This is a genomic window from uncultured Algibacter sp. (assembly GCF_905480415.1).
Lineage (GTDB): Bacteria > Bacteroidota > Bacteroidia > Flavobacteriales > Flavobacteriaceae > Algibacter_B.
Genome location: NZ_CAJQQI010000028.1, coordinates 1 through 50,354, shown reverse-complemented (window position 1 = coordinate 50,354; position 50,354 = coordinate 1). Strand labels below are relative to the sequence as shown.

The following is a 50,354-nucleotide window of genomic DNA, read 5'->3' as shown; positions in this document are numbered from 1 at the left end:
TAGAAATGAAACCAATTGCTTATGCTTTGGCAAAATCGGCAGTGATGGATGCTACAAGAACAACTTCAGGGTCAGATGTTGATTTTGATGTATTGGCAGTAAAAATAGCACAACAAGACAATTAAATAAAAAACACAACATGATTATAGATTCACATATCAAAGGTTCTGATCTAAATGAATCGCTAAAGAATTTTTGGGATTTGGCTAAAACGAAGGTTGAAATCCTAAACAAAAAATACGATGCCTCACAAGGCGCTCCTGTATTTACCATAAATGGAGAATATACAACGAGAGGTTGGACAGAATGGACTCAAGGATTTCAATTTGGAATTCCCTTGCTAATTGCTGAGGCTACTGGAGATAAAGACATGCTAGCACTTGGAAAAGAAAAAACGGTTTCTAATATGGCACATCATTTGAGTCATTTTGGGGTGCACGATCACGGATTTAATAATTTAAGCACTTACGGTAATTTATTGCGTATGTCCAATCAGAATATTTTGGAGGCAAGTAAAGAAGAAAAAGACTTTTATAAATTGGCTATTTCTATGTCAGGTTCTATCCAATCAAAACGATGGACAGATGTAAAAGATGGGGGATTTATATATTCTTTTAATGGACCTCATTCGTTGTTTATAGACACCATTAGAACCACAAGAATATTGTTGGCTGCTCATAAACTCGGACATCGATTGTTAGATGAAAACGACAAACAAATAGATTTACTTCAAAGAGCAGTAATCCATGGAATGACGACGGCAAAATATGCCGTTTTTTATGGCGAAGGAAGAGATACCTATGATACTTGGGGACGCGTAGCACACGAATCCATTTTTAATACGAATGATGGAAATTACCGTTGTCCGAATTCTCAACAAGGCTTTTCAGGATTTACTACTTGGACCAGAGGACTGGCTTGGGCGATGGTCGGATTCCCCGAATTTTTAGAATATCTAAATGAAGATTCAGTAGATTATGAAGGCATAGAAGAAGTAAAAGCTAGTTTCTTAAAAGCGGCGAAAGCTACCTGTGATTTTTATATTGAAAATACGTCATCAGATGGTATTCCTTATTGGGATACGGGTGCACCTAATCTGCATCATTTAGGAAAATACCAAGATAGAAAAGCTGAAATACACAATGATTTTGAACCAATTGATAGTTCTGCAGCAGCCATAGGAGCACAAGGCTTATTACGACTTTCAAATTTGTTAAAAGAAAGTGACCCAACAGCAGCTAAAAAATACGAGCAAGCAGGATTCACAACATTACGGACTTTATTAACCAATGCTTATCTTGCCGTAGAACCAGCGCATCAGGGAATTCTAAAACATTCAGTATACCATTGGCCAAATGGTTGGGATCATATTCCAGAAGGTCAAAAAGTACCCGCCAATGAATCAAGTATGTGGGGAGATTATCATATGGTAGAACTATGTTTTTTAGCGCATAAAATGAACCAAGAAAGTTATTATACATTTTTTGATCATCTCTATTAATGAAATTTGAAGACTATTTATAATGAAAACTATTTTTTACAATCTTTTCGTTTTGTCTGTTTTGGTTCTTTGTTTAAACAAAGGATGTACACTACTCTTTAATCTATATATGATGTTTGTGTCCATAAAAGGTTTGGTTGCATTTGCTTTGGAGTAATAATTATAATTGAAAATAAAAATTTAAGAGACTGTGAAAACGATTGTAAACCAAAACTTAAAAAACAATAAAATGAATAAACAAATATGGACGTTCTTAATATGTATAGTACTCCTATTTTCTAACAAATTGGTCGCACAAAAATTAATTAGTTGTGATTCTGATATTGACAGCGTCATAGCAGAAGTGAAAAAAGATAAAACCACGCAATCAAATTTCAGAGAACATCATTTGATGCTTTATATGTGGCTTGGCGCATTGCAACAACAAGGAGCAAATACGGTTTCGTTTTACGATATTGATAAGAAATACTATCAATTAGAACGTGTGGTTAATAAATCTAAATCGTTTTTTGAAATGAAAACGGGGCACGAAAAATCAAAATCTATTGCTGATGATAAACAAAGTAAAGAATATATAGAAGCGATGGTTAAAATGTGTGCAACCGTTGATGAAGGTTTTGAACACATGGAAAAAATTCAGAAAGAATTAACCGATAACGGACCAATTTTCAATCCTTTTGAAGGAGAAACTAAAGTAACAGGTGGTGATATGTCAGCCGATTGGCCCATGTTTCAGGCCAACAAACACAATAATGGAGCGACCACTGCGCCAGGACCAAGTTATGGACGCGAAAAATGGAAATTCCCAGTTGGTTTGGGTTGGTATGCCCGACCGGTAATTGAAGGTGACCGTGTTTATGTGGCGTCACCAGGTATGAGAGCAACCTCTTTTTGTTTGGATTTAAAAACAGGAAAGGAGATTTGGAAATCATCACAAGAGCATCCTTTGTTTGGTATTTATAAATACCCTGGAATAGCCTCAACCCCCTTATTGATAAACAATCAGGTTGTTCTTAGGGAAATCAATTCACACGGCGGAAACGAAGGTCAAGCACGTAACCTCGTATATTTAAATAAAGAAACTGGAAAAACGGAAGCACGTCGTTATGCGGGTCATGTAGATTACCGAACCCGTTATGCCGCCGTAACTGGTAATGAAGAGTATGTGGTGTATCCTTTCGGAGTTCATGATATTTATGGTACTCCGGCGATCTGTCAACCACTAAACAGGTTAATATGCGCCGATTCTCAAAATAAGAAGAAATTTTGGGATTTTAATGTGGGCAATATTGATGCTTTGGCAGAACCTGTTATTTCTGGCGATAAGGTGTTTCAAGGAACTATGGAAGGGTATGTGTATGCACTAAATCTAAAAGGAGTTCGGGTTGCATGGAATTTTAAAACCAAAGGATCTGTTAATACAGCTGTAGCCATTGAAGATGGCAAAGTCTTTTTTGGCGCAAACGGAGGAAGTGTGTATTGTTTAAAAGAAGCTGATGGAGAATTACAATGGGAGTTTAAAGTGCCGAACCCTGAAAAAGGCGCACGTAAACATTTCACGGTGCCCGTTATAAAAAATAACAAAATCTATGTTGGATCTGCCGAAAAGAATTTTTATTGTTTGGATGCCACTACCGGAAAATTACTATGGAAAGTTAAAACCGACGATTGGATTCGTTCAAGCCCGATTGTTAACGATAATGACATTTATTTTGCAACTATTAGTGGTCAGTTATACAATGTAAACCACAAAGGAAAAGTGAAGTGGACAAAAAAAATAAGCACGCATGCTATCTATGCCGATTTAGTTAGCAATGGCGAAGAACTATTAATTACTGACAGTAATCTTATGATGTATTGTTTAGGAAATAAAGGTAAAATGCTATGGGAAAAAAGCATTCTATGTGGATTTGAAAATGAGCAAGGCGAACGTATTTTTACAGATCAATTGTCTGGGGGTACATTTTATCAAAGTAAACCAACAGCGGCAGATGGTAAACTTGTATTTGGAACACCAAGTGGTTTTCTATATTCTGTAGATGCAGATACGGGAAAAGAAAACTGGAAGTTTGAAATGGGAGGCGCTATTTCGGTAGGAGCTGCCATTGCAGATGGAAAAGTATATGCTGGTCAACAAGGTGGAGAACGTTTTTTCTATTGTTTAGATGCCGAAACAGGTGAATTGGTCTGGAAACAAACAATCCCCGGAGGCTGGGTTTGGGGTTCTGCCGCCGTAGATGACGGATTGGTTTATATTCCAACGGTTAACGGCTATGCGGTTTGTTTAGATGCTAAAACGGGTCATATTGTTTGGATGTACCCAACCATAAAATCGGTACCTGCAGAACCCGCTATAGATGGTGACTTAGTTTATTTTGGTTCATGGAGTGGATCTTTATATGCTTTCGATAAGAAAACAGGAGAAATTATTTGGAAAAATAATGGGATTCATCTCGATTCTGGGACTTTAATAGCCAAAGACGGAAAGATATATTTACCAAGTAGCAAGAATATTTTTAGTTATTTTGATGGCAAAACGGGAAAACTTTTGAATAGGGGAAACACAAATGATGAAGAAAAAGGCGTGCATTCTGGCTTTAATGCGAGTCCCGCTTTTACCGATGGTGTTGCTTTTTTTACAGCGCGCGTTGGAGCTGGATTACGTGGTATTCCTGTATCGAGTAGAGTGTATAGCGTAGACCCCGTAACAGCTGCAGTGAATTGGACCTTTCCAGATGGTGGAGGTTTGTCTGCCCCTGCTTTGGCTAGTGGACGTGTTTATATCGCCTCAGGAAATACGCCTTTCTTTTACTGTTTAGATCAAAAAACAGGAAAACCACATTGGATTTTTAAATTGGGACATCGTGTAGAAGAATCTACTTTATGTATCTATAGAGATAAAGTATATGTATTAGCCGCTGATGGGTATGTACATGCTATTGAATAGAAAATTTGGAAAAATAAAAATGCAAAGGATGAGTTTTTAAAAATTATGAATCTTAAAAAAAGTCAAATAATTATATTCACCTTGGGTGTTTACTTTATGATTGGCTTGTGTAAAGCACAGCCAATTGAACAAGATGAAACCTTTATCAGTTGTCATCATTCAGAATTGGATACACTTATTAATCTGGTTGATATTCTTGCGAAAGTTCAAGAATTGGTTGGAGGAGAAGTACTTCTCCCGCACAAAAAGCCGACTTATATGAGTTGGCTTTTTTATTTGTACTATTTATCATTCGATAAATGGCCTTTATAGAGAGATGTTAACAGGTGTTATTAAATTATTTTGGCATTTCTTAATCCCTAACAACTTAAAGATTATATATTTGCAAAAAATGTATTTTTTGGAAGATTTTTATTCTACTAAATATCACGTTTTAAAGCCATTAAATATAAATCACAATTAAAAAAATGAACAAACAAATTGATCAACAAGCAGCAGATAATATTAGAGCATTAGCTGTAGCTATGGTAGAAAAAGCAAAATCGGGTCACCCAGGTGGTCCTATGGGAGGTGCAGATTTTATGCACATTCTGTATTCAGAATTTTTTAATTATGATCCTTCAGATATGACTTGGGCATTTAGAGATCGTTTCTACATGGATGCGGGTCATTTATCTACTTTAATGTATGCTCAGTACTATCTTTTAGGGAACTATGCTAAAGATGATTTAGCAAACTTCAGACAATGGGGCTCCATTACACCAGGTCATCCAGAGGTTGATGTTGCTAGAGGAATAGAAAACACATCTGGTCCATTGGGACAAGGTCATACTATGGGTGTTGGAGCGGCAATTGCGGCTAAGTTTTTACAAGCAAGATTTGGAGATTGGATGAATCATAAAGTATATGGTTTTATTTCAGATGGAGGTATTCAAGAGGAAATCTCTCAAGGTGCTGGTAGAATTGCAGGTCATTTAGGATTAAGTAACTTTATTATGTTCTTTGATTCTAATGATATACAATTATCTACATCTACCGATGAGGTAACTAGTGAAAATACGGCTATGAAGTATGAAGCGTGGGGCTGGAAAGTAGTTACCATTGATGCACATAATCATGATGAAATCAGACAAGCTTTAACTGATGCTAATAATGAAACTGAAAGACCAACTCTTATTATAGGTAAAACCATAATGGGTAAAGGTTGCGTTACTGCAGATGGTAGCATGTTTGAAGGGTATTGTGAATTGCACGGTCAGCCTATTGGAGCTACAGGAGCAGATTACGAAAAAACATTATTGAATTTAGGTGCGAGTGTTGAAAATCCTTTTGATATTTATGGAGAAGTAAGTGATTTCTATACAGACTTATTAAAAAAGAAAACATCCCAAGCTGCAGAAAAGAAATCTGAAATTAATACTTGGAAAAAAAATAATAAAGTACTTGCAGATAAATTAGATTTCTTCTTATCAGGCGAACTTCCGGATTTAGATTTTGAATCGATCGAACATAAAACTGGTTTAGCCACCAGAGTTGCCTCATCTAATGTTTTAGGATATTTAGCTGAAAATGTAGAAAATATGATTGTGTCTTCTGCCGATTTATCTAATAGTGATAAAACGGATGGGTTCTTAAAGAAATCATCGGCATTACAAAAAGGAGATTTTAGTGGATCGTTTTTACAAGCGGGAGTTGCAGAATTAACAATGGCTTGTATTGCTAATGGTATTGCTTTACACGGCGGAATTATACCTGTAGTAGCAACATTCTTTGTGTTTTCAGATTACATGAAACCGGCCATTCGCTTGAGTGGTATTCAAGAATTAGGTGTGAAATATGTTTGGACACATGATGCCTTTAGAGTAGGTGAAGATGGACCAACTCACCAGCCAATTGAGCAAGAAGCACAAATAAGATTATTAGAGAAGCTTAAAAACCATAGCGGTAAAAATAGTTTCTTGGCAATGCGTCCAGCAGATTCAGCAGAAACGAGTGTAGCTTGGAAAATGGCTTTAGAAAATACAAATACACCATCAGGATTAATTTTATCAAGACAAGGTATCAAAGATATTCCTGCACAAGGTGAGTCAAGATATCAAGAAGCTTTAGCAGCTGAAAAAGGTGGGTATTTAGTTAAAGAAGTAGAGAATCCAGATATTGTTTTAATTGCTAATGGATCAGAAGTTTCAACTTTAGTTGAAGCGGCTAAATTGCTTGAAGAAAAAGAAGGGTTAAAAGTAAATATTGCTTCCATTATTTCAGAAGGCGTATTTAGACAACAATCTAAAGCATATCAAGAAAGTGTTATTCCTAAGAATAAACCTTTATATGGTTTAACAGCAGGATTACCTGTTAATTTAGAAGGTCTTGTTGGAGATAACGGTAAAGTTTTTGGAGTTGACCATTTTGGGTACTCAGCACCAGCAAGCGTATTAGATGAAAAATTTGGTTTTACTGGAGAACAAGTGAGCCAAAATGTAATGGAATATTTAAATACAAACGTTTTAATAAAATAAGCATGACAAGATTTTCAATATGAATTGAAATGATTACATGCAAATTATATTCGACAGATAAATAACAATAAAAACAAACAAATGAAATTTTTTATAGATACAGCAAACCTTGATGATATTGCAGAAGCACAAGCTTTAGGTGTTTTAGATGGTGTAACAACAAATCCATCTTTAATGGCTAAAGAAGGTATTACGGGTGAAGCCAATATTATTGGGCATTACAAGAAAATCTGTGATTTAGTTGAAGGAGATGTTAGTGCAGAAGTGATTTCAACAGATTTTGAAGGAATGGTTAGAGAAGGTGAAGCACTTGCTGCTTTAAACCCTCAGATTGTTGTGAAATTACCAATAATTGCTGATGGTATTAAAGCCTGTAAATACTTTTCAGATAAAGGAATTAAGACTAACGTAACCTTGGTTTTTTCTGCTGGACAAGCTCTTTTAGCAGCTAAAGCAGGAGCAACTTATGTGTCACCATTTATTGGGAGATTAGATGATATCTCAACAGATGGTTTAAACCTAATTGCTGAAATAAGACAGATTTATGATAATTACGGTTTTGAAACTCAAATTTTAGCGGCATCAGTGCGCCATACGATGCACGTAATAGATTGTGCTAAATTAGGTAGCGATGTTATGACTGGGCCGTTATCATCAATAAAAGGCTTATTAAAACATCCTTTAACTGATATTGGTTTAGCTAAATTTTTAGAAGACTATAAAAAAGGGAATAGCTAGAATACTGTTGTCTTTTAAAAAGTAAAAAGCTTCTCATGTTCCAAATAGGAATTGAGAAGCTTTTTTGATTAAAAAAACTAAACTAAATCTTTATGAAGTCCTCCATTTTTTAGGTTATATATTAAATACATATAATTTAAAAACAAGCTTTTTACTGTGGTTAACATTAACAGATTTCACTTTCTTAATTTTAAGCTTGAAACTCAGATGAGTATAAAACGTTTCGGTTTTAACAGAAATATCGATTTACTAAAACGTTTTCGTTAAAAAAAATGAGTGTTTTTTATCAAATCTTTAAAAAGTGTAATACACGGATTGTAAATTTAGGGAGTAAAACAACTATTTTAAAGAAAGCTAAAGAAGTTTTTGATTTAAATTGTTAACACAGTATTGACTTTAATTATCTGATAAATTTGGGATAATTAACTTTTTTAAAAGTAATCCCTCAAATTATTAGCGGCTTAATTGGTAGGGCACTTGTGAAACATGCTTATGGAAATCATACAATATATTGCTTAATAATGAGTGGAATTAGTTTTTTTAATTGTGGCGTCTTTAGTCTATAAAGTAAAAGATGTTCACGATGTAATTCAATCATAATAAATGAAGAAAATAGGAGTCATATTCGATTTAGATGGTGTTATTGTAGACACTGCTAAATATCATTTTTTAGCATGGAAAGACCTTGCAGATCATTTAGGTTTTGAGTTTACCGAAGCGCATAATGAACTTCTGAAAGGTGTTAGTCGTGTAAGGTCTTTAGAGATTCTTTTAGATATTGGGAAAGTGGAAATTTCCGATGAAAAGAAACAAGAATATCTTATCAGTAAGAATAGCCATTATCTTGAATATATCAACAAAATGGGGTCTGAAGAAATTCTGCCAGGAGTAAATGAACTTTTAGATACTTTGGACAATTTGGGTATTAAATACGTTTTAGGTTCTGCCAGTAAGAACGCGCCATTAATTTTAAAACAGGTTAACCTTTTTGAAAGATTTGCTGGTATTGTAGATGGGAACAGTGTTTCTAAAGCTAAGCCAGATCCAGAAGTCTTTTTAATTGGAGCAAAAAAATTGAATTTACAACCAGAACATTGTGTTGTTTTTGAAGATGCTATTGCAGGTGTTGAAGCTGCAAATAAAGCAAATATGATATCAATCGGAGTTGGAGATGAAAAAATACTTCATGAAGCCGATTTTAATTTTGAGAATTTAACTGAAATTTCTGACGATTTTGTCAAAGGATTGGTAAAAAGAACAAAAGCGATAGAGCATAGATAATAAATAGTATTTATGCTTTTAAAAAAAAAATAATAATCGAGAAATGGAGTTATTAAATAGTAAAGTCTAACAGCTAAGCGATATAATGTCTATTATCTATCATCATAAATAAAATGAACCAGGATTATATAAAACCAGATAATTGGTCCATCATCGAAGAAGGTTTTGATGCGAGTCGTGTAAAATCTTCAGAGAGTTTATTTAGTATTGGTAACGGTGCGATGGGGCAACGTGCCAATTTTGAAGAACACTATTCAGGTGAAACGTTTCAAGGAAGCTATATTGCTGGGGTTTACTACCCTGATAAGACACGTGTAGGGTGGTGGAAAAATGGCTATCCAGAATATTTTGCTAAAGTATTAAATGCGCCAAACTGGATTGGGATTAACGTTATAGTTGATGGTGAGCCATTGGATTTAAACACTTGTAAATCTGTTGATAGTTTCAAGCGCGAACTCAATATGAAAGAAGGCTGGTTGTCTAGATATTTTATAGCAACTTTGTCAAATGATGTTCAGGTTGAGGTATCTGTAAAACGGTTTTTAAGCTTAGATTTAGATGAAGTTGGAACTATTAAATATGAAATAAAACCAGTAAATAAAGATGCTGAAATAATATTTCAACCGTATTTAGATTCTGGTATTACAAATGAAGACACCAATTGGGATGATAAGTTTTGGGATACAACCGATGTAAGTCATGTAAATAATCAAGCTTTTATTGAAGCTAAAACGATGAAAACAGATTTCTGTACCTGTACATTCATGGAGTCGAAAGTTTTTGTTTCGGATAAGCCCATAATGGTTGAGCCGGGGATAAAAGCTGATTCAAATTATATGTCATTTAGTTATGCATACCCAGTAAAAAAAGGAGATACGTATTATATTCAAAAATTTGGAGGATATACAGTAGATAGAAATCATGACAAATCGAAATTAATTGAAAGGGCAAAAGAAGTTCTAAAAACTGCAACTAAAAAAGGGTTTAATCAATTGCTTGAAGAGCAAAAACAAGCTTGGGCAACTATTTGGGAAATGGCTGATATTACTATTGAAGGTGATATAAAAGCACAACAAGGAATTCGATTTAATATTTTCCAATTAAACCAAACTTATTTAGGTAAAGATTCAAGATTAAATATTGGGCCTAAAGGGTTCACGGGTGAGAAATATGGAGGAAGTACCTACTGGGATACTGAAGCTTATTGCATTCCTTTTTATATGGCGACTAAAGACCAAAAGGTAGCCAGAGCACTTTTAGAGTACCGTTATAATCATTTAGAAAAAGCCATTGAAAATGCTCAAAAATTAGGGTTTACTGACGGTGCAGCTTTATATCCTATGGTCACTATGAATGGTGAGGAATGTCACAATGAATGGGAAATTACTTTTGAAGAAATTCATAGAAATGGAGCCATAGCATTCGCTATTTACAACTATTACCGCTATACAGGAGATTACAGTTATATTCCAGAAAAAGGACTAGAAGTTTTAATTGGAATTGCTCGTTTTTGGCAACAGCGTGCCACATTTTCCAAAGACAAAAACCAGTATGTTATTCTTGGTGTAACTGGGCCAAATGAATATGAGAATAACGTAAATAATAATTGGTACACGAACTATTTAGCAAAATGGTGTATTGATTATACGCTTGAGCAAATTGAAAAAATTGAAAACGAATATGCTTCAGACTTTTCAAGAATTACCAAAAAAGTAAAAGTATCTAAGAAAGAATTAGCATTATGGAAAGCGGTTGCAGATAACATGTATTTTCCATATTCAGAAGAGCATCAAGTATATTTACAACAAGATGGGTTTTTGGATAAAGAGTTGATTACCGTTGAAGATTTACCAAAAACACAGAGGCCTATCAATCAAAAATGGAGTTGGGATAGAATCCTGCGTTCACCATATATAAAACAAGCCGATGTTTTACAAGGCTTCTACTTTTTTGAAGACCAATTTTCTACTGAAGTATTAGAACGTCATTTTAATTTTTATGAACCATTTACAGTTCATGAAAGTTCATTATCACCTTGTGTTCATAGTATTCAAGCAACTAAATTAGATAGAATGGAGCAAGCGTATACCTTCTATTTGCGTACTTCTAGATTAGATTTAGATGATTACAATAATGAAGTACATGAAGGTTTGCATATTACCTCTATGGCGGGAACCTGGATGAGTATTGTTGAAGGTTTTGGTGGTATGAGAATTAAAGGTAATAGGCTATCATTTACTCCAAAAATTCCTAACCAATGGAAAGGCTATTCATTTAAAGTAAACTTTAGAAACCATATTATAAAGGTTAAAGTTACTCAAGAGCAGACACATTTTGAAATACTAAGTGGTGATGATCTTGAAATTCTTGTGAATAACAAACCATTGTCGTTAGAAAATAAAGTATTAAAAGCTGAAAGCTAATTAAGGTTCTGAATCAATTATAGTGCTAAAATAAATAAGATGAAATTTCTATATATATTAAGTTTTACTGTATTATTATCAGTTTTCAATCTTGCTAATTCACAAGAATTGAAATCACCTAATAGTGAATTAACTATGACATTTTCTTTAGAAAATGATGGTACACCTACTTATGAATTATCCTATAAAAATAAAGATGTTATAAAGCCAAGTCATTTAGGGTTGGAGCTAAAAGATGATAAAAAATCATTATTGAATGACTTTGCGATTCTTAAAACTGAGAATTCAACTTTTGATGATACTTGGACACCAGTTTGGGGAGAGGAAAAAGAAATACGAAATCATTATAATGAATTAGCGGTTAGCCTAAAACAAAACAAAACCAATAGAATTGTTATTATCCGTTTTAGATTATTTAATGAAGGTTTAGGTTTTCGTTATGAGTTTCCGCAACAAGAGAATTTGATTTATTTCGTAATCAAAGAAGAGAGGTCCCAATTTGCTATGACAGGAGATCATACTGCATTTTGGATACCGGGAGATTATGATTCTCAAGAATATGATTATACGGAATCTAAATTATCTGAAATACGAGAAAAATTTGATAAATCTGTCACTGATAATGCATCGCAAGAACAATTTTCTAAAACAGGTGTGCAAACTGCTTTAATGATGAAAACTACTGATGGGTTATATATCAATCTTCACGAAGCGGCGTTAATTAATTACTCGTGTATGCATCTCAATTTAGATGAAGAAAGCATGATTTTTGAATCATGGTTAACTCCAGATGTAAATGGTGATAAAGGATATATGCAAGCACCATCTAATACACCTTGGAGAACCATTATGGTAAGTGATGATGCACGAGATATTTTGACTTCAAAAATGACATTAAACCTGAATGACCCATGCAAAATAGAAGATACGTCTTGGATAAAGCCAGTTAAATATATTGGTGTTTGGTGGGAAATGATTACCGGTAAAAGTTCTTGGTCTTATACCGATGAATTACCTGCAATTCAATTAGGTGTAACAGACTATTCTACTGTGAAACCTAACCAGACTCATGCAGCAAACAATACGAAAGTAAAACGTTATATCGATTTTGCTTCAGAACATGGTTTTGATGGCGTTTTGGTAGAAGGTTGGAACGAAGGTTGGGAAGATTGGTTTGGAAAATCTAAAGACTATGTTTTTGATTTTGTAACACCATATCCAGATTTTGATGTTGAAGAAATTCATAAGTATGCAAAGTCAAAAGGTGTTAAAATGATTATGCATCACGAAACATCTGGATCGACAAGAAATTATGAGCGCCACATGGATACCGCTTATCAATTTATGAAAGATAACGGTTACGATGCTGTGAAGAGCGGTTACGTTGGTAATATTATGCCTCGCGGGGAACACCATTATAGCCAATGGATTATAAATCATTATCAATATGCTTTAGAAAAAGCAGCGGATTATGAAGTCATGGTAAATGCGCATGAGGCCGTAAGACCAACAGGTATTTGTCGGACATACCCTAATTTAATTGGAAATGAATCTGCAAGAGGAACTGAATTTCAGGCTTTTGGTGGTTCAAAATCTAATCATGTCACTATTTTGCCATTTACACGTTTAATTGGTGGGCCGATGGATTATACCCCTGGAATTTTTGAAATGGATATCAGTAAACTTAATCCTAATAATAATTCTCATGTAAATAGCACCATTGCAAATCAATTGGCATTGTATGTGACGATGTACAGTCCGTTGCAAATGGCAGCAGATTTACCAGAACATTATGAGCAATTTATGGACGCCTTTCAATTTATAAAAGATGTAGCAATAGATTGGGATGAAAGTTTATATTTGGAGGCGGAACCTGGCCATTATATTACAGTGGCGCGAAAAGAAAAAGCGAGTAACAATTGGTTTATTGGTAACGTAAACGGAAATAATTCTAGAACCTCGAATATCAAATTGAATTTCCTTGAAAAAGGAAAAACATACATGGCTACTATTTATGCCGATGCTAAGGATGCACATTACAAAACCAACCCGCAAGCCTATACTATTAAGATAAAAAAGGTAACGAGTAAATCAAAATTATCTCAGTTATCTGTTCCTGGAGGTGGTTATGCGATAAGTATTAAGGAAGTTAATTGAAATTTTCATGAATTCAAATATATCATGTGTCACGTTTTGAACCTATAAATTGGTGGTAGGTTTTACTTAAATGAAAATCAGAATGAAATTAGTACAATACATTTTTTTGGTATTAATGATGCTCTGTTTAAGTTGTGTTCAAGAAAAACAAGCACCAGAAAAACAAGGATTAAGCATAAAGGTAATTGAGGAAAACAAGCTGGTTGTTTATCAGGTTTTTACACGATTATTTGGGAATACGAATACTACAAACAAACCTTGGGGAACGATTGAGGAAAACGGTGTTGGAAAGTTTAATGACTTTACAGAACGCGCTTTACAGGAAATAAAAAATTTAGGCGTAACACATATCTGGTATACAGGTATTCCTCATCATGATGTGATTACAGATTATACTAAATACGGAATTTCAAGTGACGACCCCGATATTGTTAAAGGGCGCGCAGGATCGCCTTATGCGGTTAAAGATTATTACAATGTAAATCCTGATTTGGCAGAAAATGTTGAGCAACGATTAAAGGAATTTCAAGCACTTATAAAACGCACACACGAAGTTGGTTTAAAAGCTATTATTGATATTGTGCCAAATCATGTGGCGCGAAACTATCACAGTATTTCAAAGCCAGAAGGTATAAGAGATTTTGGTGAAGATGATGATATATCTGTCGTTTATCACGTAAATAATAACTTTTATTACAATCCTAATGAAGTATTTAAAGTGCCTGTTTGGGGAAATGGGTATTCGCCTCTAGGAAATGAAAAACATCCCCTTAAGGATGATTATTTTCCTGAAAAACCAGCAAAATGGACAGGGAATGGGTCAAGATTATCTCAACCAGATATGAATGATTGGTATGAAACCGTAAAAGTTAATTATGGAATTTCACCGGAAGGGAAAAAGGATTTTGAAGATCTTCCTGAAGGGTTTGATAATGAAAATTATGAGGAACATTTTGACTTCTGGAAAGATAAAACCGTTCCAAATTCTTGGATAATGTTTAGAGATATTGCCCTCTATTGGTTAGATATGGGTGTTGATGGCTTTCGTTATGATATGGCAGAAATGGTACCCGTGGAGTTTTGGAGTTTTATGAATTCATCTATAAAAATGAAAAATCCGAATGCTTTTTTATTGGCTGAAGTTTATAATCCCGCGCTTTACAGAGATTATATCAAGAAGGGAAAAATGGATTATCTATATGATAAAGTCCAATTGTATGATACCATAAAAAGTGTGATGCAAGGAAAAGGTAAAACAGATCATATTCTCCCAATTTTTGATGATTTAAAAGACATAGAACATCACATGCTTCACTTTTTAGAAAACCATGATGAACAACGTTTAGCTAGTCTAGGTTTTGCAGGAAACGCTAAAAAAGGGATGCCTGCTATGGTGGTTTCGGCAACATCAACAACAGCACCAACTATGATTTATTTTGGTCAGGAAGTCGGTGAAGATGGTTCTGAAAACGCCGGATTTGGTTCGTCTACCAGAACTTCAATCTTTGATTATGTTGGTGTTCCAGCACATCAGCGTTGGGTTAATAACAAACAGTTTGATGGTGGGCAATTAACGAGTGAAGAAAAGGATTTAAGAGATTTTTACAAAAGACTTTTAAATTTCACAATAAACAGTTCTGCTTTAACAAGAAACTACCAAGATATTCATTTATATAATCGTGAGCATGTCAGAGGTTATAGCGATAAAATTCTGTCTTTTGTGCGTTGGAGTGATAATGAAAAGCTCATCATTGTTTCAAATTTTGACGATAATAATGGCACTGAATTTGAATTGAAAATACCTAATAGTATAATTGAAATTTGGAAGTTGGATGATGCGGCTTTAGAGATTGAAGATCAATTATACAATCAATTCAATTCAACTTTAAAAGTAGAAAAGGGTATTGGGACTATCAAAATAAAGCTAGATGCCTTAGAATCTTTTATCTTAAAAATTAAATAGAAATATGAAGTATTTATTAATCGTAATCTCGTTTTTAGTTTTTTTTAATTGTGAAGACAAAAAAAATAACTCTCAAGTAAAACCAAAAATACCTTTTGTCTGGGAAGGCGCAAATGTGTATTTCTTGCTAACGGATCGATTTAATAATGGCGATAATTCTAATGATACTAATTTTGATAGAAACTTAGAAACAGGAAAGCTTCGCGATTTCCAAGGTGGAGATATTAAAGGCATTACACAAAAGATAAAAGAAGGCTACTTCACGGATTTAGGAATCAATGCCATTTGGATGACACCTGTTGTAGAGCAAATTCATGGAGGAACCGATGAAGGAACTGGTTTAAGTTATGGATTTCATGGGTATTGGGCTAGTGATTGGACAACAATAGATCCAAACTTTGGAACTAAAGATGATTTGCATGAATTAGTTGATGCTGCTCACAACCATGGTATTCGTGTGTTGTTAGATGCAGTGATAAATCATACAGGACCAGTAACAGATAAAGATCCTATATGGCCAGAGAATTGGGTCCGCACCGAACCGCAATGTAATTATCAATCCTACGATAATACAATTACGTGTACATTGGTAAAAAACCTTCCAGATATTAAAACTGAAAGTGATGAAGCTGCTGAGTTACCAGTACAACTCGTTGAAAAATGGAGAGCAGAAGGCCGATATGAGCAGGAAATGGTGGAATTAAATGGATTTTTTAAACGAACAGGACACCCGAGAGCGCCACGTTTTTATATTATGAAATGGCTTACCGATTACATCACTGAATTTGGGATTGATGGTTACCGGGTCGATACAGTGAAGCATGTAGAAGAAAATGTGTGGCAAGAATTTAAAAAGCAATGTGATTTTGCTTTTGGGCAATTCAAAAAAAATAATCCTGAGAGAGTACTTGATGATAATAATTTCTATTTAGTTGGTGAGGTTTATAACTACGGTATTTCCAATGCTCAAGCATTCGATTTTGGAGATAAAAAAGTGAACTATTTTGATAGTGCATTTAATGGACTCATTAATTTTGAAGTAAAGTGGGATGCAGCTCAAATGTCGAAAGAAGCGCTTTTTAAAAAATATTCAGATATACTAAATTCGGGATTAAAAGGATATGGAGTTTTAAACTATTTAAGTTCACATGATGATGGACAGCCTTTTGATGCCACAAGAGAAAAGCCTTTTGAAACCGCTACTAAATTATTACTATGTCCTGGTGCCTCTCAAGTATATTATGGTGATGAGTCAGCAAGATCGCTTGTTGTTGATGGTACTATAGGTGATGCAACATTGCGCTCTTTTATGAATTGGGACGCTATTCAAAATACGTCTAGAACAAAAGCAATTATGGAACATTGGCAGAAATTAGGTCAATTTCGGGCAAACCATCCTTCTATTGGTGCGGGTGTCCATCAAATGATTTCTGAATCTCCTTATTTGTTCTACAGAAGTTTTTCAAAAGGTAATTATAAAGATTTAGTTGTTGTTGGTTTAGATTTACCCATTGGAGAAAAAGTGTTAGATGTTTCTAAGGTATTTGAAAATGCTGATACACTTCGCGATGCATATTCAGGTATTTTGAATAAGGTAGTTGATGGAAAAATTACTATTGATTCTAAATTTAATATTCTGCTCCTAGAAAAGATATAAGAATCCTTTATCTAGAAGTAACAAATTTGTAGTTAGGAAGTCTAGTTATTATCGTCTAATACAATAATTTGTAACTTTGTTTGATCAGAAAGCTAACATCATGGATATTAATGATAATATAGAATCACCTTTAAACTTAAAAATAAGTTTTAATATGCTACTTAAGCATTATGAAACTTTAGCTAACAGTAATGATAAATTTATTTCGGAAAAGTCTAGACGCATATTAAAAATAGCAGAGGCATACCCGGAATTGCGATCTGGTTTCAGCGATGTTTCTATATTAGAAAAGAGAGAAAAAGAGATTAATACAATTCTTCAAGATTCATTTTCTCCAATTTTAACTAACAATGAAATTAAAACCGCTTCAGTACCTTTTCATAATTTAATTTTTAACTCTTCAGAACGTTTTAAAAATATATTAGAAATAGCAGGCGATAATTTTGAGCTTCAAATAAAGAATATGCCAGAGGATGATAGGTACATTATCGCATGTAATATTATTTTAAGTTTTTGTTATGGGTATAATTTAAATTTCAAGAGACCGTTTTTTTATGAAATCCCAGACGCAAATGGGATAATTCATTATTACAAAATATTATATAACGCTGATTTTTGTGAGATTATTCCAACTGAGATAGCGCCTAAAATCACTCAAGATGATTATGATAATTTATTAGATAATTTCGAAAACATAGCCCTTTGGAAAGAAAAGTTCCCACCAAATAGCTACATATTTAAAGGCTTTGTAATCTCTAATATTTTTGATGTAACTGATGATCAGTCAATCTCTAACATAAAATCTAGCCTTATAGGAGAAGATAAGGACAAGGATGAAAGCTTTATGCAAGGGTTTAATGAAATTTTTAGATCCCTTTTAGGGATTAATGATATTAAAGTCGGGTTTTCAATTTATAATCAAGAAGAAAATGTTTTTGAGCGTGTTTATGGTATTGGCATGAAAAGCTTTTTACTTAATAATTCTGAGAGTGCAAGTTGCGCAGATGCATTATGTAGTTGGTCATACAATAGATTGCTTAATGAAAACAAATATTTTTCAGTATCAGATGTTGACAAAGTATTTAAAAAAGCAAAAGGTCGGGCCCCACATATAACAGCCCTGTATGAGCAAGGGGTTAAAAGCGCCATATTTGCTCCAATTGCTAATGAAAATGGTTTATTGGGTATTATTGAAATAGTGTCTAATAAACCTCAAGTACTTAATAGTATTAATGCCAATAAATTAATTGATGTGATGCCATATATCGTTTCGGCTGTTGAACGCTCAAAAAATGAAGAAGAGAATTTAATTGAAGCTATTATTCAAAAAGAATGTACCTCTATTCATCCCAGTGTTCATTGGCGATTTGAAAAGGAGGCAAAAGATTTTATTAGAGCGGAAAGAAGTGGCGAACAGGCTAGTTTTAAAAAGATCGCATTTGAAAATATTTACCCGCTTTATGGGCAGATCGATATTAAAGGCTCTTCGGAAGCGCGAAATAAGGCAACGCAACAGGATTTAACACTCCAGTTAACCGCGGTAAAAAGTATTTTTGAAAGTGCTTTAGAATTAGAAGAATTACCAATTTATGAGCAATTTATCTATCAAATTGATGAATATTTAAAAGGATTGAAAGAGCATTTTCAGGTGGATAGCGAGCAGCAAATCTCGGAATTCTTTAAGAAAGACATAGAACCTGGATTGAAGCATTTATATACTACAGACGAATTAAAAGAACAAATTCAAGGGTATTTTGATAGTATTGATGATAAAGTAAATGTGCTTTATAATTATAGGAAGCAGTATGATGATACCATTGCTTTGATTAATAAAGAAATGGCATCACTTTTAGATAGAAAGCAAGTAGAAGCGCAACAAATGTATCCGCATTACTTTGAGCGTTTTAAAACAGACGGAGTAGAGCATAATATGTATGTAGGCGAATCTATTACTAAAGAAGATAGTTTTAATTCTATTTATTTATATAATTTAAGATTATGGCAATTACAAGTCATGTGCGAAATGGAAAATTCATATTACCAAATGCAATCAGAGTTTCCAGTATCATTAGATGTGGCATCGATGATATTGGTGTTTAATCAACCTCTATCTATAAGTTTTAGGATGGATGAAAAACAGTTTGATGTTGACGGTACTTATAATGCTCGCTACGAAATTGTTAAAAAAAGAGTCGATAAAGCCTTTATAAAAGGCACCAAAGAACGTGTTACTCAAAAAGGTAAAATATCAATTATCTATTCTCAGAAACAAGACGAAAGAGAATATTTGAGATATGTTAAGTTTTTACAGTCTAAGAATTACTTAGATACCGATTTAGAGATTGTTGAGCTTCAAGATTTACAAGCAGTAACAGGGCTAAAAGCTATTCGTGTAAGCGTGCTCTATCATAAAAATGAAGAAGATAAAGCCTTTTATACTTATAATGATTTAATGAAGGAAATTAAGGCTTAAACTTTACCACTTGAATATTGAAATGCTAGAGCAAAAGAAATAACACTGACTATAATGCCTACCATGAAAACACTATAGGTTAGTCGCAGTATTTTATATTTTTTATCTAAAACAAGTCCAAGGAAATATAAATCTTTTTTCATTGAAGAATATAAATAGTCCCTGTCTTGCATCATTTCGCCCATAGCCCATTCAAAATCCTTAAGGCTCATTTTATGAAAGTTTCCAAAGAATAGTAGGTTTACTTTTTTATTCGCAACATCATCTTTAGTGAATTTACCCCTTGTTATATTTGGGCGGGTGGCCATAATAGATAATATAATTGATACTACTGTAAATAGAACAAAAATAACGGTAGGCCAAATTAAATAATCATTAGAAGGATTATCTAGTTTAGATACAAGGTTAGACAATACTAAAGATACTATAATAGCATTAACTGATAGCAGAATATTGGCCTTTGTGTCAGCAATGTTACTTAGGTGCATGTGATTTTTTAAGGTAACCCGAAACATGGTTTCAATACCGCGTTCTGGTAATTCTACTTTATTTTTTTTGAAGGTTAATTCGTCTTTTTTCTGGTTTAATTTTTTGCTTTCTTCGTTATTTTTTTTCTTAGTCGTGAGTAATTCTGAAAGATTCTTTCCTTTTCTTTTATTCCAATTTGCAGCGGCCTCACTAGTATGAAAACGATGTTTAGTAGTTAGAAAATTAATATTTTCGTCCAACCATTCGTTTTCAGATAACGTTTTATCGCAGTTTAGTTCCCACTCTTTCCTAAGTAATTCAGATACTTCTATATAGTATTTACTGCCTATATGAGAACAATCAGCATCTCTAATTATTTTCTCTAACTGATTTTTTGGCTCGTGCTCGATTTTAGTAGCAAGAATCAAATCGCAAACAGATTTAATATCGGTTTCTGTATATTTTTGTTCTTTTAAAAAGGCACTAGCTATAGTAACACTTTCTTCTTCGTGGTTTTTAATCGATTTAGTGAAGCCTGTGTCATGAAACCAAGCGGCTATGGTAAGTTGTTCTTTTTCAGTGTCATTCAACTTAGAAAGATTAGCGAGCTCATTGGTTTTTTTAACTACGCTTTGCGTGTGAGTAAGATTATGATAAACAAAAGAAGTATTTAAATTTACATTTAAAAAATTAATCACAAATTTTTCAACTTTATCAGTTAAGGTGTCCATAGATATTAATGGTATTTTCAGTAAAAATACTAAACTTTGAGAACATTAAAATAAAGTATTAATAACGATATATTTTGTCGTAAATTTCATTAATGCTTTCAATAATACCAAAAAATAAAAGCTTGTAAGTTTTTGAACATAGTTTCGACTTATGATTAGTATTGAAAGCATATAATAATTTAACAAAGAAAGGACAAAAAGTATGCTAACTTGGAAAGAAGTAATCAACTTTTCCGTGAAAGGAAATCCAACTCCAGATAAACGAGTTGAAAAATCAGAAGCCGAATGGCAAGAGTTGTTAACGCCAGAGCAGTTTAGAATTACAAGACTTAAAGGAACAGAAAGACCTCACAGTGGCGCGCTTTGCAGTATTCATGAAGCTGGAAAGTACAATTGCGTGTGTTGTGATACGCCACTATTTGATTCTTCTATTAAGTTTGAATCGGATACTGGGTGGCCAAGTTTTACACAACCTATTAAAGAAAACGCTATTAAATACGAAAGGGATGGAGCTTTTGGAATGGTGCGCGTTGAGGTTATGTGTAATACTTGTGATGCGCATTTAGGTCATATTTTCCCTGATGGTCCTGAGCCTAGTGGATTGCGATATTGCATTAATTCAGAATCTATGCAATTAGAGAAAGGTGTTACAAATGAGAACTAACAATTTACAAATTGCCACAGTTGGTGGTGGCTGTTTTTGGTGTACAGAAGCAGTATTTCAAGAAGTAAAAGGTGTTGAAAAAGTAGTGTCGGGGTATTCCGGAGGTAATGTTCCTGGACATCCCACATACCGTGAGATATGTTCTGGCTTGACAGGCCATGCCGAAGTGGTACAAATTACGTTTGATGCCAATATTATTTCTTATGAAAATATTTTAGCGATATTCATGACTACGCACGATCCTACAACGTTGAATAAACAAGGTGCAGATCGAGGTACGCAGTATCGTTCAGTGATTTATTATCATAACGAGTTACAAAAGGAAATAGCTGAAATTGTTTCAAAAGAAGTTTCGCGGTATTACGAAAACCCAATTGTGACTGAAATTAGTCCTTTAGCTGTTTTTTATGAAGCGGAAAAAGAACATCAAGATTATTATAGAAATAATCAGTCACAAGGATATTGCAGTTTTGTAATTAATCCAAAATTGGCAAAACTTAGAAAACTTCATTCAGATAAATTGAAGTAGAATTAATGAAAATTAAATTTAAAGAAAGGGACAACAGATGTCTAATCAATTAGAAGGTGTTAAAGTGTTTAAGGCTCCAGAATTTGAAGTCAATAACTGGATTGATGCCTATGGAAGTAAAACAGAACCAATAAAACTTTCAGATTTTAAAGGAAAATTTAAAATTATCTATTGTTTTCAAAGTTGGTGTCCAGGATGTCATAGTAAAGGGTTGCCAGATTTAAAAAAAATGGTAGAAGCTTTAAAGAGCAATGAGAGTGTTGCTTTTCTAGCGGTTCAAACTGTTTTTGAAGGTCATGATTCCAATACTTTTGAAAAGATGGTAGAAACTCAAAAGCAATATAATTTAATGATACCTTTTGGGCATGATGCTGGCGATGATGGTAAATCTATTTCTAATATCATGAAGAACTACCAAACAGGAGGAACACCTTGGTTCTTGTTTATTGATAAACATGACAATGTGGTATTTTCAGATTTTCATTTGAATCAAGTTGCGGCAATTGAGTTGCTTAAAACCATGTAAATCATGAAACCTGAAATTAAACTTTATGGCACCGAAAGGTGCCATAAAACTATGTATTATAAAGAATATTTAGAGGATTTGAATTTAGAATATCAATTCCTTGATGTAGAATTAAATCAAGCTCATACAGAAGCATTGAGAAGCTTATACGAAAACAGAAAACTTAATTTTCCAATCGTAACTATTGGAGAAAAGAAATTGAGAAATCCTTCAGATACCGAATTAAAAAAATGGATTGAAAAATTAATATGAAGTTAAATATAAAAGATAAGTTTAATAAAAAATTACCTGCAGATCCAATTTTGGAAAACACCAGAAGACAAGTTTCTAAAGCGTGTTTTTCAAATGTATTGCCAAAACAAACTGCAAAACCAGAATTGTTACATGTATCTCCAGAAATGCTTGAAAATATTGGGTTATCTGATGCTGATGCTAAAAGTGATGCTTTTTTAAGAGTTTTTACAGGAAACGAAGTGCTAACTAATACAAAACCATATGCCATGTGTTATGGTGGGCATCAATTTGGAAATTGGGCAGGACAATTGGGCGATGGTCGCGCTATAAATTTATTTGAAGTTGAGCACAACCATAAAAATTGGGTATTACAATTAAAAGGTGCTGGAGAAACACCATATTCAAGAACTGCTGATGGTTTAGCGGTGTTGCGATCTTCTGTCCGTGAGTATTTGTGTAGCGAAGCCATATATCATTTAGGAATTCCTACAACTAGAGCCTTGTCTTTGGCATTATCTGGAGACCAAGTATTGCGAGATATTATGTATGATGGTAATTCTGCTTACGAGAAAGGAGCAATTGTTTGTAGAACAGCTGAATCTTTTTTACGCTTTGGAAGCTATCAAATTTTTGGAGCAAGACAAGATGAAGAAACGCTTAAAACTTTGGTTGATTATACCATAAGAAATCATTTTTCACGTTTAGGAAAGCCTTCAAAAGAAACATATATCGCCTTTTTTAAGGAAGTTTCAAACCGTACTTTAGATATGATTATCCATTGGCAACGTGTTGGATTTGTGCATGGCGTGATGAATACCGATAATATGTCCATTTTAGGATTAACCATAGATTATGGGCCTTATGGCTGGTTAGAAGGTTATGAATATGGTTGGACACCAAACACCACGGATAGGCAACATAAACGTTACCGGTACGGAAATCAACCCAATATTGGTTTGTGGAATCTATTACAATTAGCAAATGCTATGTATCCTTTAATTGAAGATGCAGAACCTTTGGAAGCTGTTTTAAATCAATATAAAACTGATTTCGAAACCCGTTTGCTTAACATGATGCGTTCAAAGTTAGGATTACATATTGAAGATGAAAATGATCAGAAGTTAATTCTAGAATTGGAAGATATTTTGCATTCAACGGAAACTGACATGACTATTTTCTTTAGGAATTTAGGTAATTTCAAAAAAAGCGAAGCCTTAAAGGGATTAATAATAATTCAAGATGCCTTTTATAAGACAGAAGAGGTTGTTGGAAACATTCAAAAACGATGGAACGAGTGGTTTGAAAATTATGCTGACAGATTAAAAAAAGAGACGTTTTCAGACGAAGAAAGAAAAGAAAAAATGAATACTACTAATCCCAAATATGTATTACGAAATTATATGGCGCAATTAGCCATTGATGATGCAGATAAAGGAGATTATAAGTTGATAGATGAATTGTTTCAAATGCTCAAAAAGCCATATGATGAACAATTAGAGTATCAAAAATGGTTTGCGAAACGGCCCGATTGGGCAAGAGATAAAGTAGGGTGTTCCATGTTGTCCTGCAGTTCGTAATGGAAGTTTTACAAAAAATAGCTATCGGAGGCGGTTGCCATTGGTGTACCGAAGCAGTATTTCAATCTTTAGTTGGTGTTTCAAAAGTGGAGCAAGGTTTTGTGTCTTCAACGGGAGATAATACTACCTTTTCAGAAGCGGTTATTGTACATTTTAATTCTGAAGATATGTCTTTGGGAATGCTAATTGAAATTCATTCACATACTCATAAAAGCACATCTAATCATTCCATGCGCACCAAATACCGTTCTGCGGTATATGTGTTTTCAAAAGAACAAAAACAGGAAGCGAAACAAATATTAGAATCGCTTCAAAATCAATTTGAGAATAAATTGATTACAGAAGTTCTACCTTTTGAATCATTCAAAGCCTCACGAGAGCAAATTCAAAATTATTAGTATAATAATCCAGAAAAGCCTTTTTGTGAACGTTTTATTAATCCAAAATTGGAAGTATTGCTAAAACGATTTTCAAATTACACTAATAAAAACAAGTTAAAACATCTAACACTCCATAGAACATCTTGATGAAATGGGATTAGTTATGGAAAAACCTGACTATATGAACCACATGAGTAAAAATTAAAATTTATTGGTAATATAGATGAAAAACAAAATTAAAAGATATCGCATCGAATTGTCCAATACACAAAACGTGGCAAAGTGAAGTCATTATTAAAACAAAACTAATGAATTAATTATCATGAATTTAATTGAAAATATTAAGGCTTATTTTAAAAGAAAATCAGAAAATAAAGAAACGGGAAATGCTCCTGAAGGTGTGTGTCCAAATTGTTGGGGAAGACAGGAATGGGAAGGCGAGCACTATAAGTTTATGAAAGGAGAGCATGGAAACCCAAGTGCAGGAACCTATAATACATTTATACAAGATGTCGCTAGGAAATTAGATAAGATAACCATAAATGAGAACACGTATACTTGCGAAACCTGCGAAGTAATATACAACCATAAGCATTAGTATGATAAAAACCCAAATAGGATTAGGTTTAGCGGCTATAGGAAGACCGGAATATATAAATATTAGAACAGATAATTCTATTGATAAATCTGAAGATGCCTTTAAAAAGAATGCCTTTTCTGTATTGAATGAAGCTTATAAGTTGGGTGTTCGATATTTTGATACAGCACCATCTTATGGTAAAGGTGAAGCTTTTTTACAGGAATGGAATGATGTAAATAATCATTATGATGCGGTTTTAGGTACAAAATGGGGGTATACTTATGTTGCTAATTGGAAGTTAGGTTTTGATGGAAAACATGAAGTAAAAGAACATTCTACTGAGAAGTTGGAAGAGCAATGGGACGTTTCAAAACAGTTGCTTCCAAGGTTAAAATACTATCAAGTACATTCAGCGACTTTTGAAAGTGGCATTTTAGAAAATGAAGCTGTTCTAAATCAATTATATCAAATAAAAAAAGAAACAGGATTGCATATTGGTATTACTACAAGTGGCGCAAACCAAAAAGAAGTCATTAAAGCAGCTATAGAAGTTAAAGTTAATGATGATGAATTGTTTGATAGTTTTCAAGTAACGTATAATGTATTTGATCAGTCTTCTTTTTCAATTTTAGGCGACGTATTAAAGCAAGGTAAATGTGTTATAATTAAAGAAGCATTAGCTAACGGACGTATATTTCGAAATGAAAAATTTCAGCAGTATAATAAAGTGTATAACATTTTAGAAGCGTTATCAAAAAAGTATGAGGTTGGGGTTGATGCTATCGCATTACGTTTTATAATGGACAATTTACAACCAACTTACGTACTTAGTGGTGCTTCAAATAAAACACATTTAAAACAAAACTTAAAAGCTTTAAATTTCAACCTTACTCTCGAAGAATTAAAATTGCTAAAAACTTTAAAACAAGCTCCAGAATCCTATTGGAAAGAGCGAAGTTCATTAAATTGGAACTAAATAAAATTGTAATTATTATCTTTAAAAAATTAAGCTAACCTAATATGAAGTTTCAAAAAATAACATTTCTGTTCGTCGTTATAATTTCCCTAAACGCCTGTGCAACTTATAATTCTCAATATAAAGCTACTATTAAGCAAACTGCTTTTCCAGATAAAAAAATAGCACATTCCTTTTATTTAATTGGTGATGCAGGTAATTCTCCTATAGGATCATCTTCAGAGGCTTTAAAGGCTTTTAAGTCTGAATTAAATAAGGCATCAAAAAACAGTACAGCTATTTTTTTGGGTGATAATATTTATCCTAAAGGTTTACCTGGAAAAAAAGATGAGAGTAGGGCTTTCGCCGAATATCAGTTAAAGGCACAAACTAGTGCTGTAAAAGATTTTAAAGGAGAAGCTATTTTTATTCCTGGAAATCATGATTGGTATAGTAATGGTTTAAAAGGCTTAAAACGACAAGAAAAATACATTGAAGATGCTCTTGGAAAAAATACATTTTTACCTGAAAATGGATGCCCAATTGAAAAAGTAGAAATCTCAGATGATATCGTTATGATTATTATTGATTCTGAATGGTATTTAACAAACTGGGATAAACACCCAACAATAAATGATGATTGCGAAATTAAAACACGATTTAAGTTTTTTGAAGAGTTAGAAAGTTTAATTAAAAAAGCTAGAGGGAAAACGACTATTATCGCTTTGCATCATCCAATGTTTACCAATGGGCCTCATGGCGGACAATATGATTTTGTATCTCATTTAAAACCTATTCCTATTTTAGGAACCTTAAAAAATATACTAAGAAAAACGAGTGGAGTGTCTCCTGCCGATTTGCAAAACAAAAAGTACAATGCCTTTAAAAAACGTGTTGTTACCTTAGCTCAAGAAAATGATAAAGCCCTTTTTGTATCTGGACATGAACATAGTTTGCAGTATTTAGTTAAAGATAATTTACCTCAAATTATTAGTGGTGCTGGCTCAAAATCGACTGCTACTCGTAATGTAAATGGGGAGTTTTCTACAAGCGATTCTGGTTTTACCAGGTTAGATGTGTTTAAAGATGGGTCATCAGCTGTTCGGTTTTATTCAGCTCAAGATGATAAAGTTATTTTTCAAACAGAAGTATTTTCAGAAGATAAAGTGGATAATATTTCCACTTATGATGATTCTTTTCCTGACCAAAAAACGGCGTCAGTGTATTCTGAAAAAGAAATCGTTAAAAGTGGTTTCTATAAATATATTTGGGGAGAACGTTATAGAACATATTATGGTGCAAAAGTAATAGTGCCAACTGTTAATTTAGACACTCTGTTTGGAGGCTTAACACCAACAAGAAAAGGAGGTGGACACCAATCAAAATCGCTTCAATTTATAAATAAAGATGGTAAACGCTATGTTATGCGTGCCATCAGAAAAAGTGCCACGGTGTATCTACAAGCTATGGCTTTTAAAGATCAGTATATCGAAGGGCAGTTTGATGGAACAGCTACCGAAAGTTTATTACAAGATTTTTATACAGGATCCCACCCTTATGCGCCATTTGTAACCGGTGATTTATCTGATGCGGTTAATTTATACCATACCAATCCGGTATTATATTTTGTTCCAAAACAACATGCTTTATCGAGTTTTAACCAAGATTTTGGAGATGAATTATATATGATAGAAGAGCATGTATCTGATGGTCATGGAAATCTTAATAGTTTTGGGAACTCAAATAAAATTGAAAGTACTAACGATTTAATGAAGAAGCTGCGTAAAGACGAAAAATATGTAGTTGATGACGAGATGTTTTTAAGAGCTCGATTATTTGATATGGCAATTGGTGATTGGGATAGGCATGTTGACCAATGGCGTTGGGCTGAGTTTAAAGAGTCTGGCAAAGTTGTTTATAGACCAATTCCTAGAGATAGAGATCAAGCATTTTCTATAATGGGAGATGGTGCTTTAATGAATTTAGCAACTCGAATTGTACCACCTTTAAAACTAATGGAAGGATTTAATGATGACATTAGAAATGTAAAAGGATTTAATTTTAGTCCGTTTTCTTTAGATATGATGTTGTTAAATGAAACCACAAAACAACAATGGGAAGAGCAGGTGGCTTTCATTCAAAAGAACTTGACTGATGCTATTATTGATAATGCATTTAAGAACTTTCCGGATGAAGTTCAAGACCAAACAGTTCAAGAGATAAAACGAGTGCTTCAAGCACGACTTAAAAATCTCCCAGAAATAGCAAACATATATTATAAGGCGCTTAATAAAACGCCACTAGTAAAAGGAACTGATAAAGACGATTTGTTTGAAATTGAGCGTATGCCAAACGGAAACACCAAACTATCAGCGTATCGCATTAAGAATGGTAAGAAAGGAACTGTTTTACATCAAAAGAAATATAATAAAGAAGATACCAAAGAAATTTGGGTATATGGATTAGATGATGATGATGTGTTTAATGTTATTGGAGAGGGAGATAATCTTATTAAATTAAGGCTAGTTGGAGGACAAAATAATGATACATATACTATTGAAAATGGAAAGAAAGTTAAAATGTATGATTACAAGTCTAAGAAAAATGAGTTTACTACCAATAAAGGGAGCAAAAACTTAACAGATGATTATGAAACAAATATATATGATTACGCAAAGCCCAAAAATAGTACCAATCAATTTACGCCATTATTAGGCGCGAACCCAGATGATGGTTTTAAAATGGGATTTACAAATGTGCTTACCAATTATGGTTTTGAACGTAATCCGTTTAGTTCGCAACATACTTTTTCTGGGGCTTACTATTTTGCTACAAGTGGATTCGATTTTGAATATAATGGTGAATTTGCTAATGTAATTGGTTCATGGAATTTAGGGTTGAATGCTAAATATACAAGTCCCAATTATGCTATTAATTTCTTTGGTTTTGGAAATAGTACATCTAACTTAAATAGTGATGACGAGGATAATTTTGATTTAGACTATAATCGTGTAAAATTGAGTACACTAAAATTTGCACCATCATTAAATTGGAGAGGTGAGTTAGGCGCGCATTTTAAATTAGGTTTAAGTTATGAGTCCATTGAAGTTGAAAAAACGAGTGATCGATATATAAATACATTTTATGTAGCTAACGGAGAAGAAAATCAGGAAGATTTTGTAGGAGTTGAGGCTATGTATAGTTATCAAAATAAAGATAGCGAAGCATTTCCTACTTTAGGAATGCAAACCAGTTTAAAATTTGGTTATACCTCTAATTTAGAAGAGTCAAAAGGATTTGCCTATTTTATACCAGAACTTGGATTTGATTATAAACTAGTGCCTAGTGGTCAGCTTGTTTTTGCTACGCATGCTAAAGCGCATCTTATTTTTGGTGATGATTTTGAGTTTTATCAAGGGGCAAATTTAGGAGCAAATAATGGGCTACGTGGTTATCGAAACGAACGTTTTTCTGGTAAGAATTCATTTTATCAAAACACCGATTTACGTTTAAACTTGCGTACAGTTAAAACAGGACTACTTCCTTTAAATATAGGGGTTTATGCTGGTTTTGATTATGGACGTATTTGGATTGATGACGAATTGGTTTTAAATAGTAACTCCTTTAATTCAAGCATGTGGAATAGCTCAATAGGTGGTGGTGTTTTTGCAAATGCTGCAGATATTCTAACATTAAACTTATCTGCTTTTAATAGTGATGACGGATTACGTTTGGCCTTTAAAGTTGGATTTGGATTTTAGTCTAATTTAAACTCATACAGGTTTCCGCCCTTGCCATGCGCTTTTTCGTCCGTAATATATAAAGTTTGGTTGTCCTTAAAACAGACGCCTTCTTTTTGTGATTCAAAAGAAAAATCATATTGCTTTAGGGTTCCGCTAAAAAAGTCATCATTAGTGAAGTTTGTAAATACATAAACAGATTTTGGAGAAAGAATGGCGACAGATTTACCATCATTACTAATATCTGCCGAGGTAATCCAACAGCCTAAATCGTTACAAGAGTTAAAAGAACTAACAAATTCAGCAATATGATGTCCTGCTTTTGTCGGAATTTTATATAAGTTTGTTTTACCAAAATCGTTTTTTACACGACTTTTAGTAAATAAGTATAAACTATCATTGTAATGGAAAAATGCTTCGCAATCAAAATACATGCTTTTCTTTTTTGGAGGAAATTTTGTCTGATTTGGATATTTAAATGAAATACGGTCAATATTAATGTTACTTTTATTTTTTAGAGAATCAACACTAATTTTTAATACAGTTAAATTCTTACGTTTATTGTTGTTATTTCCGAAATCACCTATGTATAAGTTGCCATTTTGATCAGATGTTAAGTCTTCCCAATCATTATTTTGAGCATTAATTTTTAATTCTTTTTTAATATTCCCTTTGTTGTTTACACCATAAATTCTAGCTTCGTTGCCACCATCGTTTAGCATCCAAACCCAGTCTATGTTTGATGTTGTTTCAGTTCCAGAAACTTCATTTAAAGTCTTTGGCAAGTCTGCTATAACGTTTAGATTTCCAGTATTGCAAGCAGAAACAATCAAAAAAATTAAAATTAGAAGTTTATTCATTTAGGAAGTCAAAATTTATAATGCTAAATTTACACAGAATATTATTAAATTTAATAAATCATTTTCAATGAGTATACCTGTTTTAAAAATAGGCAATAGAGGAGCCAAAGGCCATATGGCAGAAAACACTTTAGAGTCTATTAAAAAGGCATTGGCGTTAGGTGTTGATGGTATTGATATAGATGTCCATAGATGTGCTTCTGGACAATTGGTGGTCTTTCATGATTTTACTTTAGATAGAATGACGAATGGTACTGGTGAAGTTTCAAAACATACGCTCAAAGAATTAAAACGAGTTGTGGTTAAAGGATATTGCCAAATTCCAACCTTGTCCGAGGTTTTAGCTTTTGTAGATAACAAATGTTTGTTAAATATTGAATTAAAAGGACAAGATACTGCAAAGGAGGCGAGTAGATTAATACAGTTTTTTATCGATAAAAAGGGTTGGGAGTATAATAAAATCATGGTTTCAAGTTTTCAAAAAGATTTATTAGAAACTGTGCACAAAATAAACGATAAAATACCTTTAGCAGTTCTAACCGAGAGGAATATAGATACTGCTGTTAATTTTGCTAAAACTATAAAAGCTGTTGCTATACATGTCGACTACACCATGTTGACCCTAGAGATTGTTGAGGAACTAAAAAAAGATTATAAAGTATTCGCCTATACAGTAAATAACTTAAACCCTATAGAACGCATAAAATCTTATGGCGTAGATGGGATGATTTCCGATTTCCCCGATAGGTTATGATTCATAAAGACGTTATAATTATTGGCGGAGGTGCTGCAGGCTTTTTTGCCGCGATAAATATAACTGAGCAAAACCCGAGTTTAAAAGTCGCCTTATTAGAACGCGGAAAAGATGGACTTGCCAAAGTAAAAGTTTCTGGAGGTGGGCGCTGTAATGTCACGCATGCAGAATTTATTCCTCAAGAATTAGTGCAAAATTATCCACGGGGAGAAAAAGAATTATTAGGACCTTTTCATCAATTCATGACGGGCGATACCATTGGATGGTTTGAAAAACGAGGTGTTGAACTTAAGATTGAAGAAGACGGGAGAATATTTCCGGTAACTAATTCTTCACAAACGATTATCAATTGTTTTTTAAATGAAGCTGAAAAGCATCATGTAGATGTATTGTATAGTCATGCAGTGAAGTCTATTTCAAAAGAAAATGAAGTATTTCATCTAGAAACCTCTCAAGGTGATTTTTCTTCTAAAAAAGTTTTGATAGCAACAGGTAGCAATCCTAAAATCTGGAAACTTTTAGAAGATTTAAGACATACAATTTCACAACCCGTCCCTTCATTATTCACATTCAATATTAAAGATGAGCGCATACAAGATATTCCAGGAGTTGTAGCACAACATGTTGAAGTAAAAATTTTGGAAACCGATTTATGGAGTGAAGGACCTTTACTAATTACCCATTGGGGCGTGAGTGCACCATCAATTTTAAAGTTATCTGCTTTTGGAGCTTTAGAATTAGCTAAAAGAGATTACAAATTTCAGATTGAAATAAATTTCATTAAAAAGTCTTTTGAAGAGTGTTTGGGAATTTTAAAAACCTTGAAGCAGGACTTAGCAAAAAAAACAGTTTTCAAATCAACACAATTTGAACTTCCAAAACGTCTATGGCATAAATTGGTTTTAGCCTCCAATATGGATGAAGAAACACGATGGGCAGATTTAAATAAAGCGCAATTAGAAACTTTAGCAAGTCAACTTACTGAAGCTATTTTTAATGTGGATGGAAAAAGCACGTTTAAAGAAGAATTTGTCACAGCAGGAGGCGTAAATCTTAAAGAAGTCAATTTTAAAACGTTCGAAAGTAAACGAATCAAGAATCTATATTTTGCCGGTGAAGTTATAAATGTAGATGCTGTTACTGGTGGGTTTAACTTTCAAAATGCTTGGACAGGCGCCTATATTGCTGCTTTAAATATTTCTAAATAAATGCAAATCTATATTCAAAGTAGAAATGTAGTTTTTCAATCTTCCGAGGGAAATAAAGAAAAACTGGAATTAAAAACTCATGATACTATTAATGAGTATTTCGGGTTTGAAGTGCCAGTTTTAGTAAATACTCCTGAAGGGTTACAGCGAATTTTTGATAAGTGTCCGTTTTCTGAAGAAAAGAAAGTCAATTGCTATTTTACCATGCTATATACTGTTCCAGATAAGAATTTGGTTGAAGGTGTTTCTCAAATTTCTTACCCCAATGAGGAGTTTATTATAACTGAATAATGCAATTATTATTTTTGTTCTGTAGGTTATGGTAACGCTAAATTCAACAGTAATCTTTTGAACGAAAATTAAAAACGACAGCAACTGCAAGAAATTATAGAACTATAGTAAAGTTGATTGCAATGTCATCTGTAAATTAAAAAGACCACCAGATATTTACTATTTTAGCCAAAAGTTAATTGACTAATATTTAAAGACTCTTTTAGATAGTCTTTGTTAGCAGAACATTGCCATGACAGAAAAACATTTTATTCCAACACCCTATACTAATTCACTTGAAAACGGAAGTTTTTCGTGGTCTTCACCAAGTAACATTGCTTTAGTTAAATATTGGGGAAAAAAGGAACATCAAATTCCAGAAAACCCATCCATTAGTTTTACACTAGATAATTGTAAAACCACTACCAATTTGACTTTTTTGAGAAAAGCGAGCCATGGTGGTTTTTCATTTGAAGTGTTTTTAGATGGCGAACAAAAAGATGATTTCAAACCGAAAATTGAAACTTTTTTTAAGCGAGTTGAAGACTATTTGCCCTTTCTGAAAGATTATCATTTTAAGATTGAAACGTCTAATACCTTTCCGCACAGTTCTGGTATTGCATCTTCAGCATCAGGAATGAGTGCTTTGGCATTGTGCTTAATGAGTATTGAAAAACTTATTATAGAATCTGATGTCACTTTGAGCGCCGCCGAAAGATCAATTGATGAAACTTACTTCACGAAAAAAGCGTCATTTTTAGCGCGATTAGGTTCTGGAAGTGCTTGTAGAAGTCTAGAAGGCGATTTAGTGGTTTGGGGAAAACATGATGGGATTGAGGGAAGTTCAGATTTATTCGGCGTAAAATATCCCAATGATGTTCATCAAAATTTCAAAAACTATCAAGACACTATTTTGTTAGTTGATAAAGGAGAAAAGCAAGTAAGCAGTACTGTTGGTCATAATTTAATGTATGGGCATCCATTTGCTCAAGAACGATTTAAACAGGCGGATAAAAACCTTTCTGATATGATTTCAATATTGAAAGAAGGCGATTTAGATGCGTTTATTGCTCTTGTTGAAAGCGAAGCATTAACACTTCATGCAATGATGATGACTAGTATGCCGTATTTTATTTTAATGAAACCAAACACGCTAGAAATTATCAATAAAATTTGGGATTACCGCAAGTCTTCGGGTTCTAAAATTTGTTTTACGCTGGATGCTGGAGCTAATGTACATGTGTTATATCCTGAAGGTGAGGCTTCTCAAGTGTTAGAATTCATTCAAAATGAATTAGTTGCATTTTGTCAGAAAGGTCAGTATATTAACGATAAAATTGGTTTTGGGGCAAAACTGTTGTAATTTTGTTTAACCAAATCACAAGTTGCATATGAAAGGACCTTTATTTTATTCAAAAATATTGCTCTTCGGAGAGTATGGAATCATAAAAGATTCTAAAGGTTTATCTATCCCTTACAATTTCTATAATGGTGCTTTAAAGAAAGATGAAAATCCGTCTGAAGAGGCTATAAAATCTAATGAGAGCTTAAAGCGATTTGCTTCTCATATTCAAGGTATAAGTAATGATATAGCTCGATTTGATCATGAACGATTACTAGAAGATGTTAATTCAGGAATGTATTTTGATTCTTCTATTCCACAAGGGTATGGTGTAGGTAGCAGCGGTGCTTTAGTTGCTGCTATTTATGATAAGTATGCTTTTGATAAAATTACGGTTCTAGAAAATTTAACTAGAGAGAAATTATTAACGCTAAAAACGGTTTTTTCTGCAATGGAATCTTTTTTTCATGGAAAATCTTCTGGCCTAGATCCTTTAAATAGTTATTTGAGTATTCCAATTCTTATCAATTCTAAAGATAATATTGAAGCTACAGGTATTCCCGCGCAACAAAGCGAAGGAAAAGGGGCTGTATTTTTATTAGATAGTGGTATCATTGGCGAAACTGCTCCAATGGTAAGCTTGTTTATGGAAAAGATGAAACAAGAAGGTTTTCGTAGTATGCTTAAAAATCAGTTTATAAAACATACTGATGCATGTGTTGACGATTTCTTAAATGGCGATATAAAATCATTATTTAGTAACACTAAACAATTGTCTAAAGTGGTGCTGAATCATTTCAAGCCCATGATTCCCATGCAATTTCATGAACTTTGGGAAAAAGGTATTGAAACCAATGAGTATTACTTAAAACTTTGTGGTTCTGGTGGTGGTGGCTATATTTTGGGTTTTACTGAAGATATTCAAAAAGCAAAACAATCATTGTCTGATTATAAATTAGAAGTCGTTTACAACTTCTAAACTTCATATACTGTCATCCAGAATTGTCATCCTGAGCACAGTCGAAGGATTATTTCAGGATCTTATTAATTTTTTACTGATGTTATCAAGAAGACAGAAACATATTATACTTAAATTTTTTAGTCTGTTTTCTGTGGTGAGAGGCTATAATATTCTTGTTGTTGTAATAGCTCAATATCTTACTTCAATTTATATTTTAGCACATAACAAAACTGTAAAAGAGATCGTTTTCGATTTAAATTTACTCATGCTAGTACTAGCATCAGCTTCAGCCATCGCAGGAGGCTATATTATTAATAGTTTTTACGACTCCGAAAAAGATTTAATAAATCGTCCTATTAAGTCTACATTAGATAGATTGGTGAGTCAAAATACTAAGCTTTCGTTTTATTTTATACTTAATTTTATAGCTGTAATCATGGCAAGTTATGTGTCATTTAAGGCGGTAGCATTCTTTTCTATCTACATTTTTGGTATTTGGTTTTATTCGCATAAGCTAAAACGAATGCCATTTATTGGTAACTTAACATCAGCAATTTTATCGATAACACCTTTTTTTGCCATTTTCTTATATTATAAAAATTTTGAAACGGTAATTTTTGTGCATGCCGTTTTCTTGTTTATAATGATTGCCATGCGAGAATTGACTAAAGATTTAGAAAATATAAAAGGAGACATCGCGCAAAATTATGTGACAATTCCAGTAGCTTATGGAGAAAAAACATCGAAAGTCATGTTAACCGTTTTGGCTGCTCTAACTTTAATTCCGACGTATTTATTGTTGTTTTATTTTGAAGTGGGATATATGTATTTCTTCTTCTATTTAAGCTTGTTGTTACTAGTTGTATTCCTATTCTTGTTATGGATGTCAAAAACCAAAATCCACTATTTAATATTGCATAACATTTTAAAATTTATCATTCTAGCAGGCGTATTTAGTATTCTTTTAATAGATGTAAGCGTTATTTTAAATCGTATATAAATAATTTGCGCTTTTATTCATGGACTTCTTTTTGGATTATTGAATTCGTGAACATAAATGTTTCGTTATACCTCCCTGCCGGCAGGTCTTTTTCTTATACCTCAAAAAGGGATGCCACTGCAATCCCTAAGGCAGAAGTAACAAAACGGTAATCTAAAATAGTATATCATAATTTTAAATCTATCTTTGCACAAAATTATAAGTAATGAACAGACAACAAGGGGGTAAGGGAAAAGGAAAGCCATCAGAACGTGGTGCTGAAAGTAAACGTTTTAGAAGCAATGCTAAAGGAAATACGCCAGTTAAAAAAACAAAAGCACCATCGCAATCTTCAAATAATTCAGGTGAAATAAGATTGAATAAATACATAGCTAATTCTGGTATTTGCTCACGTCGTGAGGCAGATGCCCATATTGCAATTGGTTTGGTAACTGTTAATGGTAAAGTGATTACTGAAATGGGTTACAAAGTGAAGTTAGAAGATGAGGTGCGTTATGATGGTGCACGTATTAATCCAGAGCAAAAGGCTTATGTGTTACTTAATAAACCAAAGGGTTTTGCTACGACTACAAGCGAAGGTAAAGGAAGAACAGTTATGGATTTAGTGGCTAATGCTACATCCTCTCGTATTAAACCAATTGGGCGTTTAGGCCGAAACTCAAAAGGACTGTTGTTGTTTACTAATGACGATGCTATAAGTAGTAAATTCACAAATTCTAAGCATGGTGTAGCACGTTTATTTCATTTAGAATTAGATAAAAACTTAAAGTTGGAAGATTTAAAAATGATTCAAGGTGGCTTTAAGATTGAAGGAAAACTTGTTGAGGTTGAAGAGATTAGCTATATAGATGGTGCTAGCAAAAAAGAAATAGGCTTGAAAATCAAGAATACAGGAAACACTATTATCCGTTCTATTTTTGAGTATTTTAAATACGAAATTATTAATTTGGATTGTGTTGCTATTGGGCATTTAACCAAGAAAGATATCCCTCGCGGTAGTTGGAAACACTTAACAGAGCAGGAATTGAATACCTTGAAGATGCTTTAATTAGAGTTTTAAAATTATATCATATTTCTTGTTTTTTAAAATGGCAAACAGCTAATTTTTAAATTCTCCAATATGCCACAAAACCCCAGATGGGTCGTGGATAAAATATTCATTACCCCAATCGTTATATTGGATTTATGATATTTTAACTTTTTTATATTTAGTGATGAGATTAAGCTTGTTAATATCATCTAAATGTTGCTCAACATTCTGTACCTCTAAAAAAATCATAGAATTATCAACCCATCTTTTCACGTAAGCATCTTGTAAATAAAAGCCGAATTCGCCGCATTTAAAATAAGACATTTTATAAGGGATTTTAATTTCTTCAAATCCGAAGTCTAAATAAAACTGTCTTGAAAGATTATAGTTTTTTGCACCAATAAATGTTCTGATAGATTTTATGTTGTGATTCATTTTTAGTGATTTTATAACGTAGAAGATAACGAAAATTTCTTGTTTTGTAGAGTTTTTTGCCTTAACGACCGCAATGAAAAGCTTATAGCTAAGCACAAGTGAAAACCTACAACCTTTCGACTTTTCTCAAGATAAACTTCTAGTCTGACATTCATGGTAACGCTATAAATAACTCAAAGTAACTTTATATTCAATAGTATTTATTTCTTGTTGAGATAATATACAGTTAAGTCTATACTCCTTATTTTATTTTTTTTTAGAAGCAACTAGCACTTCAAAATTTATCTAAAAAATAATGTAATTTTATGTTGCGCTTTTAATTTTTATGTATCTTTCTTATAAGTAAACAAATCAAATACCCAACCATGAAAAATAGGAATGATAATTTAAAACGTGTCATTGTAGATTTTAAAAAGTTGACTCCAGAAATTTTAGCCTTATTAGTTGAAAGGTACCCTGATGGTTATGATGATGACCAAATTATATCTTTTAGAAACCAACATAATGATTTGATTGAGGCTGTTGAAGTCACTACTGAAGATACTATGTATTTAGTAAAAGTGAGCTCTAAATTGTCTCTAACCATGGAAAATTATGATGAAGATGATTATGATGATTTTGATAACGATGATCCAGAAGCTGTTCAAGATCCTGATATAGGTTATAAAGACAAAGAAGACAACGATTAAAATAGTTTAGTATTATGGGAACTGCCGCTTTTAAGTCTTACAAAAACGGTTATTATAATTTTTGGTGTGAAAATGGCGATGAGCTGTCCTTTGATGGAGTGCATCATTGTGTTTTAAACAATACGACTTAACAAATGACAAAAGTTTAATTGATAAGGATTTCAGAATTATGTTTGTTGAAGATGATAATTCTATCTGCAGAGTAAAGAGTCTTAAACCCCTTTAATAAATAAGTATGAGAACATCATTTCATGTGTCGTTACCGTGTAAAAGTATAAAATCGACCAAAAGTTTTTATATCGATAACATTGGCGCTACTCTAGGTAGAAACACCCAAGGTTGGGCAGATATTAATCTGTTTGGAAATCAATTAACATTTATAAAAGCAAAAAAATTCAATTTTAATAATCCGAATTATGTCTTTGAGGGTAAAATATTACCTTCTTTTCATTTTGGTATCGTATTGGAAGAAAATGTTTGGGAAGAGATTTATTCTAAGCTCAGAAATAAAAAGTTGAATTTAGTTGAGGAAAACAAATTTCTGAAAGATAAATCTGGAGAACATAACTCATTCTTTATAAAAGATCCAAACGATTATATGTTGGAATTTAAATGTTTTAAGAACCCAGAAAACATATTTAGGTGATATTTGTTTGCACAAGCTTAGCCAGTTTTTTTAATTGAATTTATTTCTATTCATACGGACCTAGTTTAAATCATTTCCGAATAGAATTTTAGTTAAATTTTAAATTCATTTAAATGAATAAAATAAATAATTGTTTACGCCACTTATTATGGTCTTCAATATTCTAGTTATAGCTTTGTTGTAAAAGACAGAAATGGTAAAGAGTAAGTCTTAGCGTTTCAAAAAATTTATGATTTGGTATTGGCTTCTTTCGATTTAAACGCTGAAACTTTTGTAGGCATGATGTTTAAAATCACATTTAATCAAGATGACGATGAATCGCGAACTATCACGAAACTAGAAAAGTTGTAATTCTTGGTATGTAGATCTCTTGTAATGCGTGGAGTGAAAGTATAATTCAATATCTTATAAAATAATAGTTTAGGCTTCCAATTTGGGAGCCTTTTTTATAAATACTTCCCAAATAAAAACACCATAAACAACAGCGTACTCTAAAGTAATAAGCCACAGGTTTTCAGATTTGTCAGCTTTATTAAGGTTTACATAAGCCAAATAACTGAGTATAATAACAAAGCTCCAAACCAATGGAAATTTATATTTAGTAAATACCGATAATATTAAAAGCGTAGCCAAGTACCAGGGGTGTACCGTAGTGGTTGTAAAATAGTAAAAGGACAATACTAGTAACATTGCTGTAATAAGGGCAATAGGAGTTCTATTTCTTCTAAAAAAAGTGATAATTAATACAAAGAGAATAACAAGTATGGGTGTTACGGTTCCAATAATGGCAATTTCGTTGTAGCCTCTAAATAGGAATCCAATTTCTCTCGCTATATAGTAGATACTGCCATTAAACTCGAAATTTTGAAACCAAAGTGCCACTGTTTTTGAGTAGTTGTGTATAAATTCTGAGGAATAAAAAGGCACAAAAAGTAGGAGCGTGGTCATGATTATTATGGCGTAAAATACAATCAATCTTGTAAAGTTGAGTACAGTCGAAGTCTCTTTATTCTTGTCATTACGCTTCATAAACCATTGAAAAAATAAAGGCAAAAAGATTAAAGGAATCAGTTTAACTGAAATAGATAGGGCCAAAACTAATGCAGCGAATTGCCATTTGCCAATGTAAAGCAAATACAAACTCCACACTAAAAAGAAAATCATAACACCTTCAAAGTGAAGATTTCCTGTAAGTTCTATAATGATGAACGGATTTAATATATACCAGAAAATATTATAAATAGGAATATTTAGTTTTTCTAAAAGAGCTTTCCCAAAGTGAAGGGTTCCAAAGTCGGCAGCAATAATGAGTAATCGCATGACGAACACCGAACCTAAAATACTTTTGCCAGCAAATAGTGCAGCAATAGTAAAGCAGAGTTGATTGATTGGAGGGTAATTAGTAAAATGGCTAGCATTTAAGGCACCCATACCTGCGCGCAATGCTTGGGCTTCTGCCACGGGGAAATTACCTTGGCTTATAAAAGATTCTACAGTAAATAAATAGGGGTTTATACCTTCTAAAATCATTCGACCATCCCAAATAAAACGGTAGAAATCCTGTGAGAGATTCGGTATAGCCAATATAAAAACGGCTCGAAACCCAAAAGCTAAATAAGTTAAAAATTGGGTATTACTTTTAAAATGCTGTACTAATTTATAGAACAAAACGAACAGTGCGCTGTAAAGAATGATGAGTTTTGTATAATCTGTTCTCACTAAATCATAAGCAAACGTCCCATAGAATAGGAAGCTTAATAATACCAATAGTAATGGTATTTTATTAAGTTTTAAAAACGTTGGGTTTAAAAGCATTTGGTAAATATAATATTATTTGACTATCGTTTAAAAACAAGAAGTTCTGATTTTATTGGTCGTTAAAACGAAACATGCATTTCGCGTTAGCGATTGCAGCGGCATCCTTTTTTGTGCTGAACAGTAAGTTTGATTTTAATCACATTTTAAGAATATATAAAATAGTGAAGAGATACTGAAACAAGTTCAGCACAAAAAATATATAGCGGAAAGCGCGACCCTTGGGTAACGCCCAAAAATTTTAAACTTTAGATGCTATAGATTTAAAAAAGACATAGCCAAAGCCTATAAACAACATGAGGTGAAAGGGAAAGAGTCCGAAATCACCACCTTGATTGCCTACAATAAAGGCGCTGTACATTCCAAAACCGAAATAAAGCATAAGTACCCCCTCAAAAATAACATGAATGGATATGGTGCGTTTCATGTATTTGTTATTTTTCCAGTTGTCTTTATACTTACTTATATTGAATTTTGGTGTACGTACAAATTCTGATTTTTTACCCCAATGTCCTTCTAAAACAGCAATGGAATTATGCAATGAAAAGCCCATGGCTATTGAGAAAAAGACAAAGAACATTCCTATGTATTTTATAAAGTTTTTAAAACCACTACCATAGATGTTTTTGTACATAAACCAGTAGCATATAAAAAAGATAATGGTACTCATTACGAAGAAGCTCATAACGTAAAAGTAAGGGCGTAAATGCGCATATTCGTTTTTTATATAGAGCATAGGGATGCTTAAAACTCCAACGATAAGCACGTTTAAAAACATGGTGCTGTTTAATAAATGCAGTAAGCCGTGTACTTTGGTTTTAGCCGTTATGTTTTTGCTTTTTATAACGCGCCCCATCATTTTACGAAAGTTTTCTGCACCTCCTTTATTCCATCTGAATTGTTGCGAACGCGCAGCGCTTATAACAATAGGGAGCTCCGCAGGAGTTTCTACATCTTCTAAATATTTAAATTTCCAATTTTTAAGTTGAGCGCGGTAGCTTAGGTCTAGGTCTTCGGTAAGGGTGTCGCCTTCCCAATTCCCGGCATCGATAATACAGGTTTTACGCCATAAACCAGCGGTGCCATTAAAATTTATAAAATGCCCTTTACTGTTTCTGCCTACTTGCTCTAGTGTAAAATGCGCATCTAGTGCAAAGGCTTGAATTCTTGTAAGTATAGAATAGTTACGGTTAATATGCCCCCAACGGGTTTGTACTACGCCAATGGCTTCGTCTTTAAAATATGGGACGGTATGTTTTAACCAGTCTTTTTGAGGTAGAAAATCAGAATCAAAAATAGCAATGATGCTACCTTTTGCTGTTTCTAATCCTTCTTTTAGTGCGCCGGCTTTAAAGCCTTTACGGTCTGTTCTGGTTATATGTTTTATGTCTAAGCCAGTGGCTTGAAGTTTTTGTACGTGTTTAAGAGTGGTTTCAACAGTTTCATCAGTTGAATCATCTAAAACTTGAATTTCTAATTTATCTTTTGGATAGTCAATTTTAGCAATATTGTCCAACAAGCGTTCCATAACATACATCTCATTATACACTGGAAGTTGTATGGTGATATATGGAATTTCGTCTGGATTTGATAAATCGAATTTAGGAGAATCGTCTTTTACTTTCTTAGACGACAGGTAATTAAATAACAGGTTTAGTTGCGCCAATGAATACATGAATATGAGCAAAAGCGATATAGTATATAGGACTATAACTAGTGTTTCTAAAATCATTTTTTAAAACTGTATTTAAAAATCCAACCTAAGATTTTTATGCCTGCAAATATAGCACCTTTTACTGTACCTGACACCTTTGAAACACCAATTCTGTTTCTATAATTTACTGGCACTTCGGTATATGTCAGTTTTTGCTTAAGCGCCTTGAGTTGCATTTCTACGGTCCAGCCATAAGTTTTATCTTCCATATTAAGTGATAGTAGCTTTTCATATTTAATGGCTCTAAAAGGACCTAAGTCTGTGAAATTAGCACGAAATAATAAAGTCATTAAAGTTGTGGCTAGCCAATTACCAAAAATTTGCGGCACCGTCATAGATCCTTTTTCTCTGAGTTGCTTTACTCGAGCACCTATTACAAAATCTATATTGTCATTAATTATGGGCGCCACTATTTTGGTTAGTTCCTCTGGGTAATCACTATAATCCCCATCAAGAAAGACTATAATATCGGGTTTTTCATTTTGATTAGCAATGTGTTGCATGCCCGTTAGACACGCATAACCATAACCTTTATTGGTTTCTTTTAAAACGGTAGCACCTGCTTTTTTTGCATTAGCTTCGGTATCATCGGTTGAAGTATTACTAACCACAATAACCTCGTCAACTGTATCTGGAATGTCGTTAATAACATGAGCTATAGAATCTGCCTCGTTATAAGCTGGAATGATGACTTTTATTTTGGTCATTTAAGATCACTAAATTTATTTTCCTTGTTAAAGGATACAAAGGTAATCCATTTTTTTACTTGCTTTATATCTTGAAGCCGCTATTGATTTCTCATTTCTATAAATGACGCAATATCCGTTTCCGTCATAGAACTTCCAAAACTTTATTTTTTGGTTGTTTTGGTGTCAAGCCTTTGTATACCGTGTTGTGATTTTCATTGTAAGGTCTTCATAAGGTATTTTCAGCGTTAACCTTAAGGCAAGATATAATAGTACACCAAATGGCGATATTGAGTGTTTTAATTTTTATTCACCAAGTCCATTAAGTCAACATCATTTCCTAATAATATTTCGGTAGGATTGATACGGCCTATTTCTGGACCATTTTCTAATTTTAAAACACCACGAGGACAAACCGCCGAACACACCCCGCAACCAACACAGCTCGAACGTACAATATTTTCGCCTTTTTGAGCATAAGCTCTTACGTCGATACCTTGCTCACAATAGGTAGAACAATTTCCGCATGAAATACATTGACCACCATTTGTAGTAATTCTAAATCTAGATTTAAAACGTTGTACAAATCCTAAATAAGCCGCCAGTGGACAACCAAAACGACACCATACACGGTTACCAAAAATAGGGTAGAACCCTGTACCAATTACTCCAGCAAAAATAGAACCAATCACTAGGCTGTAAATATTTTGTACGGTTGATGTTTTAATGCCTAAAACCGTTCCTGTTTCACTAAAGAAACTATATAAGGTCATAGCAGTCATTGTTAAAACAAAGAGTAAAACCGTATGGATTAAATAGCGTTCTACTTTCCAGGCGAATAACGATTTGTCTGAATGTTGTCTGTAAGGATCACCAAGTGTTTCTGCTAACCCACCACAACCGCAAACCCAAGAGCAATACCAACGTTTACCAAAGAAATAGACCATTATTGGTACAATAACTAAGGTTAAAACAATGCCCCAAACCATAATAAAAATGCCTATACCACCATTGTTTATAAGGTCTTTTAAATTCCATTGGAAAAAGAAATCGTAATCTAAAGGAAAGGCATTTTTAAAATCGTAGTAAGGCATTTGAAGTCTTACCATAATTTCGGGAATAATAAACGCAAACACAATTTGAAAGAATAAAACTGATGTAGTTCTAAATACTTGATAAATGTTATGACGATATTTTATATACATTCGTACTGCCATTACTGTCATTACTACACAATACATAAAGCCGTAAACAAACCAATGTCCTGCAGGGTTGCCGCTTAAGGCTTCACTAATTGGATCGACTAAAAGCGTCCAATTGGTTGCGTATTCTGAGGCAAAATAAAGGACCAAATAGAATGAAACTAAAAAGATAAAAACCATCCAACCGATCCAACCTCGATTTGTAGAGCTTTCATGATAAATACCGTCGTTTTTTATACCCTTTTTACCCAGTAAAATTACGTTTGGTAATATGAACATTAAAGCACCAATTATTCCTAATCCAAAAGTTAATAGCCACATTAATCCTTTATTAGTAGCAATAAATCCGTTAGCTGATTTTTTGCCAATTAAAGCTGCCATGTCACTAGACTTGGTGTAGATTTTTTTATTCCATTCCTTATTTTTTATATGTGTTTCATTGGCATTATCTAAAGCTTTAGAGATTTTAGGAGATATGGCTTGCATACCTTTAAAGTCTTGACCAACAATATTTGATTTTATATCATTTATAAAAACGTCACTTTTAATATTCTTTTCCTTGATGATGTTATTAAACGAAGCTTCGTTTAAGTGGAACGTTCCTAAAACGGGTAAAGCGGAGAAAATGGCTAGTCCTATTAAGAAAATAACTAATCCTATGTGTTTAATTGCATTCATGTGCTTGTGTAATTTGATTGAATTGAAAATGTTAAAATTAGGCTTTACTAAAAATACGTTTCCAACTCTTTTTTCTTGGTGCAAGATTGGTGTTAAATGTGTTGTTGTATTGTGTTAGAATTTCATTCTCATAAGCTTTATAAAATTCTGGATCAAAATTGGCATCTTTTAGATAGCTCATCACATAATTCATATCGCGATTTTCAGTCAGCCACTTGTCGAAAATTTCATGACGCATGCGAATTCCAAACGTGTTTATTCCTAAAAACATATTGGTGTCTTTGCGGTAAGAAACTGTAATACAGATGTTTTCTTTATGATGTTTCCAATGGAAATGTGCTTCATTTTCTCGTGGTTTTGCAAACACCCAACCATAAGTTTGATATTCTATATCTAAAAATTTAGCAGAGTTAAACCAATGTCCAGGCTTGTATTGAGTTTTATTTCCACAAATGGTTTGGGCTAAAGTTTCACCCATCATACGCCCTGTGTACCAAACAGCTTCAATCGGTCTGCGGTTCCCAATAGGTTCATGTTGTTCTGCACAATCGCCAATAGCATAGACATCGGGAATATTAGTTTCTAAGTAACGATTTACTTTTACGCCTCTTCCTATTTCAATCTCTGAATCTTTTATAAAATCAATGTTCGGTGAAACACCAGCGGTTAAACCAACGACATTACATGGGATTTCTTCGCCCGTTTCTTCAATAATTATGGATTTTACGTTGCCGTTGTCATCCGATTTTATTTCTTTTAGGTTTGTAGAAAGGCGTAAATCGATATGATGATTTTTAATGTGTTTGTTAATCATTTGGCTTTCACCTTCAGGTAAAACTCCATTCCAAAAACTATCTTCTCTTACTAAAAATGTAACAGGGATATTTCGAGAATTAAGCATTTCAGCAAGTTCAATACCAATTAAACCACCACCAACAATCACAGCTCTTTTGCATACTTTATTATTTGGTGTATGCTTTTCAAGGTTATCTAAATCTTGTTTGTGGTACATGCCCATTACTCCTTCTAAATCTTGTCCTGGCCAGCCAAATTTATTAGGTTTACTGCCAGTTGCAATAATAAGTTTGTCATATTTAAGCGAATCACCCTTAACAAAATGAAGTGTTTTTGAATTTGTGTCTATACTTTTAACATACCCTTTTTTAAGGTCTATTCGATTTTTATCCCAGAACCAATTTTCATAAGGTTGTGTGTGTTCAAATTTCATGTGCCCCATATATATGTACATAAGGGCAGTACGGGAGAAAAAATATTCGGTTTCCGCAGAAACAATAGTGATTTTCTTATCAGAAAGCTTTCTAATATGTCTAGCAGTGGTTACTCCCGAAATTCCATTTCCTATAATAACGATATGTTCTTGCATAAATTTTGGATGTTATGTGGTATTAGGTCGAAGTTAAAGATAAGAACTTAATTATGTGTATATAATTTAGAACAAGTTTAAATTGATTACTTTTTGTAAGGATTTAAAATAAAACAAAACTTTTGATTTCTATGTGATTACCTGATGTTTTGTTCGATCTAATGGTAGTTTCCTTGCAAGACTTAATAAAATAGTAATCACGAATAAATGAAGAAACAAAGTACAATACTACTATTAGTTTTAGGTTTTGACGGAAAGCATGAATTAAGTTAAAAATTGCACTTAGAAATACTTTATAGTAGTTTTGTAAGGGTTGGAAATTCAGGTGAAGGGACAATCTTTAACATAGGATTAAGAGCGTTGTTTTAATGAATAATAGTAAATTAGGGTCTTAAACACGATTTATGAAGCTATTTAAACTTTTGATTTTAATATCAATTTTAAGTTTGCAGTCCTGTAAAACTCGGTCTAGTAAAATTAATGGTGTGAGTTTTGTTGCTTCAAGAGATGCTGTAAATGAGAGTCATATTAATCCGGTTGTAAAGGTCAATGCAAATTATGCAGCCATTATGCCATTTGGGTTTATAAAAAACTTAGAGCACCCAGAGATCATCCACAATACAGACCGACAGTGGTTTGGTGAAACTAAGGCTGGGGCTGAACAATACATTGACGAGCTTAGAAAGAAGAAAATCAAAATTATGATTAAACCTCAAATTTGGGTTTGGCGTGGTGAGTTTACAGGATTTATAGAGATGACAAATGAAGCTGATTGGAAAATTTTAGAAGACTCCTATTCAAAATTTATTTTAGAATATGCCGAATTAGCCCATACTGTTAAAGCAGAACTATTTTGCATAGGTACAGAATTAGAAAAATTTATAGAAAACAGACCCGAGTATTGGTTTGCTTTAATCAAAAAAATAAGAACGAAGTACAAAGGGGAATTAACCTATGCCGCCAATTGGGATGAGTTTAAGCGCACACCTTTTTGGACCGATTTAGATTATATAGGTGTAGATGCTTATTTTCCGGTAAGTGACAGTAAAACGCCAACAGTTGAAGAATCTTTGGAAGGTTGGAAAATTCATAAGCCGGTGATTTACAAAATGTTTCAAAAACATGATAAACCTGTTTTATTTACGGAGTATGGGTATAGAAGTGTTGATTATTCAGGAAAAACACCTTGGATAAGTGATAGAAGCATGAATCAAGTAAATCTTGAGGCTCAAACGAATACAACACAAGCCTTGTTTGAAACCTTTTGGGAAGAAGATTGGTTTGCAGGTGGATTTATCTGGAAATGGTTTCATAAACACGATAAAGTAGGAGGTAAGGAAAACTTTATGTTTACACCTCAAAACAAACCGGCTGAAGCGTTATTGCGTAAACAGTATAAAATTACTAATGAATAAAATAAAGTATAGAACTCTATAATTTGCTTTGCTATTGTACCGTTATTAGGATAATAATGTTGCAACCCAAATAATTTATATTTTTTTCACTTAGTTTCTTTATGCTTAATAGTTTAAAGTAAACGCTTTAAAATTCGGATGGCAATTTTGCCTCGATTCGCTACAAGTACTTTTTTGATTTTCACGGTGATACTTTTTAGTGGCTTAATATGTTTCATCTAAAAGCACCTAACATTTAATTATTATTAAAGGTTTTTATTCAATTAGTTAATTCTATCGTTAAAATAATAAATATTAGTTGCATGTTTCTTTTTTAGCAAAATCTATTAGTTTTACAAAAAAACAAATTAAGTATGCGCGTTTTAGCAATAGGAGACATCCATGGTGGATTAAAAGCTTTGATTCAAGTTTTAAATAAAATAGAAGTTAAAGAAGAAGACACTTTAATTTTTGTTGGAGATTATGTGGATGGCTGGAGTGACTCTGCTCAAGTGATTCAGTTTTTAATGGAACTTTCTGAAAATATAAATTGTGTTTTTATTAAAGGAAATCATGATGTTTGGTGTGAAGAATGGCTAAGAGGCGCCGATGTCAATCCTACTTGGTATATGCATGGCGGAAAGGAAACTATGGAAAGCTATGAAGGTTTTTCTAAAGTCGATAAAAAACAACATTTAGAATTTTTTAAAAATATGCCATTGTATTTTGTAGATGATGAAAATAGATTGTTTCTTCATGCAGGATTTACATCAATGCATGGTGTTACTAAAGAGGTTTTCGAAACTACATTCTATTTTGATAGAACGCTATGGGAAATGGCCTTGACTATGGATAAACGTATTGAAAAAGATTCGGCAATTTATCCTAATAGACTGAAACACTACAAAGAAATCTATATTGGACATACTCCGACCATTAACTTTAATTATGATGTGCCAATGCAGGCTATAAATGTTTGGAATATAGATACTGGAGCGGCATTTACAGGGAAATTATCAGGCGTTGATGTAAATACTAAGGAAGTCTTTCAAAGTGATAATTTACCAGCTTTATATCCAGATGAGAAGGGAAGGAATAAGTAAAATTTAGCTAATTTTCTTTTTATAATAATCATATAAGGCATCAGAATCTGCCCCAAACCATTTTTTCACATAAATAGACCAATAGAAATATTGGAGTTTCCATACACCATGTTTTCTGTACATTCTAGCAGAAGATTTAAGTTTTTTGTTAATCACTACAAACTGTTTTCTGGCATACAATTCATTTATTAAAATGTTGTCCTCGTAAATAATGTAGTTTTCATCAAAACCATCAATATCCTTAAAAAGCATTCTAGTTATAAACTGACTTTGATCTCCACCGCGGCAAGCTCGCCATCTAAATTTGGTAAGCCAACTTGCTAAACGTAACCACCAATGTTTGCTTTCAAACTGCATTCTAAAACAACCCGCTTGATTTCCTTTTTCAACTTCTTTGATGATTAGAGTATCAAAACATTTGGGAGGAAGAGAATCTGCGTGTAAAAAATAAAGGATGTCTCCTGTTGCAGATTTAACTCCTAAATTCATTTGTTTAGCACGCCCTTTTTCTGAATCTAAAATGTTGATAGGAGTCTTTGATGCTTCAGTAGAAACCGATTTATTCCCTAAATTTTTATTGTCTATATAGCTAAAGACTTCTTTGTTGTCAATGCGTGTGAAATTGGAAAATGCTTTAACAATATTTATAGTGTTATCAGAACTACCGCCATCAACAACTATAATTTCAGAAATGTTTTTAGCAGAAGAATTGACGAGTAAATGTTTTAATAATTTACCTATACAAGTCTCCTCATTTAAAACAGGAATGATAATTGAAATTTGATGATTCATCCTATAATTATTCATTCAAAGTCCAATCATAATCTTTGAAATTTTTTTTAGCTTTTTCTGAAATTTTCAAATCTGAATATAGATTTAAAAAACCTATTAAACCCCCGTTTTGATTAAAATCTTTAGAAAACCATTGAAAAATTTTAGATAATTCTATGTTGTTTTCTGATATACTATTTCGTTTAGAATCACTTAAAAATGATTTAGTAGCATTGCTAAGTTGTGTATATAAATTTGCGGGCTCAAAGGCTTTATTTTGTAATTTTGGACATGAAAATGAAGCACAAACAATAGCAAAATGAATTCTAGGTTCATTCATTTTTCTCAGAATTTGGTGCTCTATTTCGTTTA

Annotated in this window: 41 protein-coding genes; 31 read left to right on the top strand and 10 right to left on the bottom strand. The window is 33.0% G+C overall.

What is annotated here, in order from left to right; all coding sequences use genetic code 11:
- Positions 1 to 139: 139 nt before the first annotated feature.
- The 11 genes from QZ260_RS02755 to QZ260_RS02705 all read left to right on the top strand — a co-directional run bounded on the left by QZ260_RS02755 (position 140) and on the right by QZ260_RS02705 (position 19,656).
- A complete protein-coding gene (locus QZ260_RS02755; RefSeq protein ID WP_295982463.1) occupies positions 140 to 1,501 on the top strand; it encodes a glycoside hydrolase family 88 protein in 1,362 nt (453 codons plus the stop codon).
- A gap of 229 nt (positions 1,502 to 1,730) precedes the next feature.
- Positions 1,731 to 4,448 (top strand): PQQ-binding-like beta-propeller repeat protein, encoded by a 2,718-nt coding sequence (locus QZ260_RS02750; protein WP_295982461.1) that lies wholly within the window; start codon positions 1,731 to 1,733, stop codon positions 4,446 to 4,448.
- A gap of 45 nt (positions 4,449 to 4,493) precedes the next feature.
- The gene (locus QZ260_RS02745; protein ID WP_295982460.1) at positions 4,494 to 4,760 is read left to right on the top strand and encodes a hypothetical protein; all 267 of its coding nucleotides are present in this window, start codon (positions 4,494 to 4,496) and stop codon (positions 4,758 to 4,760) included.
- Positions 4,761 to 4,915: 155 nt separating this feature from the next.
- Positions 4,916 to 6,964 carry a transketolase gene (locus tag QZ260_RS02740; RefSeq protein WP_295982459.1) on the top strand — a complete coding sequence of 683 codons (2,049 nt, stop codon included), beginning with the start codon at positions 4,916 to 4,918 and terminating at the stop codon, positions 6,962 to 6,964.
- An 81-nt stretch (positions 6,965 to 7,045) separates the two neighbouring features.
- Positions 7,046 to 7,702 carry a fructose-6-phosphate aldolase gene (gene fsa / locus QZ260_RS02735; protein WP_271757028.1) on the top strand — a complete coding sequence of 219 codons (657 nt, stop codon included), beginning with the start codon at positions 7,046 to 7,048 and terminating at the stop codon, positions 7,700 to 7,702.
- Between the two features lie 603 nt (positions 7,703 to 8,305).
- Entirely contained in the window at positions 8,306 to 8,983 is a 678-nt protein-coding gene (gene pgmB / locus QZ260_RS02730) for a beta-phosphoglucomutase (protein ID WP_295982455.1), read from the top strand.
- A 113-nt stretch (positions 8,984 to 9,096) separates the two neighbouring features.
- On the top strand, positions 9,097 to 11,406 hold the full coding sequence (locus QZ260_RS02725) for a glycoside hydrolase family 65 protein (protein ID WP_295982451.1): 2,310 nt from the start codon (positions 9,097 to 9,099) through the stop codon (positions 11,404 to 11,406).
- A 39-nt stretch (positions 11,407 to 11,445) separates the two neighbouring features.
- Positions 11,446 to 13,563, top strand: coding sequence for a glycoside hydrolase family 97 protein (locus tag QZ260_RS02720; protein ID WP_295982449.1), 2,118 nt, complete (start codon positions 11,446 to 11,448; stop codon positions 13,561 to 13,563).
- Positions 13,564 to 13,645: 82 nt separating this feature from the next.
- On the top strand, positions 13,646 to 15,526 hold the full coding sequence (locus QZ260_RS02715; protein ID WP_295982447.1) for an alpha-amylase family protein: 1,881 nt from the start codon (positions 13,646 to 13,648) through the stop codon (positions 15,524 to 15,526).
- Between the two features lie 4 nt (positions 15,527 to 15,530).
- Entirely contained in the window at positions 15,531 to 17,183 is a 1,653-nt protein-coding gene (locus QZ260_RS02710; protein WP_295982444.1) for an alpha-amylase family glycosyl hydrolase, read from the top strand.
- A gap of 100 nt (positions 17,184 to 17,283) precedes the next feature.
- On the top strand, positions 17,284 to 19,656 hold the full coding sequence (locus QZ260_RS02705) for a GAF domain-containing protein (protein ID WP_295982466.1): 2,373 nt from the start codon (positions 17,284 to 17,286) through the stop codon (positions 19,654 to 19,656).
- Here QZ260_RS02705 and QZ260_RS02700 read toward each other — a convergent pair.
- Entirely contained in the window at positions 19,653 to 20,855 is a 1,203-nt protein-coding gene (locus QZ260_RS02700; RefSeq protein ID WP_295982440.1) for a Pycsar system effector family protein, read from the bottom strand. The two genes, QZ260_RS02705 and QZ260_RS02700, sit on opposite strands and share 4 nt — an antisense overlap.
- A gap of 202 nt (positions 20,856 to 21,057) precedes the next feature.
- Here QZ260_RS02700 and msrB point away from each other — a divergent pair, with 202 nt between their 5' ends.
- From msrB to QZ260_RS02655, 9 genes are all read left to right on the top strand, one after another.
- Entirely contained in the window at positions 21,058 to 21,519 is a 462-nt protein-coding gene (msrB, locus tag QZ260_RS02695) for a peptide-methionine (R)-S-oxide reductase MsrB (RefSeq protein WP_295982438.1), read from the top strand.
- Positions 21,509 to 22,048: a peptide-methionine (S)-S-oxide reductase MsrA gene (gene msrA, locus QZ260_RS02690; RefSeq protein ID WP_295982435.1), complete on the top strand. Its 540-nt coding sequence runs from the start codon at positions 21,509 to 21,511 to the stop codon at positions 22,046 to 22,048. The genes msrB and msrA overlap by 11 nt, the downstream gene beginning before the upstream one ends.
- Positions 22,049 to 22,085: 37 nt before the next feature.
- Positions 22,086 to 22,574: a TlpA disulfide reductase family protein gene (locus QZ260_RS02685; RefSeq protein WP_295982433.1), complete on the top strand. Its 489-nt coding sequence runs from the start codon at positions 22,086 to 22,088 to the stop codon at positions 22,572 to 22,574.
- A 3-nt stretch (positions 22,575 to 22,577) separates the two neighbouring features.
- Positions 22,578 to 22,826, top strand: coding sequence for a glutaredoxin domain-containing protein (locus tag QZ260_RS02680; RefSeq protein WP_295982431.1), 249 nt, complete (start codon positions 22,578 to 22,580; stop codon positions 22,824 to 22,826).
- Positions 22,823 to 24,385 (top strand): protein adenylyltransferase SelO, encoded by a 1,563-nt coding sequence (locus QZ260_RS02675; RefSeq protein ID WP_295982429.1) that lies wholly within the window; start codon positions 22,823 to 22,825, stop codon positions 24,383 to 24,385. Before QZ260_RS02680 ends, QZ260_RS02675 begins: the two co-directional genes overlap by 4 nt.
- Entirely contained in the window at positions 24,385 to 24,783 is a 399-nt protein-coding gene (locus QZ260_RS02670) for a peptide-methionine (S)-S-oxide reductase (protein WP_365969065.1), read from the top strand. Before QZ260_RS02675 ends, QZ260_RS02670 begins: the two co-directional genes overlap by 1 nt.
- A gap of 304 nt (positions 24,784 to 25,087) precedes the next feature.
- On the top strand, positions 25,088 to 25,363 hold the full coding sequence (locus tag QZ260_RS02665; protein ID WP_295982427.1) for a hypothetical protein: 276 nt from the start codon (positions 25,088 to 25,090) through the stop codon (positions 25,361 to 25,363).
- A gap of 1 nt (position 25,364) precedes the next feature.
- Positions 25,365 to 26,321, top strand: coding sequence for an aldo/keto reductase (locus tag QZ260_RS02660; protein ID WP_295982425.1), 957 nt, complete (start codon positions 25,365 to 25,367; stop codon positions 26,319 to 26,321).
- Positions 26,322 to 26,365: 44 nt separating this feature from the next.
- Positions 26,366 to 30,061, top strand: coding sequence for a metallophosphoesterase (locus tag QZ260_RS02655; RefSeq protein ID WP_295982423.1), 3,696 nt, complete (start codon positions 26,366 to 26,368; stop codon positions 30,059 to 30,061).
- Here the strand turns inward: QZ260_RS02655 and QZ260_RS02650 are convergent.
- Positions 30,058 to 30,900, bottom strand: a complete 843-nt coding sequence (locus QZ260_RS02650) for a hypothetical protein (RefSeq protein WP_295982420.1) — start codon at positions 30,898 to 30,900, stop codon at positions 30,058 to 30,060. The two genes, QZ260_RS02655 and QZ260_RS02650, sit on opposite strands and share 4 nt — an antisense overlap.
- Before the next feature lie 67 nt (positions 30,901 to 30,967).
- On the opposite strand from QZ260_RS02650, the gene QZ260_RS02645 reads away from it, so the two are divergent.
- The 7 genes from QZ260_RS02645 (at position 30,968) to QZ260_RS02615 (ending at position 37,483) form a co-directional block, all read left to right on the top strand.
- Entirely contained in the window at positions 30,968 to 31,654 is a 687-nt protein-coding gene (locus tag QZ260_RS02645) for a glycerophosphodiester phosphodiesterase family protein (RefSeq protein WP_295982417.1), read from the top strand.
- Positions 31,651 to 32,862, top strand: coding sequence for an NAD(P)/FAD-dependent oxidoreductase (locus tag QZ260_RS02640; protein ID WP_295982416.1), 1,212 nt, complete (start codon positions 31,651 to 31,653; stop codon positions 32,860 to 32,862). Before QZ260_RS02645 ends, QZ260_RS02640 begins: the two co-directional genes overlap by 4 nt.
- On the top strand, positions 32,863 to 33,153 hold the full coding sequence (locus QZ260_RS02635; protein ID WP_295982414.1) for a DUF1697 domain-containing protein: 291 nt from the start codon (positions 32,863 to 32,865) through the stop codon (positions 33,151 to 33,153). It begins immediately after the preceding gene.
- 232 nt (positions 33,154 to 33,385) lie between these two features.
- On the top strand, positions 33,386 to 34,495 hold the full coding sequence (locus tag QZ260_RS02630; protein WP_295982411.1) for a diphosphomevalonate decarboxylase: 1,110 nt from the start codon (positions 33,386 to 33,388) through the stop codon (positions 34,493 to 34,495).
- Positions 34,496 to 34,523: 28 nt separating this feature from the next.
- A complete protein-coding gene (locus QZ260_RS02625; protein WP_295982410.1) occupies positions 34,524 to 35,453 on the top strand; it encodes a mevalonate kinase in 930 nt (309 codons plus the stop codon).
- A 79-nt stretch (positions 35,454 to 35,532) separates the two neighbouring features.
- A complete protein-coding gene (locus QZ260_RS02620; RefSeq protein ID WP_295982408.1) occupies positions 35,533 to 36,435 on the top strand; it encodes a geranylgeranylglycerol-phosphate geranylgeranyltransferase in 903 nt (300 codons plus the stop codon).
- Positions 36,436 to 36,640: 205 nt separating this feature from the next.
- Positions 36,641 to 37,483 (top strand): pseudouridine synthase, encoded by an 843-nt coding sequence (locus tag QZ260_RS02615; protein WP_295982405.1) that lies wholly within the window; start codon positions 36,641 to 36,643, stop codon positions 37,481 to 37,483.
- A gap of 135 nt (positions 37,484 to 37,618) precedes the next feature.
- On the opposite strand, the gene QZ260_RS02610 is transcribed toward QZ260_RS02615, so the two are convergent.
- Positions 37,619 to 37,900, bottom strand: coding sequence for a glyoxalase (locus QZ260_RS02610; protein ID WP_365969060.1), 282 nt, complete (start codon positions 37,898 to 37,900; stop codon positions 37,619 to 37,621).
- A gap of 365 nt (positions 37,901 to 38,265) precedes the next feature.
- Here QZ260_RS02610 and QZ260_RS02605 point away from each other — a divergent pair, with 365 nt between their 5' ends.
- Together QZ260_RS02605 and QZ260_RS02600 are read left to right on the top strand one after the other, a co-directional pair.
- Entirely contained in the window at positions 38,266 to 38,589 is a 324-nt protein-coding gene (locus QZ260_RS02605) for a hypothetical protein (RefSeq protein WP_295982402.1), read from the top strand.
- Between the two features lie 235 nt (positions 38,590 to 38,824).
- Positions 38,825 to 39,235 (top strand): bleomycin resistance protein, encoded by a 411-nt coding sequence (locus QZ260_RS02600; RefSeq protein WP_295982399.1) that lies wholly within the window; start codon positions 38,825 to 38,827, stop codon positions 39,233 to 39,235.
- A gap of 420 nt (positions 39,236 to 39,655) precedes the next feature.
- On the opposite strand, the gene QZ260_RS02595 is transcribed toward QZ260_RS02600, so the two are convergent.
- The 5 genes from QZ260_RS02595 to QZ260_RS02575 form a co-directional block, all read right to left on the bottom strand.
- Positions 39,656 to 41,050, bottom strand: coding sequence for a mannosyltransferase (locus QZ260_RS02595; protein ID WP_295982397.1), 1,395 nt, complete (start codon positions 41,048 to 41,050; stop codon positions 39,656 to 39,658).
- A gap of 241 nt (positions 41,051 to 41,291) precedes the next feature.
- Complete coding sequence (locus QZ260_RS02590) at positions 41,292 to 42,782, bottom strand: cellulose synthase family protein (protein WP_295982395.1); 1,491 nt, start codon at positions 42,780 to 42,782, stop codon at positions 41,292 to 41,294.
- The gene (locus QZ260_RS02585; protein WP_295982392.1) at positions 42,779 to 43,471 is read right to left on the bottom strand and encodes a glycosyltransferase family 2 protein; all 693 of its coding nucleotides are present in this window, start codon (positions 43,469 to 43,471) and stop codon (positions 42,779 to 42,781) included. The genes QZ260_RS02590 and QZ260_RS02585 overlap by 4 nt, the downstream gene beginning before the upstream one ends.
- A 278-nt stretch (positions 43,472 to 43,749) precedes the next feature.
- Entirely contained in the window at positions 43,750 to 45,330 is a 1,581-nt protein-coding gene (locus QZ260_RS02580; RefSeq protein WP_295982391.1) for a 4Fe-4S binding protein, read from the bottom strand.
- Between the two features lie 37 nt (positions 45,331 to 45,367).
- Positions 45,368 to 46,714 (bottom strand): FAD/NAD(P)-binding oxidoreductase, encoded by a 1,347-nt coding sequence (locus QZ260_RS02575; protein WP_295982388.1) that lies wholly within the window; start codon positions 46,712 to 46,714, stop codon positions 45,368 to 45,370.
- A 404-nt stretch (positions 46,715 to 47,118) separates the two neighbouring features.
- Between QZ260_RS02575 and QZ260_RS02570 the strand changes: the two genes are divergently transcribed.
- Both QZ260_RS02570 and QZ260_RS02565 read left to right on the top strand, forming a co-directional pair.
- The gene (locus QZ260_RS02570; protein ID WP_295982387.1) at positions 47,119 to 48,129 is read left to right on the top strand and encodes a glycoside hydrolase; all 1,011 of its coding nucleotides are present in this window, start codon (positions 47,119 to 47,121) and stop codon (positions 48,127 to 48,129) included.
- 353 nt (positions 48,130 to 48,482) lie between these two features.
- Positions 48,483 to 49,211 (top strand): metallophosphoesterase family protein, encoded by a 729-nt coding sequence (locus tag QZ260_RS02565; RefSeq protein ID WP_295982386.1) that lies wholly within the window; start codon positions 48,483 to 48,485, stop codon positions 49,209 to 49,211.
- Between the two features lie 3 nt (positions 49,212 to 49,214).
- Here the strand turns inward: QZ260_RS02565 and QZ260_RS02560 are convergent, their stop codons facing one another.
- Positions 49,215 to 50,003, bottom strand: coding sequence for a TIGR04283 family arsenosugar biosynthesis glycosyltransferase (locus QZ260_RS02560; RefSeq protein WP_295982384.1), 789 nt, complete (start codon positions 50,001 to 50,003; stop codon positions 49,215 to 49,217).
- Positions 50,004 to 50,010: 7 nt separating this feature from the next.
- Positions 50,011 to 50,354, bottom strand: a 344-nt coding sequence (locus tag QZ260_RS02555) for a DUF547 domain-containing protein (protein WP_295982382.1), incomplete at its 5' end; no start/stop codon positions are given.

Coding starts and splice junctions, on each gene's coding strand:
- QZ260_RS02755 (WP_295982463.1), top strand. CDS start 140: ATGATTATAGATTCACATATCAAAGGTTCTGATCTAAATGAATCGCTA.
- QZ260_RS02750 (WP_295982461.1), top strand. CDS start 1,731: ATGAATAAACAAATATGGACGTTCTTAATATGTATAGTACTCCTATTT.
- QZ260_RS02745 (WP_295982460.1), top strand. CDS start 4,494: ATGAATCTTAAAAAAAGTCAAATAATTATATTCACCTTGGGTGTTTAC.
- QZ260_RS02740 (WP_295982459.1), top strand. CDS start 4,916: ATGAACAAACAAATTGATCAACAAGCAGCAGATAATATTAGAGCATTA.
- fsa (WP_271757028.1), top strand. CDS start 7,046: ATGAAATTTTTTATAGATACAGCAAACCTTGATGATATTGCAGAAGCA.
- pgmB (WP_295982455.1), top strand. CDS start 8,306: ATGAAGAAAATAGGAGTCATATTCGATTTAGATGGTGTTATTGTAGAC.
- QZ260_RS02725 (WP_295982451.1), top strand. CDS start 9,097: ATGAACCAGGATTATATAAAACCAGATAATTGGTCCATCATCGAAGAA.
- QZ260_RS02720 (WP_295982449.1), top strand. CDS start 11,446: ATGAAATTTCTATATATATTAAGTTTTACTGTATTATTATCAGTTTTC.
- QZ260_RS02715 (WP_295982447.1), top strand. CDS start 13,646: ATGAAATTAGTACAATACATTTTTTTGGTATTAATGATGCTCTGTTTA.
- QZ260_RS02710 (WP_295982444.1), top strand. CDS start 15,531: ATGAAGTATTTATTAATCGTAATCTCGTTTTTAGTTTTTTTTAATTGT.
- QZ260_RS02705 (WP_295982466.1), top strand. CDS start 17,284: ATGGATATTAATGATAATATAGAATCACCTTTAAACTTAAAAATAAGT.
- QZ260_RS02700 (WP_295982440.1), bottom strand. CDS start 20,855: ATGGACACCTTAACTGATAAAGTTGAAAAATTTGTGATTAATTTTTTA.
- msrB (WP_295982438.1), top strand. CDS start 21,058: ATGCTAACTTGGAAAGAAGTAATCAACTTTTCCGTGAAAGGAAATCCA.
- msrA (WP_295982435.1), top strand. CDS start 21,509: ATGAGAACTAACAATTTACAAATTGCCACAGTTGGTGGTGGCTGTTTT.
- QZ260_RS02685 (WP_295982433.1), top strand. CDS start 22,086: ATGTCTAATCAATTAGAAGGTGTTAAAGTGTTTAAGGCTCCAGAATTT.
- QZ260_RS02680 (WP_295982431.1), top strand. CDS start 22,578: ATGAAACCTGAAATTAAACTTTATGGCACCGAAAGGTGCCATAAAACT.
- QZ260_RS02675 (WP_295982429.1), top strand. CDS start 22,823: ATGAAGTTAAATATAAAAGATAAGTTTAATAAAAAATTACCTGCAGAT.
- QZ260_RS02670 (WP_365969065.1), top strand. CDS start 24,385: ATGGAAGTTTTACAAAAAATAGCTATCGGAGGCGGTTGCCATTGGTGT.
- QZ260_RS02665 (WP_295982427.1), top strand. CDS start 25,088: ATGAATTTAATTGAAAATATTAAGGCTTATTTTAAAAGAAAATCAGAA.
- QZ260_RS02660 (WP_295982425.1), top strand. CDS start 25,365: ATGATAAAAACCCAAATAGGATTAGGTTTAGCGGCTATAGGAAGACCG.
- QZ260_RS02655 (WP_295982423.1), top strand. CDS start 26,366: ATGAAGTTTCAAAAAATAACATTTCTGTTCGTCGTTATAATTTCCCTA.
- QZ260_RS02650 (WP_295982420.1), bottom strand. CDS start 30,900: ATGAATAAACTTCTAATTTTAATTTTTTTGATTGTTTCTGCTTGCAAT.
- QZ260_RS02645 (WP_295982417.1), top strand. CDS start 30,968: ATGAGTATACCTGTTTTAAAAATAGGCAATAGAGGAGCCAAAGGCCAT.
- QZ260_RS02640 (WP_295982416.1), top strand. CDS start 31,651: ATGATTCATAAAGACGTTATAATTATTGGCGGAGGTGCTGCAGGCTTT.
- QZ260_RS02635 (WP_295982414.1), top strand. CDS start 32,863: ATGCAAATCTATATTCAAAGTAGAAATGTAGTTTTTCAATCTTCCGAG.
- QZ260_RS02630 (WP_295982411.1), top strand. CDS start 33,386: ATGACAGAAAAACATTTTATTCCAACACCCTATACTAATTCACTTGAA.
- QZ260_RS02625 (WP_295982410.1), top strand. CDS start 34,524: ATGAAAGGACCTTTATTTTATTCAAAAATATTGCTCTTCGGAGAGTAT.
- QZ260_RS02620 (WP_295982408.1), top strand. CDS start 35,533: ATGTTATCAAGAAGACAGAAACATATTATACTTAAATTTTTTAGTCTG.
- QZ260_RS02615 (WP_295982405.1), top strand. CDS start 36,641: ATGAACAGACAACAAGGGGGTAAGGGAAAAGGAAAGCCATCAGAACGT.
- QZ260_RS02610 (WP_365969060.1), bottom strand. CDS start 37,900: ATGAATCACAACATAAAATCTATCAGAACATTTATTGGTGCAAAAAAC.
- QZ260_RS02605 (WP_295982402.1), top strand. CDS start 38,266: ATGAAAAATAGGAATGATAATTTAAAACGTGTCATTGTAGATTTTAAA.
- QZ260_RS02600 (WP_295982399.1), top strand. CDS start 38,825: ATGAGAACATCATTTCATGTGTCGTTACCGTGTAAAAGTATAAAATCG.
- QZ260_RS02595 (WP_295982397.1), bottom strand. CDS start 41,050: ATGCTTTTAAACCCAACGTTTTTAAAACTTAATAAAATACCATTACTA.
- QZ260_RS02590 (WP_295982395.1), bottom strand. CDS start 42,782: ATGATTTTAGAAACACTAGTTATAGTCCTATATACTATATCGCTTTTG.
- QZ260_RS02585 (WP_295982392.1), bottom strand. CDS start 43,471: ATGACCAAAATAAAAGTCATCATTCCAGCTTATAACGAGGCAGATTCT.
- QZ260_RS02580 (WP_295982391.1), bottom strand. CDS start 45,330: ATGAATGCAATTAAACACATAGGATTAGTTATTTTCTTAATAGGACTA.
- QZ260_RS02575 (WP_295982388.1), bottom strand. CDS start 46,714: ATGCAAGAACATATCGTTATTATAGGAAATGGAATTTCGGGAGTAACC.
- QZ260_RS02570 (WP_295982387.1), top strand. CDS start 47,119: ATGAAGCTATTTAAACTTTTGATTTTAATATCAATTTTAAGTTTGCAG.
- QZ260_RS02565 (WP_295982386.1), top strand. CDS start 48,483: ATGCGCGTTTTAGCAATAGGAGACATCCATGGTGGATTAAAAGCTTTG.
- QZ260_RS02560 (WP_295982384.1), bottom strand. CDS start 50,003: ATGAATCATCAAATTTCAATTATCATTCCTGTTTTAAATGAGGAGACT.